Origin of the sequence: Mycolicibacterium duvalii, assembly GCF_010726645.1 — a bacterium.
In the GTDB taxonomy this organism is placed as follows: Bacteria; Actinomycetota; Actinomycetes; order Mycobacteriales; family Mycobacteriaceae; genus Mycobacterium; species Mycobacterium duvalii.
The window spans coordinates 3,584,585-3,642,255 of sequence record NZ_AP022563.1 but is presented as its reverse complement, the minus strand read 5'-3'; the positions used below and the strand labels follow the sequence as shown (position 1 = coordinate 3,642,255).

The 57,671-nt window shown below is 69.0% G+C and carries 48 protein-coding genes and 3 tRNA genes (2 of these 51 running past the window's edge); 30 read left to right on the top strand and 21 right to left on the bottom strand.

Going from position 1 to position 57,671, the window contains the following annotated elements; translation table 11 throughout:
• Positions 1-2,246: the 5' portion of a glycogen/starch/alpha-glucan phosphorylase gene (locus G6N31_RS17235; protein ID WP_098002393.1), read on the bottom strand. 265 nt of this gene lie to the left of the window's left edge; 2,246 of the gene's 2,511 nt are visible here — the first part of the coding sequence; its start codon is at positions 2,244-2,246; its stop codon lies beyond the left edge, outside the window.
• 170 nt (positions 2,247-2,416) lie between these two features.
• Here G6N31_RS17235 and G6N31_RS17230 point away from each other — a divergent pair, with 170 nt between their 5' ends.
• On the top strand, positions 2,417-4,351 hold the full coding sequence (locus G6N31_RS17230; RefSeq protein WP_098002394.1) for a sensor domain-containing diguanylate cyclase: 1,935 nt from the start codon (positions 2,417-2,419) through the stop codon (positions 4,349-4,351).
• On the opposite strand, the gene G6N31_RS17225 is transcribed toward G6N31_RS17230, so the two are convergent.
• The 5 genes from G6N31_RS17225 to G6N31_RS17205 are packed head-to-tail and all read right to left on the bottom strand — an operon-like array spanning position 4,280 to position 9,882.
• Positions 4,280-5,302 (bottom strand): NAD(P)/FAD-dependent oxidoreductase, encoded by a 1,023-nt coding sequence (locus G6N31_RS17225; RefSeq protein WP_098002531.1) that lies wholly within the window; start codon positions 5,300-5,302, stop codon positions 4,280-4,282. The two genes, G6N31_RS17230 and G6N31_RS17225, sit on opposite strands and share 72 nt — an antisense overlap.
• A complete protein-coding gene (locus G6N31_RS17220) occupies positions 5,299-5,805 on the bottom strand; it encodes an isoprenylcysteine carboxyl methyltransferase family protein (RefSeq protein WP_098002395.1) in 507 nt (168 codons plus the stop codon). The genes G6N31_RS17225 and G6N31_RS17220 overlap by 4 nt, the downstream gene beginning before the upstream one ends.
• Positions 5,802-6,860, bottom strand: a complete 1,059-nt coding sequence (locus G6N31_RS17215; RefSeq protein WP_179964350.1) for a type III polyketide synthase — start codon at positions 6,858-6,860, stop codon at positions 5,802-5,804. Before G6N31_RS17215 ends, G6N31_RS17220 begins: the two co-directional genes overlap by 4 nt.
• A 2-nt stretch (positions 6,861-6,862) precedes the next feature.
• Positions 6,863-9,097, bottom strand: a complete 2,235-nt coding sequence (locus G6N31_RS17210) for an MMPL family transporter (RefSeq protein WP_098002397.1) — start codon at positions 9,095-9,097, stop codon at positions 6,863-6,865.
• A 59-nt stretch (positions 9,098-9,156) separates the two neighbouring features.
• Positions 9,157-9,882, bottom strand: a complete 726-nt coding sequence (locus G6N31_RS17205) for a M15 family metallopeptidase (protein ID WP_234815212.1) — start codon at positions 9,880-9,882, stop codon at positions 9,157-9,159.
• Between the two features lie 148 nt (positions 9,883-10,030).
• Between G6N31_RS17205 and G6N31_RS17200 the strand changes: the two genes are divergently transcribed.
• Together G6N31_RS17200 and G6N31_RS17195 are read left to right on the top strand one after the other, a co-directional pair.
• Entirely contained in the window at positions 10,031-10,252 is a 222-nt protein-coding gene (locus G6N31_RS17200; RefSeq protein WP_098002398.1) for a hypothetical protein, read from the top strand.
• A 91-nt stretch (positions 10,253-10,343) separates the two neighbouring features.
• Positions 10,344-10,628, top strand: coding sequence for a putative quinol monooxygenase (locus G6N31_RS17195; RefSeq protein ID WP_098002399.1), 285 nt, complete (start codon positions 10,344-10,346; stop codon positions 10,626-10,628).
• A gap of 93 nt (positions 10,629-10,721) precedes the next feature.
• Here G6N31_RS17195 and G6N31_RS17190 read toward each other — a convergent pair whose 3' ends face one another.
• The 5 genes from G6N31_RS17190 to G6N31_RS17170 all read right to left on the bottom strand — a co-directional run bounded on the left by G6N31_RS17190 (position 10,722) and on the right by G6N31_RS17170 (position 22,156).
• Complete coding sequence (locus G6N31_RS17190; protein WP_098002400.1) at positions 10,722-13,106, bottom strand: lysylphosphatidylglycerol synthase transmembrane domain-containing protein; 2,385 nt, start codon at positions 13,104-13,106, stop codon at positions 10,722-10,724.
• Positions 13,107-13,176: 70 nt separating this feature from the next.
• Entirely contained in the window at positions 13,177-14,853 is a 1,677-nt protein-coding gene (gene recD / locus G6N31_RS17185; RefSeq protein WP_098002401.1) for an exodeoxyribonuclease V subunit alpha, read from the bottom strand.
• Positions 14,850-18,149 carry an exodeoxyribonuclease V subunit beta gene (gene recB, locus G6N31_RS17180; RefSeq protein WP_098002402.1) on the bottom strand — a complete coding sequence of 1,100 codons (3,300 nt, stop codon included), beginning with the start codon at positions 18,147-18,149 and terminating at the stop codon, positions 14,850-14,852. Before recB ends, recD begins: the two co-directional genes overlap by 4 nt.
• Positions 18,149-21,436, bottom strand: a complete 3,288-nt coding sequence (gene recC / locus G6N31_RS17175) for an exodeoxyribonuclease V subunit gamma (RefSeq protein WP_098002403.1) — start codon at positions 21,434-21,436, stop codon at positions 18,149-18,151. The genes recB and recC overlap by 1 nt, the downstream gene beginning before the upstream one ends.
• Positions 21,437-21,448: 12 nt before the next feature.
• Positions 21,449-22,156, bottom strand: coding sequence for a DUF3060 domain-containing protein (locus G6N31_RS17170; protein ID WP_179964194.1), 708 nt, complete (start codon positions 22,154-22,156; stop codon positions 21,449-21,451).
• A gap of 509 nt (positions 22,157-22,665) precedes the next feature.
• Here G6N31_RS17170 and G6N31_RS17165 point away from each other — a divergent pair.
• Complete coding sequence (locus G6N31_RS17165; protein WP_098002533.1) at positions 22,666-23,769, top strand: NAD(P)/FAD-dependent oxidoreductase; 1,104 nt, start codon at positions 22,666-22,668, stop codon at positions 23,767-23,769.
• Here G6N31_RS17165 and G6N31_RS17160 read toward each other — a convergent pair.
• From G6N31_RS17160 to G6N31_RS17150, 3 genes are read right to left on the bottom strand one after another with little or no spacing between them, the layout of a single operon-like run.
• Positions 23,747-24,745: a magnesium transporter CorA family protein gene (locus G6N31_RS17160; protein WP_098002406.1), complete on the bottom strand. Its 999-nt coding sequence runs from the start codon at positions 24,743-24,745 to the stop codon at positions 23,747-23,749. The genes G6N31_RS17165 and G6N31_RS17160 overlap by 23 nt on opposite strands.
• The gene (locus G6N31_RS17155; RefSeq protein WP_098002407.1) at positions 24,742-25,458 is read right to left on the bottom strand and encodes a crotonase/enoyl-CoA hydratase family protein; all 717 of its coding nucleotides are present in this window, start codon (positions 25,456-25,458) and stop codon (positions 24,742-24,744) included. Before G6N31_RS17155 ends, G6N31_RS17160 begins: the two co-directional genes overlap by 4 nt.
• A gap of 49 nt (positions 25,459-25,507) precedes the next feature.
• Positions 25,508-26,224 (bottom strand): MBL fold metallo-hydrolase, encoded by a 717-nt coding sequence (locus G6N31_RS17150; protein ID WP_098002408.1) that lies wholly within the window; start codon positions 26,222-26,224, stop codon positions 25,508-25,510.
• Positions 26,225-26,364: 140 nt separating this feature from the next.
• On the opposite strand from G6N31_RS17150, the gene G6N31_RS17145 reads away from it, so the two are divergent.
• The 12 genes from G6N31_RS17145 (at position 26,365) to G6N31_RS17090 (ending at position 32,901) form a co-directional block, all read left to right on the top strand.
• Positions 26,365-26,437: transfer RNA gene (locus tag G6N31_RS17145), tRNA-Thr, on the top strand.
• Between the two features lie 49 nt (positions 26,438-26,486).
• Positions 26,487-26,560 (top strand) — tRNA-Met (locus G6N31_RS17140).
• Positions 26,561-26,600: 40 nt separating this feature from the next.
• The gene (gene rpmG, locus G6N31_RS17135) at positions 26,601-26,768 is read left to right on the top strand and encodes a 50S ribosomal protein L33 (protein ID WP_059101288.1); all 168 of its coding nucleotides are present in this window, start codon (positions 26,601-26,603) and stop codon (positions 26,766-26,768) included.
• A 30-nt stretch (positions 26,769-26,798) separates the two neighbouring features.
• Complete coding sequence (gene hadA / locus G6N31_RS17130; RefSeq protein WP_098002409.1) at positions 26,799-27,278, top strand: (3R)-hydroxyacyl-ACP dehydratase subunit HadA; 480 nt, start codon at positions 26,799-26,801, stop codon at positions 27,276-27,278.
• Positions 27,265-27,693, top strand: coding sequence for a (3R)-hydroxyacyl-ACP dehydratase subunit HadB (gene hadB / locus G6N31_RS17125; RefSeq protein WP_098002410.1), 429 nt, complete (start codon positions 27,265-27,267; stop codon positions 27,691-27,693). Before hadA ends, hadB begins: the two co-directional genes overlap by 14 nt.
• A gap of 3 nt (positions 27,694-27,696) precedes the next feature.
• Positions 27,697-28,206 (top strand): (3R)-hydroxyacyl-ACP dehydratase subunit HadC, encoded by a 510-nt coding sequence (gene hadC / locus G6N31_RS17120; RefSeq protein ID WP_098002411.1) that lies wholly within the window; start codon positions 27,697-27,699, stop codon positions 28,204-28,206.
• Between the two features lie 141 nt (positions 28,207-28,347).
• Positions 28,348-28,420 (top strand) — tRNA-Trp (locus G6N31_RS17115).
• Between the two features lie 91 nt (positions 28,421-28,511).
• Positions 28,512-28,964: a preprotein translocase subunit SecE gene (secE, locus tag G6N31_RS17110; protein WP_163722229.1), complete on the top strand. Its 453-nt coding sequence runs from the start codon at positions 28,512-28,514 to the stop codon at positions 28,962-28,964.
• 49 nt (positions 28,965-29,013) lie between these two features.
• Complete coding sequence (nusG, locus tag G6N31_RS17105) at positions 29,014-29,835, top strand: transcription termination/antitermination protein NusG (RefSeq protein WP_098002413.1); 822 nt, start codon at positions 29,014-29,016, stop codon at positions 29,833-29,835.
• A 45-nt stretch (positions 29,836-29,880) separates the two neighbouring features.
• A complete protein-coding gene (rplK, locus tag G6N31_RS17100; RefSeq protein WP_098002414.1) occupies positions 29,881-30,309 on the top strand; it encodes a 50S ribosomal protein L11 in 429 nt (142 codons plus the stop codon).
• 65 nt (positions 30,310-30,374) lie between these two features.
• Positions 30,375-31,082, top strand: coding sequence for a 50S ribosomal protein L1 (gene rplA, locus G6N31_RS17095; RefSeq protein ID WP_098002415.1), 708 nt, complete (start codon positions 30,375-30,377; stop codon positions 31,080-31,082).
• 286 nt (positions 31,083-31,368) lie between these two features.
• On the top strand, positions 31,369-32,901 hold the full coding sequence (locus G6N31_RS17090) for a PE-PPE domain-containing protein (protein WP_098002416.1): 1,533 nt from the start codon (positions 31,369-31,371) through the stop codon (positions 32,899-32,901).
• Positions 32,902-32,913: 12 nt separating this feature from the next.
• Here the strand turns inward: G6N31_RS17090 and G6N31_RS17085 are convergent, their stop codons facing one another.
• From G6N31_RS17085 to G6N31_RS17065, 5 genes are all read right to left on the bottom strand, one after another.
• Positions 32,914-33,813 (bottom strand): cyclopropane mycolic acid synthase family methyltransferase, encoded by a 900-nt coding sequence (locus tag G6N31_RS17085; protein WP_098002417.1) that lies wholly within the window; start codon positions 33,811-33,813, stop codon positions 32,914-32,916.
• Between the two features lie 145 nt (positions 33,814-33,958).
• Positions 33,959-34,864: a cyclopropane mycolic acid synthase family methyltransferase gene (locus tag G6N31_RS17080; RefSeq protein WP_098002418.1), complete on the bottom strand. Its 906-nt coding sequence runs from the start codon at positions 34,862-34,864 to the stop codon at positions 33,959-33,961.
• A gap of 95 nt (positions 34,865-34,959) precedes the next feature.
• Entirely contained in the window at positions 34,960-35,865 is a 906-nt protein-coding gene (locus G6N31_RS17075; protein WP_098002534.1) for an alpha/beta fold hydrolase, read from the bottom strand.
• Positions 35,865-37,274: an ABC1 kinase family protein gene (locus tag G6N31_RS17070; RefSeq protein ID WP_098002419.1), complete on the bottom strand. Its 1,410-nt coding sequence runs from the start codon at positions 37,272-37,274 to the stop codon at positions 35,865-35,867. Before G6N31_RS17070 ends, G6N31_RS17075 begins: the two co-directional genes overlap by 1 nt.
• 71 nt (positions 37,275-37,345) lie before the next feature.
• Positions 37,346-38,350, bottom strand: a complete 1,005-nt coding sequence (locus G6N31_RS17065; protein WP_098002420.1) for an oxygenase MpaB family protein — start codon at positions 38,348-38,350, stop codon at positions 37,346-37,348.
• 91 nt (positions 38,351-38,441) lie between these two features.
• Between G6N31_RS17065 and G6N31_RS17060 the strand changes: the two genes are divergently transcribed.
• Together G6N31_RS17060 and G6N31_RS17055 are read left to right on the top strand one after the other, a co-directional pair.
• Positions 38,442-39,059 carry a TetR/AcrR family transcriptional regulator gene (locus G6N31_RS17060; RefSeq protein ID WP_098002421.1) on the top strand — a complete coding sequence of 206 codons (618 nt, stop codon included), beginning with the start codon at positions 38,442-38,444 and terminating at the stop codon, positions 39,057-39,059.
• A gap of 135 nt (positions 39,060-39,194) precedes the next feature.
• Positions 39,195-39,494, top strand: coding sequence for a hypothetical protein (locus tag G6N31_RS17055; protein ID WP_234815213.1), 300 nt, complete (start codon positions 39,195-39,197; stop codon positions 39,492-39,494).
• A 68-nt stretch (positions 39,495-39,562) separates the two neighbouring features.
• On the opposite strand, the gene G6N31_RS17050 is transcribed toward G6N31_RS17055, so the two are convergent.
• On the bottom strand, positions 39,563-40,165 hold the full coding sequence (locus tag G6N31_RS17050) for a DinB family protein (RefSeq protein WP_098002422.1): 603 nt from the start codon (positions 40,163-40,165) through the stop codon (positions 39,563-39,565).
• Position 40,166: 1 nt separating this feature from the next.
• Entirely contained in the window at positions 40,167-40,688 is a 522-nt protein-coding gene (locus G6N31_RS17045) for a DinB family protein (protein ID WP_098002423.1), read from the bottom strand.
• 61 nt (positions 40,689-40,749) lie between these two features.
• Between G6N31_RS17045 and G6N31_RS17040 the strand changes: the two genes are divergently transcribed.
• The 12 genes from G6N31_RS17040 to G6N31_RS16985 all read left to right on the top strand — a co-directional run.
• The gene (locus tag G6N31_RS17040) at positions 40,750-41,703 is read left to right on the top strand and encodes a helix-turn-helix transcriptional regulator (RefSeq protein ID WP_098002424.1); all 954 of its coding nucleotides are present in this window, start codon (positions 40,750-40,752) and stop codon (positions 41,701-41,703) included.
• Positions 41,700-42,605 (top strand): ROK family protein, encoded by a 906-nt coding sequence (locus G6N31_RS17035; protein WP_098002425.1) that lies wholly within the window; start codon positions 41,700-41,702, stop codon positions 42,603-42,605. The genes G6N31_RS17040 and G6N31_RS17035 overlap by 4 nt, the downstream gene beginning before the upstream one ends.
• Before the next feature lie 219 nt (positions 42,606-42,824).
• Positions 42,825-43,352, top strand: coding sequence for a 50S ribosomal protein L10 (rplJ, locus tag G6N31_RS17030; protein ID WP_098002426.1), 528 nt, complete (start codon positions 42,825-42,827; stop codon positions 43,350-43,352).
• Positions 43,353-43,405: 53 nt separating this feature from the next.
• Positions 43,406-43,798 (top strand): 50S ribosomal protein L7/L12, encoded by a 393-nt coding sequence (gene rplL, locus G6N31_RS17025; RefSeq protein ID WP_098002427.1) that lies wholly within the window; start codon positions 43,406-43,408, stop codon positions 43,796-43,798.
• A gap of 106 nt (positions 43,799-43,904) precedes the next feature.
• On the top strand, positions 43,905-44,432 hold the full coding sequence (locus G6N31_RS17020; RefSeq protein WP_234815214.1) for a DUF4333 domain-containing protein: 528 nt from the start codon (positions 43,905-43,907) through the stop codon (positions 44,430-44,432).
• Positions 44,425-44,946: a DUF4333 domain-containing protein gene (locus G6N31_RS17015; RefSeq protein ID WP_109790828.1), complete on the top strand. Its 522-nt coding sequence runs from the start codon at positions 44,425-44,427 to the stop codon at positions 44,944-44,946. Before G6N31_RS17020 ends, G6N31_RS17015 begins: the two co-directional genes overlap by 8 nt.
• A 47-nt stretch (positions 44,947-44,993) precedes the next feature.
• Positions 44,994-47,678 carry a helix-turn-helix transcriptional regulator gene (locus tag G6N31_RS17010; RefSeq protein ID WP_098002429.1) on the top strand — a complete coding sequence of 895 codons (2,685 nt, stop codon included), beginning with the start codon at positions 44,994-44,996 and terminating at the stop codon, positions 47,676-47,678.
• Positions 47,679-47,833: 155 nt separating this feature from the next.
• Positions 47,834-48,913: an ABC transporter ATP-binding protein gene (locus G6N31_RS17005; RefSeq protein WP_098002430.1), complete on the top strand. Its 1,080-nt coding sequence runs from the start codon at positions 47,834-47,836 to the stop codon at positions 48,911-48,913.
• A gap of 416 nt (positions 48,914-49,329) precedes the next feature.
• Positions 49,330-50,886 (top strand): alpha/beta fold hydrolase, encoded by a 1,557-nt coding sequence (locus G6N31_RS17000; RefSeq protein ID WP_098002431.1) that lies wholly within the window; start codon positions 49,330-49,332, stop codon positions 50,884-50,886.
• A gap of 175 nt (positions 50,887-51,061) precedes the next feature.
• A complete protein-coding gene (locus G6N31_RS16995; protein ID WP_234815215.1) occupies positions 51,062-52,768 on the top strand; it encodes a hypothetical protein in 1,707 nt (568 codons plus the stop codon).
• 297 nt (positions 52,769-53,065) lie between these two features.
• The gene (gene rpoB, locus G6N31_RS16990; RefSeq protein ID WP_098002432.1) at positions 53,066-56,584 is read left to right on the top strand and encodes a DNA-directed RNA polymerase subunit beta; all 3,519 of its coding nucleotides are present in this window, start codon (positions 53,066-53,068) and stop codon (positions 56,582-56,584) included.
• A gap of 38 nt (positions 56,585-56,622) precedes the next feature.
• On the top strand, positions 56,623-57,671 hold the 5' portion of the coding sequence (locus G6N31_RS16985; protein WP_098002433.1) for a DNA-directed RNA polymerase subunit beta'. Its footprint extends 2,905 nt past the window's final position; only the first 1,049 of its 3,954 coding nucleotides appear in the window; its start codon is at positions 56,623-56,625; its stop codon lies off the right edge, out of view.

Sequence of the window (57,671 nt, the reverse complement as noted above, 5' to 3'; positions counted from 1 at the left end):
CGCGCGATCAACTCCAGCACCGCGGCCAGCTCCGGGTCGGATTCGACGTGGCTCAACGGCCGGTAGCCGTTCGCCTGAACCTCGGCGACCTGCTCCTCGGTCAGGCCGAACAGGAAGAAGTTCTCGGCGCCGGCTTCCTGGCGGATCTCGACGTTGGCCCCGTCGAGGGTGCCGATCGTCAGCGCCCCGTTGATCATGAACTTCATGTTCCCGGTGCCGGAGGCCTCCTTGCCCGCGGTGGAGATCTGCTCGCTGAGGTTGGCCGCCGGATAGACCAGGTGCGCGGTCTTGACGTTGAAGTTCGGCAGGAACACCACTTTCAGGCAGCGGTTGACCTCCGGGTCGGCGTTGACGGTCTCACCGACGGCGTTGATCAGCTTGATGATCCGCTTGGCCATGTGATAGCCCGGCGCCGCCTTGCCGCCGAAGATGAACGCCCGCGGCGGGATCACCAGTCCCGGTTCGGTTTTCAGCCGATGGTAGAGCGCGATGATATGCAGCGCCATCAAGTGCTGACGCTTGTACTCGTGGATGCGCTTGACCTGCACGTCGAACATCCACGTCGGGTCCAGCTCGATGCCGGTGCTGGCGTGCACATACTCGGCCAGCCGGGACTTGTTGGCCCGCTTGATCTCCCGCCACCGCCGCCGGAACTCCGGATCTCCGATCGAAGCCTCGAGCCCTTTGAGGCGATCGAGGTTGGTCATCCAGCCCGGCCCGATGGTGTCGTCGAGCAGCTCGCGCAGCCCGGGGTTGGACAGCGCCAGGAACCGGCGCGGCGTCACCCCGTTGGTGACGTTGCCGAACCGCTGCGGCCACATCTCGTGAAAGTCCTTCAGCACGCTGGACTTGAGCAGCTCCGAGTGCAGCGCCGCGACCCCGTTGACGGTGTGGCTGCCGACCGTGGCCAGGTGCGCCATCCGCACCGTCTGGCCGTCCTCGGAGATCAGCGACATGCGCCGCACCCGGTCCTCGTCGCCGGGGAACGCGGCGCGCACCTCGTCGAGGAAGCGCGCGTTGATCTCGTAGATCAGCTCCAGGTGCCGCGGCAGCGCCTCACCGAAGATGCTCAGCGGCCACGTCTCCAGCGCCTCGGGCAGCAGTGTGTGGTTGGTGTAGCCGAACGTACGCACCGTGAGGTCCCACGCGGTGTTCCACTCCAGCTGATGCTCGTCGATCAGCAACCGCATCAGCTCGGCCACCGCGATCGACGGGTGGGTGTCGTTGAGCTGGATCGCCCACTTATCAGGCAGCGCCGCCAACGGGCGGTGCGCACGGTGCAGATGGATGTCGAGGATGTCCTGCAGCGAGCAGGTGACGAAGAAGTACTGCTGCAGCAGCCGCAGTCGCTTGCCGGCTTCGGGCTCGTCGTTGGGGTAGAGCACTTTCGACACCGTCTCGGAGATGACCTCCTCGTCGACGGCGCGGTAGAAGTCGCCGGTGTTGAACGCGTCGAGGGCGAACGACTCCACCGCCCGCGCGCTCCACAACGTCAGCGTGTTGCAGGTGTTGACGCCGTACCCCTGCACCGGGGTGTCGTAGGAGACACCCTTGAGCACCCGTTGCGGCACCCACCGCACACGCCGCCGGCCGGTGACGTCGGTGTAGCCCTCGGTGTGTCCGCCCCAGTTCACCTGGTAGCTCGCGTCGGGCTTGGCGATCTCCCACGGGTTGCCGTGCGCCAGCCAGTTGTCGGTCTTCTCCACCTGCCAGCCGTCGCTGATCTCCTGGCTGAAGATGCCGAACTCGTAGCGGATGCCGTAGCCGACCGCCGGCCGTTCCAGCGCGGCCAGCGAGTCCAGGTAGCACGCCGCCAGCCGGCCCAGGCCACCGTTGCCCAGTCCCGGCTCGCCCTCACAGGCCAGGATCACGTCGAGGTCCTGCCCGAGCTCGGCCATCGCAGCGCGGGCCTGCTCCTCGATGCCGAGGGCGATCAGGTTGTTGCCCAGCTGCGGACCCATCAGGAACTCCGCGGACAGATAGCAGACCACCTTCGCCGAGAGGTCCAGCCAGTTCTGTGTGGTGGCCATCCAGCGCTTCTGCATGCGGTCGCGCACCGCCAGCGACAGCGCCCGGTAGTAGTGCTCGGGGGTCAGCACCGCCGGCGGCCGCGCGATCGAGTAGACCAGGTGATCGGTGACCGCGGCCCGCAGCGCGTCGGCGCCCAAACCGGTGCGGGTCTGCCCGGTCGGACCCGCCGCAGCGCCGTTGACCTGGGATGACGGCGCGTCTCGGACGTCGGTCACGGAACCTCCAGCGGTCGGTGCAACAGCGGTCGCGTCATTGTCGCGTCCCGGTGTTTCCGGCACGCGTCGGCAGTGTGAACACGAATGTGAACACCGCGGCGCACCGACACGTGCGCCGCGAGGATCGCCAGGGATTGCCGGAACGTTAATTGACGGGGTTGACTAGTTAGATGTCGTCGAGCGCGAGACCGCTGGCCGCCGGCTTTGCCGGTGGCTGGGCGCGGCTGCGTGCCCGGCTGTTCGCGGCCGATCTGTTTCCCTCGTGGTGGCCCCTGCTGGCGTGGGCCGTCGCGGTCGGGGTCACGTCGTTCTCCATGCGCTGGCTGGCCACGCTGGACGGCCGCACGTTCACCGTGGCGTGGCCGGCCGCCGCGCTGCAGCTGGTCGCGCTGCTGACCACGCGGCCCCGGCACTGGCCGGCGTACCTGGCGGCGTTCGCGCTGTGCCAGTACGTCCCGGCGTGGCTGTTGCTGGGCCAGCGGCCGGACCTGGCGGCCTTGTCCACGTTCGCCGCCGTGGTGCTGGCCGCGTCGGTGCTGCACTCCGACCAGGACTGGGTGCGCGGACGCAGCGACTCCCTGCACAGCTGGCGCCGCTTCGTGCTGTACGGCGTGGTACTCGGTCCGCTGCTGGCCGCGGTGATCGGCGCCGCGAGCCTCGCGTTGGACCAGCAGGGCGACGTCGACGCCCAGTCGCTGCTGACGGCGGGCCTGATGTGGTACCTGACCGAGGCCGTCGGTATCGCGTTCCTGGCGCCGGTGCTGCTGCGCTGGCGGCGCTACTGGCGGCGCTACACCACCCGGCAGCTGCTGACCGGTTTCGGCTTCTCGCTGCTGATGGTGGCACTGGGCGCGCTGGCGGTCATCGAATCCAGCTTCGTGCTGCTGATCCTCAGCGCGGTGCCGGCGTTGCTGGTGCTCATCGAGTTCGGCATCGCCGCGGCGTTCTGGCAGATGGCGGTCGGGGCGACGATCATTCTGAGCGCGACCCTGGTGGGCGACGGGCCGTTCGCCGAGAACCACCCCTACACCACCGCGATGATCCAGGCGCAGGTGTTCCTGCTGGCCGGGTACGCGATGGTGGTGCTGGTGGCCGCGGCGCTGGAGGAACGCAACCGGCTGTCCGCGCTCGACCACGCCAGCCACGAGGTCTACGACCTGGTCGCCGACCTGACCGGCGACCTGGTGATCGTCGTCGACGACCGTGGTGACGTGCTGCACCACGCGTTCACCGGGCACAGCACCCTCAACCTGTCCGGCGACCGCATTGCGCGCGCGCAGTGGGAGAGCGAGGTGCATCCCGACGATGTGCGCGTTATCGCCGACCACTGGGCCTCGACGCGCACCGGCCCCTCGCAGCCGTTCCGGATCAGGTCCCGCGACGGGTCGTGGTGCTGGTTCGTCATGCACAGCCGCCGTTCCCGCCACGGATTGTCCGCGGCGGTGCTGCGCGACGTCACGCTGGAGCGCGAGGTGCAGGAGTCGCTGACCGACATGGCGCACACCGACGCGCTCACCGGTCTCGCGAACCGGCGCGGCCTCAGCCAGCGGGCCCGCGAGGTCTGGCTGCGCGCCCTGGAAACCGACCAGCCGCTGACCGCGCTGTTCATCGACGTCGACCACTTCAAGGCCTACAACGACCACTTCGGCCACCAGGCCGGCGACGCCTGTCTGCGCGAGGTCGCCGAGGTGCTGCAGAACCTGGCCGACGCCGACACCTGCGTGTCGGCCCGCTACGGCGGCGAGGAGTTCGCGGTGGTGCTCGCCGGCTGCGACGGCCCGTACACGTTCGCCGCAGGTCTGGCGTCGGCGATCCGGGCGCTGGCCATCGGGCATCCGGCCACGCCGTGCGGTGTGGTGACGGTCAGCATCGGGGTGGCCACCGTGCATCCCCGCGACGAGGTCCGCTACAGCCGCGTCGATCCCGACGTCGACGACGCCGTCGCGACGCTGCTCGACCGCGCCGACCGGGCGCTGTATTCGGCCAAGTCGGGCGGCCGGGACCGGATCGCGTTGGCCCCCGACGCGCGGGTGTCAGTCGGCCAGCAGGTGCACCGCCCCGGCGAACCCGCTCGGGAGGTGGCCGGCCGCCGGCACGATGAGTGACCGCAGCGGCGACGTCGCCGCCCGTAACAGCCCGACCGTCAGCCACCGGTAGCGCCGGCTCATCCGCCGCCAGCCCGCGTCGTAGTCACCGGGCCGGTCGGCCACCACACAGGTCACCGCCCACTCGGCCGCCGCGAACGCCAGCCCCACCCCCTCCCCGGTGAGCGCGTCGACGTAGCCGGCGGCGTCGCCGACCAACAGGACGCGCCCGGACGCGCGGGCGCGCACCCGTTGCCGCAGCGGACCGGCCGCCCGGTCCGGCGCGTGCGGGCGGCCGGCAAGCCGGGCGCGCAACGGCGCGAACGCGGACAAGTGCTCGTCGAACGGCGCCTGGCGCGACGACAGCATCGCCACCCCGACGCAGTCGTCGGACAGCGGCGTCACGTAGGCCTCCCCGACCGCGGGGTCCGGTGACCAGTACACCTCCACCCGGTCGCTCCACGGCGCGACGGACACGTGGCGTTTGATGCCCCAGCGCCGGGGACGCGCCGGCGGCAGCGTCAGACCCAGCTGCGCTCGGATCGGGGAGAGCAGACCGTCGGCCGCGACGAGGTACCGGGCGCGCAGCCCGTTCACCGTCACCGCAGCCTCGTCCTGGGCGACGGCACCGGCGCGCTGCTGCACGAACGTCACCCCGGCGTCGGCGGCGTGTGTCAGCAGCGCCGCGTGCAGGGCGGTGCGACGCACCCCCAGCCCCGGACCGTCGGCGAACGCCGCGCTGACCGACCGGCGGTCATCGAGGTAGGTGATGCCGTCGAACGGGCGGCCCTGCGGCAGCGGGCCCAGTGCCCGCAGCCGGCGCACCGCATGAGGCATCAAGCCCTCACCGCAGGCCTTGTCGATGGGGCCGCGCCGTTGTTCGACGACGGTCACCTGCAGGCCGGCCCGCGCGGCGTGGATCGCGGTGGCCAACCCCGCGGGTCCGCCGCCGACGACGAGCAGATCGATCAGTGGTGCAGCGATCGCAGGGCCTCGTCCTCGATGCGGATGCGGGTGCGCAGCAGCGCGGCGTTGAGCACGGTGAACACCAGCGCGGTGATCCAGGCCGAGTGCACCAGCGGCAGCGCGATGCCCTCGGCGACGACGGCGACATAGTTCGGGTGCGTCAGGAACCGGTACGGCCCGCCGGTGACGCGGCGGGCGCCGGGAACCACGACGACGCGGGTGTTCCACTGGTAGCCCAGTGTCGCGATGCACCACCACCGCAGTGCCTGCGCGGCGACCACGACCGCCAGCATCGGCCAGCCCAACGCCGGCAGGAACTCCCGATGCGCCGCCTCCACCACACACCCGACCAGCAATCCGGTGTGCAGCACCACCATCACCGGGTAGTGCCGGGCGCCGAACTCAACACCGCCGCGGGCCCGACTGACGCGCAGGTTACGTTGCGAGGCAACGAGTTCGGCGACGCGTTCCGCCGCGATCGCACCGATCAGCAGCAGGTAGGCGGTCACGGCCAGTCCAGCAGCACGAGCTCGGCGCAGAAGCCCGGCCCCATCGCCATCATCACCCCGGGCCCGCCGGCCGGTTTCTTGGTGCGGGTGTCACGCAGCACGTGCAGCACCGACGACGACGACAGGTTGCCCACCTCGGCCAGCGACCGCCAGGTCAGCTCCAGCGCATCGTCGGACAGTCCCAGCGTGGCCGTGATGGCCTCGATGACCTTCGGCCCGCCGGGGTGCGACACCCAGGTGTCGATGTCGGCGACGGTCAGGTCGTGGGCGCCGAGGAACTCGGCCACATCGTCGGCCAGGTAGCGCTCGATCAACTGCGGCAGATCCGGTGAGAGCACCAGCTCGAAGCCGTTGCCGCCCACCTGCCAGCCCATGATGTCCAGCGAATCCGGATACAGCCGGCTGCGGGAGTCGCGCACCGCCGGTCCGGCGGGGGCGGTGCGTTCGGCCCGCCGCTCACCCACCGCGATGACCGCAGCGGCGCCGTCGCCGAACAGCGCACTGCCGACCAGGGTCGCGATCGACGGCCGGGCGGCAGGAAAGGTCAACGAGCACAACTCGACCGACACCAGCGCGGCGACGTGATCGGGTGCGCCGCGCAGGTAGTCGTGCATCCGGGCGACGCCGGCCGCGCCGGCCACACAGCCCAGCCCGAACAGCGGAAGCCGGCGCACGTCGGGCCGCAAACCCAGCCGTGCGGCGATCCGGGCGTCCAGCGACGGAACCGCCACCCCGGTCACGGTGGTGGTCATGATCATGTCCAGATCGGTGGGCTGCATCCCGGATTCGTCGAGGGCCGCGGTCAGCGCGCGACAGCCGAGGTCGACGGCGTGCTCGAGGTAGAGGTCGTTGGCGGCACCGAAGTCGGTCAGCGCCGGGTAGTCGGACAGCGGCAGCACGAAGTGGCGGGCGCGTACCTTGGCGTGCTCGTGCAGATCGCGCACCAGGGTCTCGGCGGCGGCGAACGCGGGAACCTGCAGGAATGCGTCGGTGATCTCGTGCTGGCTGTACCGGTGTGGCGGCAGCGCGCCCTGCACGCCGGCGATGATGCTGATTGTCATGACGGGATCCGTTCTCGGGCAGGGGGTTCCTCGCTGATACTGACCCGGTGGTGCACCCGCCGCAGCCACGGCGGCGCCCACCAGTTCCAGCCCCCCATCAGGTGCATGGCCGAGGGCACCAGCACCATCCGCACCAAGGTGGCGTCCACCAGGACCGCCAGCGTCAGGCCGAGTCCGAACATCCGCATGAAGGACACGTTCGATGCGATCAGCGCCGCGAACGAGATCGACATGATCAACGCGGCGGCGGTGATCACGCGTCCGGTGTAGGCGATGCCGAGCGCGACGGCCTCGTCATTATCCCGGCGTCCGGAACCCATTCGCGCCAGCCAGATTTCGCGGATCCGCGCGACCAGGAACACCTCGTAGTCCATGGACAGGCCGAACGCGATGCAGAACAGCAGCACCGGCATGTTGGCCACCAGCGTGCCGGTCGGGGTGGTGCCCAGACCCGCCAGGTGCCCGTCCTGGAAGATCCACACCAGCGCACCGAACGCCGCGGTCAGCGAAAGAATGTTGCACAGCAACGCTTTCACGGGCACGACGATGCTGCCGGTCAGCGCGAACAGTAGGACGAACATGATGACCGCGATCAGGGTGAGCACCCACGGCAGCGTCGAGGTGATCGCGGCGACGCTGTCGCGGTTGACCTGGGCGGTCCCCGTCATCTGCACGGTGCGGCCGTCCGGGCCCGGGACCGCGTGCAGGCGGTCCAGTTGGGTCTCCGACGCGTCGGAGAACAGCGGCGTGGTGGTGAGCACGGTCAGAAATGCGCTGCCGTCGCGCGCACCGGCCGGTGCCGACGGCGGCCCGGCCGCGACCCCGCCGGCGAAGGTGCCGGTCGGCGCCGACACCGCGACCACGTCGGGCACGCGGGACAGCGCCGCCGCGTACGTCGACAGCGCGTCGGCGCCGAGCCCTGCGGTGTCGGGCAGCACCACGGTGACCGCGGTGTCGGTGTTGTTGGTGAAGTCCTCGCGCAGCCGGTCGCCGACCTGGTGCGCCGACGCCGACGGCGGCAGTACCCGGTCGTCGGGAAAGCCCCACCGCACCCCGAGGAACGGGGCGCCGAGCACCAGCAGCAGCACCACCACCGCGAGCCCGAACGGCACCGCGCGGCGCATCACGGTGTGGGCGCAGCGGTACCAGAACCGCTGGGTCACCGGCACCGGCGCCGGTTCGGGCCGGCGCAGCAGCCGTCGCGCCGGACGGTGCAGGTCCAGCGCGTCGATCCGGTCGCCGAGCAGCACCAGCGCCGCGGGCGTGACGATGATCGCCGCCGCCGCGGCGAACGCCACCGTCGCGACGCCGGCGTAGGCGAACGACTTGAGGAAGTGCATCGGGAAAAGCACCATCGCGGCCATCGACAGGGCGACCGTCGTCGCCGAGAAGACGACGGTGCGCCCGGCGGTGACCATGGTGCGCCGGATGGCGGCGGTGCGCTGCGCGCCGGCGGACACCTCGTCGCGATAGCGCGACAGGATCAGCAGCGTGTAGTCGATGGCCAGCGCCAGACCCATCGCAGTGGCCAGGTTGAGTGCGAAGATCGACACGTCGGTGGCGAAGGTGAACACCCGCAGCACCGCCAGCGCACCGACGATCGCGATACCGCCGATGGCCACCGGCAGCGCCGCGGCGACCAGCCCGCCGAACACCCACACCAGCACCAGAAAGCTCAGCGGGATCGCGATGGCCTCCATGACCAGGAGGTCGCGCTGGGACTGCGCGGTGATCTGCACGTTGACCATCGCGGTTCCGCCCGTGCGCACCGTCACGCCGTCGTCGTCGCGGGTGACGGCGTCGGAGATCTCGCGGGCGCGGGTCTGCTGTTCGGCTTCGGTGCCGGTGATGCCGGCGACGATCAGACCGGCGCGGCGGTCGGTGCTGACCAGGTCGGCAGCCGGGGAGGTCCAGGCCGAATCGATGGTGGCGACGTGCGGGTTGTCGCGCAGCATCGCGACGATGTCGTCGGCGGCGTCACGGACTGCGGCGCTGTCGATCCCGGCGTCGCTGGAGACCATGATCACCAGCTGGACATCGCCCTGGCCGAACTTGTCGGCGAGAAGCGCTGCCGCGTGCGAGGATTCGGCGCCGGGATCCTGAAATCCGCTGGGCGACAGATGCTTGGCGACCGGGGCGCCGAAGACCGCGAGCGCGACCGTCAGCAACGCCGCGACGACCAGGATTCGGCGCGGTGCTGCAACAGCCCAGAGCGCGAGTCGGTGAAGCAGGGGCGTCTCCGTTCGAGGTGGTACCCGAATTTACGCCACCGACAGCGCCTGGTGGGAGCTCACTTTCTTTCGAAATGCTGAAAATCGAGCGGGGTGCGCCAGTGTCCGCCCCAGGCCCAGCCGCGGTCGGTGAACGCGCGCACCGCCGGATCGCCGTCGTGCAGCATCCCGGGGTCGGTGCGGTCGCGGTCGACCCACGGGCCGCTGTTGGCCGGCTGGTAGTCGCCGCGCCGGTCGATGTACGGGTTGAGCTTCGGGTTGATGTCGATGGCGCGGCCGTAGGCGTGCAGCGACCAGCTGCCGGTGCCCGGAATGTCGCGGCAGCTGAACGCCGAGGTGTTGTTGTCGCGCATCGAGAGCTCGTCGTCGGCGTTCGGGTAGTTGTCGGGGGTGGTCATCTTCTCGATCGGGAAACCGAGGCGATAGAGCGCGTCGAACGCGTCGATGACCTCGGCGGTGAGGTCCTGGTGCACCACCAGCACACCGCGGTGGGTCTGCCCGTCGAAGCCGAGGTGGTTCAGTTCCACGCGACGCAACTGGTCGGGCGGCAGCGGACAGCCGGGCCGCCACGTGGTGCCCAGCTCGGCGGCAGTGACAGGGGAGACCGCCGCGGGTTGCGGCCGCGGTGTCGGTGTGACGGTGCGGACGGTCTCCGGGGGAAGGGCCGGTCCAGCGGGCTGGGGCGGCGGCGCGGTCGGTTCGGCGCGCGTGGTCTCCGGCGGCGCGGCGCACTGCACCAGAGTCGCTGTCAGTACCGCCAGCGCGGCCAGTCGTAAGGGGGTCACTGACGACCAACGTACCGCTATTAGTTGCGCTAATCAGTTCTGTTAGTTGACCTTTCGAATTGACGCGCAGGTCACAAGGTTGTCGCTGAAGATGTGACACAGGCCATTGCCGGGCTATAGTGTGTGCGCGATCACAGAAAGGCGGGCCATGGTGGGAATCGGCGAGGGCGCAGCGGTGCCCCCGGAGGTCGAAGCGCAGCACGGCGTGCATTCGTCCAGCTCGGTGAACTGGGCGATCGTTTCCTTGATGTTCCTGATCTTCGTGGCGGCGGTCGCCGGCGTGGTGGTGGCGCTGTCGAGCGGCATGCCGACCGTGGCCATCGTCATCGCGCTGGTCAGTGGCGCGGTGTTTGCCGGAGTGCTCTGCTGAGCTGACGGCGCGTGCCCCGGCCGCGGCGCGGCGATGAGTTCTGCCGACCGCCACGGTCAGCACCATCGATGTCGACAGCAGGAGTGAATCGATGGTGATCGTCGCCGGGCACCTCAGGGTCGACCCGCAGCAGCGGGAAATCTATCTGGCCGGTTGTGTGCCGGTCGTCGCGCAGGCGCGCCGTAGCGCCGGTTGCCTGGACTTCGCGATCAGCGCCGACCCGGTCGACGCGGATCGCGTCAACATCGTCGAGCGTTGGGCGTCGCAGGCCGCGGTGGACGCGTTCCGTGAAAGTGGTCCCGAGTTCGAGCACGCCGCGCTGATCCGAGAAGCAGCGGTCGCCGAGTACGACGTCGCCGACGCGCGCCCGCTGTAGCTCCGCCGTCGCCACGCTCGCCAGTGAGCATCCACGGTCGTTGATCGGGCCGGATCGCGACCAGGAATTCTATTCCGCGGGGAAGCGGGCCGCTCAGATCATGTTGTTGCGGGTCAGCCAGCGCATGATCGGCCAGCCCACGAACACCGGCAGCCACACCGTCAGGATCCGGTAGAGCAGCACCGACGGCACCGCCACGGCGGCGGGCACGCCGAACGCGGCAAGGCCGCCGATCAGCGCGGCCTCCACTGCGCCCACGCCGCCGGGGGTCGGCGCCGCCGAGGCCAGCGTGCCGCCGACCATCGTCACGATCGTGACCGTCACGAAGCTGGCGTCGCCGCCGAACGCCTCGATGCTCGCCCACAACGCCAACGCGGCACCGAGAGTGGTTGTCGCACAACCGAAGATGATCATGGCCAGCCGCCCGGGTTCGCGGGCCAGCTCCTTGAGGTCGTCGAGCACCTCCTCCAGTCGCGGGCGCACCGCGGTGGCCAGCCAGTGCCGCAGCTTGGGCACGAACAGGAAGATGCCCAGCCCGCCGAGCACCACGCCGGCGAGCAGATACAGCACGGTGGCGTCGGGCACGAACCGCGACAGGTCCGTCGAGGCTCCGGCGGCGAAGCTGAAGATGACCAGCAGGGTCAGGTGCGTGACGACCTGAACCGATTGCTGCAGCGCCACCGCGGTGGTGGCGCGCAGCGCGCCCAGGCCGCCCTTCTGCAGGAACCGCGCGCTGAGCGCCAGCCCGCCGACACCGGCCGGGGTGGTGGTCGCGGCGAACGTGTTGGCCACCTGCATGATGGCCAGGTTGCGGAAGCTGACCAGGCCGTCCGCGCACGCCCACAGCGCAGCTCCGGCGCCCAGATACTTCAGCCCCGAGACCGCCAGCCCGGCCAGCGCCCACCACCAGTTCGCCGACCGCAGCTCGGAGAAGAACACCGGCACCGAGCTGATGAACGGATACGCCACATAGACCAGCGCCACCAGCAGCACCAGCTGGATCACCTGGTTGCGGGTGAACCGGGTGATCGTCGCGGTCGGGATCTGATCGGCCCCGGTCTGGCCTTTCACCTCGTCGCGCAGCGTCGACAGCGCCGTGCCCGCGTCGCGCACCGAAGCCCGCACCCGCTTGGGCACCGCGGCTTTGGTCAGGCGGCGCGACGCCCCGAGCACCTCGTCCTTGCCGAACACCGTGATCGCGGCAGTCACGGCGGCCTCGGCGCCGTACAGGTCGGCGGTGGTGACCAGCAGCTGCGCGATGTCGGTGTGCAGGTGGGCCTCCGAAGCCCCGTACTCCGCGCTGGTGAATCCGCCGAACAGCGGGGTGCCGTCGTCGATGGTGATCTGGGTGGCGCGCAGATCACCGTGCGCGATCTGCTGGCTGTGCAGCAGGCCCAGCGCGTCCCACACCCGCGCCACCGGGGTGCTCTCGTGACAGTGGTCGACCGAGACACCGCGTGCGGGCCGGTGCGCGTACAACGTCCAGCCGCGATCCAGGGTCGCCACCGCGATCGGGGACGTGTTGGCCAGGCCGAGCTCGCCGACGGCGATGGCCATCAACGCCCGGTGTTCCACCCGGCGCCGCATCGAGGTGTGCAGCGGCGCGGTCTCGCTGTCCCGCAGCCGCACCTTGCTCCAGAACTGGGCCAGGAAACCACCGCCGCGCTGGTGCGGACCGTAGAGTTCGCAGACCGCGATGTCGGGGGCCTCCCCGGTCGGGTCGCGGCGCGCCGACAGCACCAGGGGTCCACGCCCGGCGGGCCGGATCACCGTCAGCGCGGTCACGCGGAAGCCGCGTCGCGCCATCGCCCGGACCGCGTCGTCGAGGGGCACCTCCAGCGCCGGGGTGCCGACCACCAGCACCACCAGCGCGCCGACGAACCAGCCCACCGCCAGGCCGAGCAACGACCGCGCCGGGACCACCGCGCTGACCACCAGGTGGATCGGCACGAACGCCAGCAGCAACGCCCACCACCAGCGGCGCCACCGGGCCGGCAGCCACGGCCCCGACACCGTCAGCACCGCGGCCAGCATCGCGATCCAGCGCGGGTCGTCGAGGAACTGCGACAGCATGGTGTCGAGCCGCCCGTTGAGATCGAAGTGCCACCGCGGCGCCGAGATCCCGTTCCCGGTGATCGACAGCGACAGGATCGCGGTCACCCCGGCGGCGGCGTAGGCGCCCAGCAGCTTCCACTGCTGCTGCACGATCAGCCCGATCAGGATCGCGAACGGCAGCGCCACGATGGCCACGGCGTAGACCAGGTACACGGCGTTGGACTGGGTGGGGCTGAGGACGCCGACGATCCCGGAGATGGACCGCTCGAGCGTCTCCCACTCGTAGCGGGTGATCAGCGTGCTGGTCACCACCACGACCAAAAAGACGCTGGCCAGCACCAGGCGCAGGATGTCGTTGGTGCGCCGGGTCAGGGGCTGCAGCAGGTTGCCGGTGACAGCGATGTCGCGCCCGTCAACTCGCATGCCCAACGATCCTCTGATTGGCCGGTGAACCGTCGTCGGCTCATCCGACAACTTAGCGAAAGGTCCCCGCTTACCGGCGCAGGCGACGGGCCAGGCCGGACGCCCGTAATGCCCGCCGGTCGATCGCGGCGCGGATCGCCGACTCGGGCCCGACGACCCGGACCCGGGCCTTGGCGCGGGTGACGGCGGTGTAGAACAACTCCCGCGTCAGCAGCCGGGACTCCGGAGGCGGCATCAGCACCGTGACATCGTCGGCCTGGCTGCCCTGGCTCTTGTGAATGGTCATCGCGTGCATGGTCTCGATCTCGGCGAGCCGGCTCGGCCGCAGCCGTGTGCCCCCGATGACCACCTCCAGCGCCTCGTCGCGCACCACGGTCACCCCGGTGTCGCCATTGAACAGCCGCAGTCCGTAGTCGTTGGCCGTGACCAGCACCGGCCGGCCCGGGTACCACTGCGACCACAGCGGTTCCCCGGTCGCGTCGGCCAGCCACCGCTGCACCTGGTGGTTCCAATGCGCGACGCCGTAGGGGCCGCGCCGGTGCGCGCACAGCAGGCGATGGCCGTCGAGCGCGCGCACCGCGGCGTCGGCGTCGCCCAGGATCGCGGCGCGTCGCAGCAGCGTCGCCTGCTCCAGCAGCGGACCGCGCAGCTGCTCGGTGGGCTCCTCGCCGTCCAGCCATTCGAGGTGATCGCCGCCGGTACGCAGCAGTTCGAGCACCTGCTCGGCCTCGCCGCGGCGGATGGCCCCGGCCAGCGCGCCGATGTTCGCACCGAACCGGTGCGACGTCTGCAGCGCCGCGACCCGCACATCCGCACGGCCACCCAGACCCTCGACCAGGTCGGCCAGCACCGCACCGGCCTCCACCGAGGCGAGCTGATCGGCGTCGCCGACCAGCAGCAGCCGGCTGTCCGGCCGGACGGCTTCGAGCAGGCGCGCCATCAACGTCAGCGACACCATCGAGGTCTCGTCGACGACCACGACGTCGTGGGGCAGCCGGTTCTCCCGGTGGTGGCGGAACCGCGACGAACTGCCCGGCCGCGGCTGCAGCAGCCGGTGCAGCGTGGAGGCCGTCAACTCGCCGAGCCGGTCGCGGTCCTCGGCGTCGAGCCCGCCGATCTGATAGCGCACCGCCTCGGCCAGCCGCGCGGCCGCCTTCCCAGTGGGCGCGGCCAGCGCGATGCGCAGCGGTGGGCGCCCGGCCAGCGCCGCCTGTTCGGCCAGCAGCGCCAGCAGGCGGGCCACGGTGGTGGTCTTACCGGTGCCGGGCCCGCCGGTGAGCACCGTCAGCGACTGCCCCAGCGCGACCTCGGCGGCGCGGCGCTGCTCCTCCCACCCGGCCGGGAACAGCCGGTCCAGGCCGGGCGCCCCGGCGGTCAGCGGGGTGGCCACCAACGCGAGCACGTCGTCGCAGACCTGCTCCTCCTCCCGCCAGTACCGGTCGAAGTACAGCAGGTCGTCGACGAACCGCAGCACCTGCTCGGCGGCCAGCGCGCTGCCCCGGACCGCGCCCAGCCACGCCGACGGCTCGGGCCAGGGCAGCTCGGGCCGCGCCACCTGCTCGGCGACCGACCGCAGGTCCACACACACCGATCCGGAGCGCAGCGCCCGCACGACGAACGCGGCGGCCAGCGTCACCGTCTGGTCGTCGTCGCCGGCCAGGGCGCACAGCCGGGTCGCGACGTGGACGTCGGCGGGTTCGAACACCTCGGCCGCGATGAACGGAGTCAGCAGCTCGGCCGCGGTCATGCCACGCCTCCGGCGAGCGCGTCGGACACCGCGGTCACCAGCGACGCCGGCGGGCGCCAGCTGAACACGCCGCACGGATGACCGTCGACGACCGGGGTGCCGGGCCCGCACATCCCGCGCAGGAACAGATACAGCACGCCCCCGAGATGGTCGGCGGGCCGGTAGCCGGCCAGCCGCCAGCGCAGGAAGCGGTGCAGCACCACCGAATACAGCAAGGCCTGCAGCGGATAGTCGGAGTGCGTCATCGCCTCGACCATCCGGGGCGCGGTGTAGTCGGCGGCCGTGAGCGCGGCGCCGGGTTCCCCGAGCCAGTTGGTCTTGTAGTCGACCACCACGAACCGCCGGTCGGGCAGGCGCAGCACCGCGTCGACCGAACCGGTCAGATAGCCACGCAGCGACTGCTCGGCCAGCGCGCCGTGCGACAACCGGGCGGCATAGCCGGCCAGGATGTCGTCGCCGGGCACGTGTTCGGCGAACAACCGGCCGACGTCGGCGACGGTGACCCGCGGCGCCGCGCCCCGCCGGTCGCCGCCGGCGAGCGGGAACTCGAAGTCCAGCTCCCGCAATCGGTCCCGCAACCCGACCTGCCGCAACGTCAGACCCGGCGCGAGCGGACCCAGCGGCGTGTCGTGCAGCGGCACCAGCGCCTGGGCCAGCTCCTCGGCGGGCACGTCGACCGGCCACCACTGCGAGTGTTCGCGCACCTTGCGCTCGAGCTCTGCGGCCAGGTCGGTGGCCATCGGGTCGGCGGTCTCCAGCACCGCGTGCACCAGCGTGCCGAACTTGGCGCCCATCGGCAGCTCGGCCATCGGCGAAGGCACCCGCGCGTCGGCATCGGCGCTCTCGGTCAGCGCGATCTCGGCGGTCTCGTCGTCGAGTTCGACGACCTCGGGTTCACTGGCCACGCCCGCCCCGGTCTCCGACGATTCCGAGGCGCGTAGCAATCCCGAATACGAGGTGCGCCGCCAGGCGGTGTCGATGTGGCGGTGAAAATGCCGCGCCCCCAACCCCTCCGGCAACGGCGACGGCGGCACCGCGGCGGGCTGGGCGACGACGGACTCCTCCAGCACCGGGCCGCCGAGATCCGCCCACGCGCGCAGCGCCGCCATGGCGTCGGCGTCGTCGACCTTGGGTGGGACGCAGCGGTCGGGTACCACGGCCTCGCCCGGGCGGCGGCCGCGCAGCAGCCGCGACAGCCCCCCGTTGGGTTCGTCGAACGACGGCGCCCACCACGCGATGACCTGCGACTGGGCCCGGGTGAGCGCCACGTAGGTCAACCGCACGTCATCGGAGGCCGCCTCCCGGCGCCCGAGCGCGGCCACGGCGTCGTAGTCCGGACTGCGCTGACCACCGATGTGCAGACACCGGGTGTCGCCGTCATGGAAGAGCACCACGTCGCGGGTCTGGATGTTGCGGTTGAACGCGAACGGCAGGTACACCACCGGATACTGCAGACCCTTGGCCGCCCACACCGTCATGATCTGCACGGCGGCGGCGTCGCTGTCCAGGCGGCGGTTGCGTTCGGCCGCGCCGTTGCGCTCGTCGCGCTGGGTGCGCAGCCAATCGCGCAGCGCGGCGAGCCCGAAATGCTCGCGGTGCGCGGTGTCGTGCAACACCTGCGTGATGTGCGCCAGGTCGGTCATGTGCCGGTCGCCGTCGTGCCACGACAGCACGCGGCGGCTCATTCCGGCCAGTTGCGCCGCCTCGAACACCGCGGCCACGCCCCGCTCCCGCGCGTGATCTGCCCACTCCCGCAGCCGGTGGGTGACCCGGTCGGTCAGGTCGTCGCCCTGTGCGGCAAGGGTTTCCGCGGTCTCCCCGAAGAACATCGTGGTGGCCGCCGCGCGCACCAACCCGGACCGGTGGGGCTGGTCGAACGCCTCCAGCAGGCACAGCCAGTCGTCGGCGGCCTGCGAGCCGAACACGTCCGAGTCGCCGGTGTAGACCGCGGGGATGCCGGCCTGCGCCAGCGCGTCGAAGCAGGCCCGCGCGTCCTTGTGGGTCTCGACGATCACCGCGATGTCCTTGGCCTGCAACGGGTCCGCGCCGAAGGTGGCTTCGGCGGCCAGCAGCGCGCCGATGTCGGCGGCCAGGTCGGCGCCGATGTGCCGACGCAGCCGGTCCATCGGGATGACCCGGCCCGCACGCGTGTTCAGCCCGTCGCGGGTGACCACACGCAGCCGGAACGGGTCGTTGCGCGGCGCGCCGCGCAAGCGGTGGCCGCGGTGGTGGGCCGCGATCGGCCGCACCACGATGCGGGGGTCGCCGAGTTCGGCGTCGCGCAGCACCACCTGCAGCGCGTCGACGAGCGCGCTGTCGCTGCGCCAGTTGGTCGCCAGCGTGCGACGGTCGCCGGCCCGCTCGGCGGCGTGCAGGTAGGTGACGATGTCGCCGCCGCGGAACGCGTAGATGGCCTGCTTGGGGTCGCCGATCAGGATCACCGTCGAACGGCCCGAGAACGCCCGGTCGATCACCTGCCACTGCACGGGATCGGTGTCCTGGAACTCGTCGACCATCACGATCGGCCACCGGCGGTGCATCCGCGCGCGGGCCGGAGAGTCGTTGTCGCGCAGGGCGTCGGCCAGGCGGGACAGCAGATCGTCGTAGTGCAGCACACCCAGGCGGCGTTTGCGCCGCTCCAGTTCCGCGCACACCTGCGCGGCGAAGGTGACGCGCACCTCGGCCTCCGAACCCGGCTCGGGCGCGTCCGGCCGCAACTGCGTCCCGGCGTTGTTGACGACCTCGCGGGCCAACGCCAGCGCCTGGTCGCGGCGCAGCACCGGGTTCTCGGGCTGGTGGCCGAAGTGCGCCAGATACAGGTCGTCGACGATCTCGGCGGTGAGGTCGTCGAGACTCTCGACCAGCCGCACCCCGGCGTCGCTGTCACCGGCCACCCCCAGCGAGGTGAGCACCAGTTGGCAGAACTGATGGGTGGTGGCGATGGTCGCGGCGTCGAAGGTGGCCAGCGCGTCGCGCAGCCGCTGCCGTCGCACGCGGAGTTCCTCGTCGGTGCCCTCGAGAAGGTGGGCCACCAACGCGTTGTCGGCGGTCGCCGGCACATCGGTCAACGCGGCCAGGGCGTCGACGAGCTGGCTGCGCACCCGCTCGCGCAGTTCCTGGCTGGCCGCGCGCCCGAACGTGATCAACAGCATCTGGTCCAGGGTTGCCTCGCCCTCGGCGAGGTATCGCGTCACCAGCCCGGCCAACGCGAACGTCTTGCCGGTGCCCGCGCTGGCTTCCAGCACCGTGGTCGACCGCGGCGCCGGCAGCGGTCCCAGCAGATCGAACTCCTGCATCAGTGCGGATCCCTCTCCGCGTGCAGCATCGGCAGCCACAACCGGCACGCGTAGGCGCCCAGGCGGGTGGACTCCCCGTCGTACTCCTCGCCCGGGCGCACGGGCGTCAGCAGGACCTCCAGGTCGGTGTACTTTCCCCAGACCTGCTGGTGGGCGGGTTCCTCGTTCTCTCCGGGGAAGCGGCTGCTGTTCCACCGGAAACCGGCGTCGCGCAGAGGGTCGGCGCGGCTGAACCGCGCCTCGGCCCACGCGTAGGACGTCTTGAGCGGCAACGGGATCGGCTCACGGCGGCCGGCGTCGTACATGGCGACCAGGTCGGCCAGGACGTCGACGGGGGACTGCTCGGGCCGGCCCAGCATCCGCAGCCGGGGAGTGGCGCCCCGTTTGGGCCGCCCAACACACACCGCGGTCCAGTCGCCGGAACGCGCGGCGGTCAACGCCACCAACTGAATCCACGAGGTCAGCAGATGGCGGCCGTCGAGCTTCGAGTACGTGACCGCCACCAGCCGGTCGCCGTAGACCTTGGGTACGGTGCCGGTGACGCGGCGACCACCCCCGATCGGGATGTCGACGTCGAAGGCGCGCGGGGCCCGCGCCCGGTGGCGCTCTGCGGCCCCGGCCAGCGCGGCCACCTGGTCGCGCAGTTCGATCGCCTTGCGCCAACCCAGCCGGCCCGGCGGCAGCGCCCCGCGACGCCACTCGGCCTGCTGCGCCGTGGCGGGGTCCATGCCGCGCAGCACATCGTCGAGCATCCGGTCGCCGACCTTCCATTCCTGCAGCGCGTCGATCTCGACCGGCATCGCGTCCTCGACGGTGTCGACGTCCCACGGCAGCGTGTAGTCCAGTGCCCGGAAGAACCCCTTCACCGGGTCCTTGAAGAACCCGATGAGGTCGTCGAGGGCGACGTCGTCGGGCGGCGGCGGCGGAAGTGGTGCCGACAGCAGCGACGGCTGCGGGACGCGGTGGCCGGCCGCGACCGCGGCGGCGTCGCGGGCGGTCGGGTCGAAGGTGAACGGCTCGCCGGGCGGCATGCCGAGTTCGCCCGGGGTGACATTGCGGATGTCGAACGGCTGCAACGGATGTTCGACCAGAACCCGTTTGCGGACGGAGCGGCCGACGGTCAGATCCAGCGCGTCGAGCACCTCGACCAGCGGCACGGCGGGCGGTTTTCGCTGGCCGGTGTGGGCGTCGGCGCCGGTGTAGGTGACGACGAGCTTCTCGGTGGCCGCGGAGATGGCGTCCAGCAGCAATTGCCGGTCCTCGGAGCGGATGTCGCGCTCGCCGGTGCGGGGGTCGCGGGCCAGGACGTCGTCCCCGTCGACGACGCCGTGGCGCGGGAACACCCCGTCGTCGAGTCCGACCAGGCACACCACGCGGTGCGGCACCGAGCGCATCGGCACCATCGTGCACACCGTCAGCGTTCCGGTCCGGAAGTTGGCACGGGTGGGCCGGCCGGCGAGGCGACGGGCCAGCAGCGCCTTGACGTCGGAACACCGCAACTCGACGTCGCGGTGAGGGCCGGCCGTGGTGAGGATCTCGGCGAACTCGCGTTCGACCTGCCGCACCTGCCACTCGTCGCCGTCGGGGACCGCGGTCACCGCGTCGAGGGCCGCGGCCAGCGCGGACAGCCACCGCGCCAGCGGCGCTGTGCCGGAGAGGGATTCGACCCCGCGGTGCAGCAGGTCGACGTAGTCGGCGAACCGGCCGGCCAGCTCCACGTGGTTGCTGCCGACGTCGTCGAGGGGCAGCGTGGTGTCCAGCCATGCCTGCGAGTCGTCGGACATCGCCACGCCCGCCAGTACCCGGTCCACGCCGAACCGCCACGTGTTCTGGACGAAGTCCACCCCGTAGGGCAGCCGCGACTCCCGGTCGAAACCCCAGCGGATGTTGGCCTGACGGACCCAGTCGCCGATGGTGTCGAGGTCGTCGTCGGAGAAACCGAACCGGTGGCGCACCGGCGCCGACTCGGCCAGGTTGAGCACCTCGCTGGCGGTGGCGCGGCCACCGGCGAGCGCCAGGATCTGCCCGGCCACCCCCAGCAGCGGATTCGTCTGGGTCAGCGCGCGGTCGGCCAGTTGCACCCGCAGCCGGTGCGCCGGATGCGCGCCGGCCACCACGTCACCGAGACCGAAATCGGCCACCAGCAGCGGCGCGTAGGTCTCGATGTCGGGGCACATCACGAGGATGTCGCGTGGCTCCAGCGTCGGGTCGTCCTCCAGCAGGCCGAGCAGCACCTCCCGCAGCACGTCGATCTGCCGGGCCGCGCCGTGGCAGCTGTGCACCTGCACCGAACGGTCGGAAGCGCGGTGGTCTCGGTCGCCGGGACGCACCGCGTCGGCCGCGATGTCGGACTGCAGCCAGCCCAGCAGGGTGTCGGGCCTGGGCGCGGCGCCGAGGCATTCGTCGGTGTCCGGAGCGGCGGGCAGCCCGCGCTGCAACTCGCGCAGATCACGCCCGAGGGTGGCCAGCAGCGGATGGCCGACCGCGCGGTGGGTGGTGTCGTCGCGCCGGGGCACGATGTCGTGCACCCCGCGCAGCGACGCCCACAGGTCGTCGCTCGGATGCGGCAGCCACAGGTGCAGGTCGTGATGGGCGCTCAGGGCGTGCAGCAGTTCGATGTCGGTCACCGGCAGTCGGGTGTGACCGAACAGCGACACCCGGTGCGGCAGCTCGGTGGGCGAGTTCTGCAGGCGGGCAACGGTGTTGGCGTGGCGAACGTGGGGCGGGTCGGCGTCGATGCGCGCGACCAGCGCGCGGTAGAGCGGGGGCTGCCACGCCAGATCGTCGTCGAGGCCGTCGGTGCGGTGCTCGAGCCAGTCGACGAGCAGCCCGGGCCGTTGCCGGGCGTAGGAGGCGAACAGCCCGGCCAGTCGGCGGGCGACCGCGTAGCGGCGGCCGCGGCGCAACTCCTGTTCCTCCCCGTGCTCGAAGTGCCCGAAATGCGCCGCGAGGGTGCTGCACCAGGGCTCGTCGAGCGAGCAGTCGATCACGTCGAGTAGCGGCCACACCATCGTGTCGGGCGACCACGGGTCGTCGTCGACGGTGCCGGTGAGTTCGGCGATCAGGGAGGCGGGATGGCGGAACGTCACCCCGGCGCAGACCCCGTCGTCACCGGAGCCGCGCCCGAGGACATGCGAGAGCCGCTGACTGAGCCAGCGCTCCATGCCGCGCGCGGACACCAGCACCAGGTCCTCGGCGAAGGGGTCAGCCGGGGGAGTGCTCAGCAGCGTGCCGAGGCCGTCGGCGAGCAGGTCGGTCCGGTCGGCCCGATGGAGGTGGAGCGCCATCGAGGCCCAAGACTACGGCGTGCCCCCGACAGGTCGTTGTTCGACGATGTTGCGGGATCCCGACCGGGAGACCTCCGGGGCGCCGGTGCGATAGGTGATCTGGTTGTCGAGGCCCGACGCGGTGATGGTCTCGGCCGTCTCGACGGTGACGATGTTGTCGACCCCGGAGACGACGATTCCCGCACAGGGGCCCTGCACGTCGACGACGTTCCGGACGCCGCTGACACTCACCGTGCCGCCGTCGCAGCGGACCGTGCGTTCGCTCTCGACGCCGCCCAGGCTGACACTGGCTCCGGGCCCGACCGTGACGAGTCGCTCGCCCGGATCGACCCCGAGCCCGGGCGCGACCGGCGCCGCGGGCACCTCGGGTGCGTCGATGGAGCCGCCGCCGCCGGCGATGCCCGGTCGCGGCGCGGACACCTCCGGCGCGCTGGTCACGAAGAACGCGACCGCGACGATCGCCGTGGCCACCACCACCACCCCGACGACCACCGGCACCAGCCACAGCGCCGTCGAGGCCGAGCGCTTGTGCACCACCCGTTGCGGCGGCGCGTAGTAGGGGGATTCGCCGAACGACTGCGGATACGGTGCGGGCGGAGGCACCGGCACCCCCGCCGACGTCGGGTAGGGCTGGGTGCCCAGCTCGCTGGCGCGGGCCCGCTCGGCCAGCGGACGCTCGAGATCGCGAATCCTCGCCTCCGGGTCCGCATCCGGCTCCATGCGCAGATGGTTGCACATCCGTGGGTGAGCGGCACGGCTTTGCCCACGTCGTGCCATTTTCACGTGGCGCGGTCCGCCATTATTCGTCACGTTCCGCAGGCATGGCGAATTCACCGGAATTCAGCGTCAGCTGATGTGCGGAAGAATGAATTCGCGCTGCCGCCGAACGAAATATCGCGCCATTTCCGCGGTCAGTCCCGACGGTGTGGTGTGCCGCGTGCGCTGGTGCGTCAGCCCTCGTCAGGACCGTTCCGGTCGCTTGCGTCGCGGGAGCAATTCGCCGGACTCCGCAGATTTCGCGCGCTTCGCGGCGCGCTTTTCCTTGAGGGTCATCGCAGGCTTCTTGAGAAGGCGACCGTGAGATTTACTCGCCACAGTTATTCCTTTCGCTTTCCGCCGATCGCCACCGACCATACTCGAGAAAAAAATAAAAGCCAGCGGACGCCGGGTCCGTCGTCACCGCACGTCAACGGCGGTTGCGCACCGCGCCGGCGTGGTACTCCCAGGACATGGCGTCAGCGGGATTCCTTGCGATCGGCAGTGGGCCGGCGGGCGTCAGCGCGGCCGAGACCTTCCGCAGCAAGCACCGCAACATCGCGGTGGGCATCCTGTCCGACGACCCGGCGTTGCCCTACGCCAAGCCGCCACTGAGCAAGCAGTTCCTGTGCGGCGAGCCCACCGAACTCGAGCTGCACAGCGCCGGTTGGTTCGAGCGCAACGACATCGAGCTGAGCCTCGGCGTGCGGGTGGCCCACATCGACACCGCCACCCAGCAGGTGATCACCACGGGCGGCGCGCGCTACCGCTACTGGCATCTGGTGTTGGCCGTCGGGTCCACCGCGGTGCCGCTCGCGGTGCCGGGCGGTGAATCCGCTTTGACGCTGCGCTCTTTCGCCGACGCCGTGGCGCTGAAGATGGCCGCCCGGCACGCCGCCACCGCGGTGGTCGTCGGCGGCGGCCTGATCGGCTGCGAGGCGGCGTCCTGCCTGGCCGCGCTCGGCGTGGACACCACCCTCGTTGCGCCCGAGACGGTCCCGCTGCAACGTCGGTTCGGCGTCGACGTCGGCGAACGTGTGGTCAAGATGCTCTCCGAGGCGGGGGTGCATTTCGTCGGCGCCGCGCAGGTCACCGCGGTCGAGGACGCGGGGGTCACGCTGGACAGTGGGGAAGCCCTCGGCGGCGAGCTCGTCGTCGCGGCGACCGGCGCCCGCCCCGACGTCCGGCTGGCCGTCGCGGCCGGGTTGGTCACCCACGAGGGGCGCGTCGTCGTCGACGAGCACATGCGGACCTCGGCCCACAACGTCTACGCCGCGGGGGACATCACGATCGCCCACAACGTCGCCGCCGGGCGGCCGGTGATCGCCGAGCACTGGCGTGATGCCGCGCTGCAAGGCCGCGTCGCCGGGCTGACGGCCGCCGGATTCGACTCGAGTTGGGACCGGGTCCCCGGATTCTCCTGCGTCGTCGGCGGATTCACGCTCACCTACCGCGGCTGGGGCGGCCGCCACGATGCCTGCACCGTGACCGAGCGCGCCAACGGCTTCCGCGCGCACTACTCGCTGCAAGGCCGGGCGATCGGAACTTTGGACGCTACAGCCAATCCCGCTTCTTGAACGTCAAGTACAACACCACCACCAGCACCACGATCAGGGCGCTGCTGACCACGAAGCCGCCGACGGTGTTCACGCCCGGATAGGCCAGGTTCTGGCCGTAGTAGCCGGTGATGGCGGTGGGGACGGCGATGATCGCCGCCCACCCGGTGAGCTTCTTCATCACGATGTTGAGCCGGGCATCCTGCAAACTGAGGTTGGTCTCGAACACCGTGGTGATCATGTCGCGCAACGACTCCGTCCACTCGGAGACCCGCAGCACGTGGTCGTACAGGTCGGCATAGACCGGGTCGAGCTCGACGGCGGTGCTGGTCGCGTCCATCCTGCGGTGCTGGATCACGGTGACCACCTCACGCATCGGCAGCACCGCGCGGCGCAGCGCGACCAGATCCTTGCGCAGCTGGAACGTCTTGCGCTGCACACCTTTGCGCGGTGCACGCTCGGCGAACAGATCGTCCTCGAGGCTCTCGATGGCGTCGTCGAGTGCCTGTACGGCGTCGAAGTGACCGTCGACCACGACGTCGAGCAGGCCGTGCACGAGTGCGCCGGCCCCGTACTTCTGGCCGCCGAGCTCGTCGAACCGTCGCGACACCTGCTCGATGTCGTAGCCCGACCCCAACCGCACCGTGATCACGCCGCGCGGCAGCACGAACACCGAGATGCGGTGCATGGTCAACAGGGATTCGGAGAACTCGGCGGTCAGCGGGGCTTGGCTGACGGTCACCCCGTACACCGTGAAGAACGTGTGCGTCTTGTACACCATGGCCTTGGTGCGCTCCGCCTCGGCCAGCGTGTCCTCGACCGCCCACTCGTTGAGCCCGATCTCGTGGGCGAGATCTCTGAGCGTGGCGTGGTCGGGGGCGTCGATGTCACACCAGGCCAGCGTGTTCTCGGTGGCCAGATACTCCGACAGGGCGAAGAAGTCGAACCCGTCGCGAGGCTGGCCGTCCACCCAGATCCGGCCACGGATGTGGGTCACCGCTCGGTCGAACCGCCCAGCGCGAACTCTGCTGCCAGCCCGTCGATTCCGGCGCGGATCGCGGTCAGCGCGCCGTGTCGGGCCTTGAGCTTGGTGGCCAGGTGCGCACCGGCCTGCAGCCCGGTCGCGGCTTCCTGCGCGACGTGCTGGGCGCGGGCGAGAACCTGATCGGCCTCGACGATTTCGTCGAGCCAGCCGGCGTGGATAGCTTCGTCACCGACGAAGGTCACCGCCAGATTGGCTGCCCGGTCGAACGCCGCCGGGGTCAGCCGCATCCGCATCAGCTCCAGCGCCGCGTTGGGAATCACCATGCCGATCGCGACCTCGATGGCCTGACACCGCGTCTTCGGTCCGCCCACCCGGTGATCAGCCGCCATCAACAGAAACGAGCCCATCGCGATCGCCGGCCCGGTCGCGGCGATCACCACCGGCACCGGAAACGTCAGGGTTCGCACCGCGAGCTCGAAGCCCCCGGCGAGCATGCCGAGCGCCGCATCGGGGTCACCGGACTGAAAGATCGACAGGTCGAAGCCACCGCTGAAGACCCGCGAGTTCCCGGCCAGCACGACGGCTTTGGCCTTGTCCGCCTCGGCCCGGTCGAGGGCTTCGTGGACCGCGGCCTGCATCGCAGGTCCAAGGACGTTGACCTTGCCGTCGTCGAGGGTGACAGTGGCCACCGAGTCGGCGACTTCGTAGGCGACGTTGCTGCTCATGCTTCTCCTCGGATGGCGGGTCGCAACGAACCTAGCAGCGCCGGGCTCGTCAGCCGCCCATCAGCATGCGCCACTGGTCCAGATTGCCGGCGCGGTAGACGTAGTTGGTCTGACGCACCTGTTCCAGCGGTGCGCTGGGTTCCGCGGAGTACCAATGGCCCGGGAACACGGTGGGGTCCCCGGGCAGCTGCGCGAGCGCCTGCAGGCTGCGGAACATGTCGTCGGCATTGCCGCCCGGAAAGTCGGTGCGCCCGCAGCCGTCGAGGAACAGGGTGTCGCCGGCGACGAGTCGACCGTCGAGCAGGAAGCACTGGCTGCCCGGCGTGTGGCCCGGGGTGTGCAACAGCTCGATGTCGATCTGCCCGACGCTGACCCGGTCGCCGTGCCGGTGTTCGGTCAGCTCGCTGGGCGCGATCCCGGTGATCCGCGACACCCAGTCCGCCTCGTGGGTGTTGACGTGTACCGGCACGCTGACCCGCTCCAACAGCTCGGCCAGTCCTCTGAGTTCGAAGCCCATCATCGAGCCGCCGACGTGGTCGGGGTGGTGATGGGTGACCAGCACCCCCGACAGGTGCATGCCGTCGGCCTCCAGGGCGTCGACCAGATCCTGCGCCGCATAGGCGGGATCGACCACCACGGCGTCGCCGGTCTCCCGGTCGCCGATCAGGTAGGCGAAGTTGCGCATCTGCTGGGCGATCATGTCGCCCACCGCGAAATCACGGCCCGAGAGCAATTGGCGGAAGTAGAGGCGGTCGGAGTCAGCCATGTCCGTCAGGGTAAACCAGTGGAGATCAGCCGTTTCGGCTGCTTCCCGGCGCGGATGACCAGCGGTTTGGCGTCCGAATCGGTGAGAATGTACCCTCTTTAAGGCTCGGCGCTGGTGCGCAGTGTCGAGCGCAGTGACAGGCCCCCTTAGCTCAGTCGGCAGAGCGTTTCCATGGTAAGGAAAAGGTCAACGGTTCGATTCCGTTAGGGGGCTCGGTGGAAACGGGCGGAGCGCCCGACAGCTCCCAGCCTGGCTCCGTCGGGGCGGTGTAGCTCAGCTGGTTAGAGCGCACGACTCATAATCGTGAGGTCGGGGGATCGAGCCCCCCCACCGCTACAAGTAGAGAAGAACCGAGCTCTGAAACGAGGCACCGAAGGTGGCGTCCAGTACTGACGTACGGCCCAAGATCACGTTGGCCTGCGAGGTGTGCAAGCACCGTAACTACATCACGAAGAAGAACCGTCGCAACGATCCCGACCGGCTCGAGATCAAGAAGTTCTGCCCCAACTGCGGCAAGCACCAGCCGCACAAAGAGTCGCGCTAGGCGACCCGACGGCACCCGCTTTCAACACTCGTGTCATTTCTGGACGGACTGGTCGGGGCGCACTACCGCTATCCCGACCGCTACGTCGTGGGTCGCGAGAAGATCCGCGAGTACGCCACTGCGGTCAAGAACGACGACGCCGCGTTCTTCGACGAGGACGCGGCCGCGGAGCTCGGCCATGACGCGTTGCTGGCGCCGCTGACCTTCATCTCGGTGTTCGGTTACACGGCGCAGCTGGCGATGTTCAAGGCTCACAACATCGCGATCTCCGACGCGCAGATCGTCCAGGTCGACCAGGTGCTGAAATTCGTCCGTCCCGTCCGGGCCGGCGACGAGCTCTACTGCGACGTGTGGGTCGACTCGGTCCGCCAGGCCCACGGCACCGACATCATCGTGACCAAGAACATCGTCAGCAACACCAACGGCGATGTCGTGCAGGAGTGCTACACCACCCTGGCGGGGCGTAGCGAAGAAGACGGGGAGAGTGGCTTTTCACATGGCACTGCGTGAGTTCAGTTCGGTACAGGTCGGCGATCAGCTGCCCGAAAAGGTCATTCCGCTGACCCGGGCTGACCTGGTCAACTACGCCGGAGTGAGCGGCGACCTGAACCCGATCCACTGGGACGACGACATCGCCAAGCAGGTCGGCCTGGACACCGCGATCGCCCACGGCATGCTCACGATGGGTCTGGGCGGCGGCTACGTCACCTCCTGGGTCGGCGACCCGGCCGCGGTCACCGAGTACAACGTCCGATTCACCGCGGTGGTGCCGGTACCCAACGACGGCAAGGGCGCCGAGATCGTCTTCAACGGCCGGGTGAAGTCCGCCGACCCGGAGACGAAGACGGTCACCATCGCGCTGAGCGCGACGTCGGGTGGCAAGAAGATCTTCGGTCGTGCCGTGGCCGTCGCGAAGCTGGCGTGACCGATGGCTCTCAAGACTGACATCCGCGGAATGGTCTGGGAGTACCCCGACACCTTCGTGGTGGGGCGCGAACAGATCCGGCAGTTCGCCAAGTCCGTCAAGGTCACCGATCCGGCCACGCTGGACGAGACCGCTGCCGCCGAACTGGGGCATGAGTCGCTGATCGCGCCACTGACATTCATGTCGATCTTCGCGGTCATGATCCAGAACCACTTCTTCCAGCACGTCGACGTCGGCCTGGAGACCATGCAGATCGTCCAGGTGGATCAGAAGTTCCACTTTCACCGGCCGATCAAGGCGGGTGACGCGCTCTCGGGCACGATGCACATCGAGACCGTGGACGAGCGGTTCGGCGCGGACATCGTGACCACGCGCAACGTGTTGACCGACCCAGCCGGAGACGTCGTGATGGAGTCCTACACGACGCTGATGGGCCACGAAGGCGACAACTCCATCTCCGTGAAGTGGGATCCCGAGACCGGGCAGGTCCTCCGCACGGCGGAGACCGGGTAGCGCCGGGCGATTAGTAACTCCGACCGCCAGCGCGCTACACTCTGGCTTCGGGGTTTTCCCAGTTTAAGCGCGCTGTCCGTCGGCTTCGATCGACCGAACGGGGAGCGCGCAAATTGTGTGGGCCCCGCAGGTCATCCCTGAAGGGGCGTAGCTCAACTGGCAGAGCAGCGGTCTCCAAAACCGCAGGTTGCAGGTTCAAGTCCTGTCGCCCCTGCTCAACTGAATACTCGGCAAGTGTGGAAACTCGTCCGGTCTGGATACTGGGGGGTGACCGCGATCGACACGACCAGAAAAGGGAGCATGCGGTGAGCGACGAGCGCGACGCAGGCACCGAGAGTGGCGCCCCGACCGGTGACGGCGACGGTGACACCCGGAGCCAGACCGCGGTCGTGACCGGACCGCTGCGCCCGACGGGCAAGCGGTCGCGGCGCGGCGCGGCGGTCGTCGAGACCGACGACACCGACACGGGACCCGAGACCGACGCATCCGGCGCGAAGGACGACGGCGACGGGCCCAGGTCGAAGCGGAAGAAGAAGACGGCCAAGAAGCCCAAGGACGGGCCGTCGCGCAATCCGTTCACCTTCGTCTTCAACTACCTGGCCGAGGTGATCGGCGAGCTGCGCAAGGTCATCTGGCCGAACCGCAAGCAGATGGTCACCTACACGACCGTGGTGCTGCTGTTCCTGGCGTTCATGGTGGCCATGATCGGCCTGGCGGACCTGGGTCTGGCGAAGCTGGTGAGCATCATCTTCGGCTGACCGCCGTGCCGATGAGCGCCAGAAACGATATTTCAGAGAGGACTGACACGTGACTAGCTTCGACGGCGAATCGCCCTCGGGCGAGACCGTCGACACCATGAACGTCGACGAGGCCAACGCGGAAGCCGTGAGCACCGAGGAGGACGCCGCGCCCGCCGAGGTCAGTGCCGACGCGGCCGGTGCCGAAGATGACGCGGCTGGTGCCGAAGATGACGCGGCTGGTGCCGAAGAAATCCCCGAGGAAGAAGAGGACCCGGCCGTCGCGCTCAAGAAGGAGCTGCGCCTCAAGCCGGGCGACTGGTACGTCATCCACTCCTACGCCGGCTACGAGAACAAGGTGAAGGCCAACCTCGAGACCCGCGTGCAGAACCTCGACGTCGGCGACTACATCTTCCAGGTCGAGGTGCCCACCGAAGAGGTCACCGAGATCAAGAACGGCCAGCGCAAGCAGGTCAACCGCAAGGTGCTGCCGGGCTACATCCTGGTGCGCATGGAGCTCAACGACGAGTCGTGGGGTGCGGTGCGCAACACGCCGGGCGTCACGGGCTTCGTGGGCGCGACCTCGCGGCCGTCCCCGTTGTCGCTGGACGACGTGGTGAAGTTCCTGCTGCCGCAGACCCCGGCCAAGAAGGCCGGCAAGGTGGCCGCGGCGAGCACCGCCGCTGCCGAGGCCGGCGGTATCGAGCGTCCGGTCATCGAGGTCGACTTCGAGGTCGGCGAGTCGGTCACCGTCATGGACGGCCCGTTCGCGACGCTGCCGGCGTCGATCAGCGAGGTCAACGCCGAACAGCAGAAGCTCAAGGTGCTGGTGTCGATCTTCGGTCGTGAGACGCCGGTCGAATTGACCTTCAACCAGGTCGCCAAGATTTAACGCGGGCCGTCAAGCCCACCTGAGGAAAAGAAGGAAAGCACAGCCATGCCCCCGAAGAAGAAGGTCGTCGGGCTGATCAAGTTGCAGATCCAGGCCGGGCAGGCCAACCCCGCCCCGCCGGTCGGTCCCGCGCTCGGCCAGCACGGCGTCAACATCATGGAGTTCTGCAAGGCGTACAACGCCGCGACCGAGTCGCAGCGTGGCAACGTCATCCCCGTCGAGATCAGCGTCTACGAGGACCGCAGCTTCACGTTCGCTCTGAAGACCCCGCCCGCCGCCAAGCTGTTGCTCAAGGCCGCCGGTGTGCAGAAGGGTTCGGGCGAGCCGCACAAGACCAAGGTCGCGAAGGTGACCTGGGATCAGGTGCGCGAGATCGCCGAGACCAAGAAGGAAGATCTCAACGCCAACGACATCGACCAGGCCGCCAAGATCATCGCCGGCACGGCCCGGTCCATGGGGATCACCGTCGAATAAGGCGGATCTCGTGGGAGGGCTGGCATCGGCCCGCACCACAACTTCTGAACACAAGGAGAAATGAAATGAGCAAGACCAGCAAGGCGTACCGCGCCGCCGCTGAGAAGGTCGACAAGACCCGCCTGTACACGCCGCTCGAGGCCGCGAAGCTGGCCAAGGAGACGTCGTCGGCAAAGCAGGACGCCACCGTGGAGGTCGCGATCCGACTCGGGGTGGACCCCCGCAAGGCCGACCAGATGGTGCGCGGCACCGTGAACCTGCCGCACGGCACCGGAAAGACCGCGCGTGTCGCGGTGTTCGCCGTCGGCGACAAGGCCGAAGCCGCGACCGCCGCCGGCGCCGACATCGTCGGCAGCGACGACCTCATCGAGCAGATCCAGGGCGGCATGCTCGACTTCGACGCCGCGATCGCGACTCCGGATCAGATGGCCAAGGTCGGCCGCATCGCTCGCATCCTCGGTCCGCGCGGGCTGATGCCGAACCCCAAGACCGGCACCGTGACGCCCGACGTCGCCAAGGCCGTCGCCGACATCAAGGGCGGCAAGATCAACTTCCGCGTCGACAAGCAGGCCAACCTGCACTTCGTGATCGGCAAGGCCTCGTTCGACGAGAAGGCGCTGGCCGAGAACTACGGCGCCGCGCTCGACGAGATCCTGCGCGCCAAGCCGTCGTCGTCGAAGGGCCGCTACCTGAAGAAGGTCGTGGTGTCGACGACTACGGGCCCCGGCATCCCCGTGGATCCGGCGGTCACCCGCAACTTTGCGGAGGCTTAACAGCATCGACGAGAAGCCCCGCGCCTTGTGCAGGCGCGGGGCTTCTTCGTGATGAGGCCTTTCGGAGTGCTCCTCGGCCGCCGTTCCCGCTGACCGCGTCCGGCCGCCGTCCCCCACGAACGGCTGACCGGGCGCCCCGATCGGCGGTAGCTGGCGTGTCCCCCAACGGCCTGGCGTGGTGACCGAGAAGCACCCCCGCAGCAACATAACATCGGACCCGTCAATAGGGGATGGCAATCGGCGAGTTCGCCGTGGATCGCGGCCGGTTTTGTGTGATCGTTGACACATGCGTCACCAGGCCCGCACGCTGTTTTTGGTCATCCTGTCGGTTTTCACCGCGATCGTGCTCGGCGTCGCGTCGGCGTTCGTGTCCGCGGTGGCACTGGGCGCGACCGCGCTCATCGTGCCCGGCACCGGCACGCCCGAGCCGGACAGGGTCGAGAACTACATGGAGAACGCGTGGAACCGCTATATCGACGGCGTCGCGTGCACCGATCCCGTCGACTGCGCCGACCCGACGCTCACCGGCATTCCGTACCCCGCCTCGTTCTGGCCGCTGTCGTTCATTCCCAACTGGTGTGTACCGGGCCGGTGCGAGAAGTGGGACGAATCGGTCGGCGTCGGCGTCGAGAACCTGAAGGCGGCACTGGAGCCGTTCCTGTCCCCGACCTCCGACGAGGACGTGTTCATCTTCGGGTACTCGCAGGGTGGCGCCGTGGTGGCCAACGCGTTGGAGTATCTGGGCGGTCTGGGCCTCGCCGACGAGGTCAAGGAGCGGTTGCAGGTCGTCACGATCGGCGGGATCGAGAACCCGGACGGTGGCATGTGGCAGCGGCTGGCGTGGCTGCGCTACCTGTTGGGCTCGCCTGTTCCGGTCTTGGACATCACCTTCGAGCCGGCCATGCCGGTGGACACCGGGATCCAGACCACGAGCATCGGGTTCGAGTACGACCCGGTGGTGCTGGCACCCCGGTTCTGGGGGAACCCGTTCGCGGTCCTCAACGCCCTCGCCGCGTTCGACACCGTGCACGGCTACTACCTGTCGCCCGACGGCAATGACGAGCCGACCACGACGATGCCCTACGGCTACACGCCGGAAACGCTGGCACCGCAGCTGGACTGCAGCCTGAATGAGAAGAACTGCCGCACAGACAGTTTCGGCAACGTCTATATCACCATTCCGGCGCTGAGCCTGCCGCTGACCGACCTGGTGCGGTCGTTCGCCGATTCGGCCGGGCTGGGCTGGCTGGCCAAACCGTTCATCGACCTCGTCGAACCGGTGCTGCGCGAAGCGGTCGACCTCGGCTACGACTGGAGCGGAGATCCGGGCGTGCCGCGCAGTCTGAGCGTCCTGCCCTTCAAGCTGTTCCAGAACTGGATCAAGGTCGGCATCGATTTCGCGGTCGCCGCCGTCAAGGGCGTGGAGGCGTTCCTCGGCAACTTCATCAAGCCGCGGACGACCACTGAGATCGAGCCCAGCGAGCGGTCGGAGCGCCCAGAACTCACCATCGAGTACGAGGCCGCCCCGGTAGCCACGGACCGGCGCCGGGATACGACCCCCGAGGTGAAGCTGTCGGTTGTCCCGGAGGCCGACTCGCCCGAGGTGGTCGAGGAAGACCTGACCGAGGAGACCGTCACCGAGGAGGACGTCACCGAGGACGACGTCACCGAGGAGGACGTCGTCGAGGAGGACGCCGCCGACGAGACGGAGTCGGCGGGCGAGCAGGCCGGGGAGGACGCCCCGGCGGTCAGCGAGCGGGACCGCGACGGCGCCGCCGACGCGCCGGCCCGGACCAAGCGCACCCGGGCGGCGGCCTGAGGCCGGTCGTCGTCAGGCCGCGGCGGCGCCGGGCTTGAGGTAGGTGACGAGGCTGACGTCGATGCTCTCGTCGATGAAGTAGTACTGGCAGCCCTTCAGGTACCGCATGTAATTGTCGTAGGTCTGCTGGTCGGTCGCGGCGATCGCGGCGTCCTTGCTGCGCTCCAACCGGTCGGCCCAGATGCCGAGCGTCTTGATGTAGTGGTTGCGCAGCGACAGCGGCTGGGGCACCACGAAACCGGCCTTCTCACCGTGCTCGACCATCATCTGGGTGGTCGGCAGCCGCCCGCCGGGGAAGATCTCGGTGATCATGAACTTGATGAATCGGGCCAGCTCGAAGGTCAGCTTCTTGCCGCGCTCGGCCAGGTCGTAGGGGTGGTAACCGACGCTGCTCTGGACCGTCATCCGGCCGTCGTCGGGCATGACCTCGAAACACATCTTGAAGAAGTCGTCGTAGCGCTCGAAGCCGAAGTGCTCGAACGCCTCGATCGAGACGATGCGGTCCACAGGGGAGTGGAACTGCTCCCAGCCCTCGAGACGCACGTCATAGGTGCGCTCGGTGTCGATCTTGCTGAGGAGCTGATCGCAGTAGGCCTTCTGGTTCTTCGACAGCGTCAAACCGATGACGTTGACGTCGTACTTCTCCATCGCCCGCTGCAGGGTCAGGCCCCAGCCGCAGCCGACCTCGAGCAGCGTCATGCCCGGCTTGAGGTCGAGTTTCTCGAGGTGCTGGTCGACGTTGGCGACCTGAGCCTCCGACAACGTGCAGTCGGGGCCGGTGAACAGGCCGCAGCTGTACTTGCGGGTGGGGTCCTGGAAGACGCCGAAGAAATCGTCCGACAGATCATAGTGCGCCTGGATGTCCTCGAAATGAGGCGTCATATCCTTCGTGCCGGTGGATTGGTCAGACATATTTCCCCTGCTCTTGCTTTCCCACGATTGCGAGTGTCCAACGAACGATGTCGCTGACGACCGTACCCATACAGCTGCTCGTCCTTGCTGCGAACACGCGTCGTGCGTCGTTCAGACTAGCGCTCGGCCACTCATGGGAGCCAATTCATGCCGCCGGTTGCTTGGCCAGAGTGAATTGGTTGACGTCGATGTAGCCGACGCGGAAGCCGTGCGCGCAGCCGGTCAGGTAGTGCATATAGCGGTCGTAGACCTCCTGCGACTGCGTCGCGACCGCCTGCTCGCGCTGTGATTCCAGCCCCGCGGCCCAGGTGTCGAGGGTGCGCGCGTAGTGCGGCTGCAGTGACTGTCGCCGCGTCAGCTCGAACCCCGATCCGGCCGAGCGTTCCTCGACCAGTTCGATCGACGGGAGATACCCGCCGGGGAAGATCTCGGTCAGGATGAACTTGACGAAACGTGCCACCGAGAACGTCAGCGGCATCCCGGCGTCGGCCATCTGCGGAAGCGTCAGCGCGGTGATGGTGTGCAGCAGCATCATCCCGTCATCGGGGAGTACCTGGTGGGCCATCGCGAAGAAGTCATCGTACCGGTCCCTGCCGAAGTGCTCGAATGCGCCGATCGACACTATTCGGTCCACGGGCTCGTCGAAGTCCTCCCAGCCCTGCAGCAGCACCCGCTTGGTGCGCGGGCTGTCGGACTCGTCGAGGGCCTGCTGGACGTGCGCGTGCTGATTCTTGCTCAACGTCAGGCCCACGACGTTGACGTCGTACTTGTCCAGAGCGCGCAGCATCGTCGACCCCCAGCCGCAGCCGACATCGAGCAGCGTCATCCCGGGCTGCAGGCCCAGCTTGCCCAGCGCGAGGTCGATTTTGGCCAGTTGCGCTTCGGCCAGCGTCATGTCGTCACGTTCGAAATATGCGCAGCTGTAGGTCTGCGACGCGTCCAGGAAAAGCCGGAAGAAGTCATCGGAGAGGTCGTAGTGAGCCTGGACATCGTCGAAATGCGGCGTCAGCTTGGGCTTGCGTCGCGTGGATTGCTTACTGCTCGGGGCCATCAGGCCTTCCTCGGGGCCGGCCCGAAGAGGGTCTCCTGTACGGCGATCAGCCCGGGACCGACGCTACGGCAAATCCGGCAACCGCGCCGAACGGGTCAGTCCGCTTCGGCGAACGTCGTCGTCAGCTCGGCGATGATGTCGTCCCACAGCGGCTCGGGCAGCTCATGGCCCATGCCGTCGAAGAGCACCAACCGCGCGCCGTCGATCGCTTTGGCGATCGACTTTCCGCCCGTCGGGCGCATCAGCTTGTCGGCGGTGCCGTGGATGACCACGGTCGGGGCGGAGGTCTGCCGGTTGTAGGGCAGCAGGCTGCCGGTACCGGTGATCGCGTTGAACTGGCGCGCGATGCCCTGCGGGTAGAACGAGCGGTCGTAGTACGCGACGGCGTCGGCCCGAAGCTGCTCGTCGGTCGACGGATACCCGGGGCTGCCGATGATCCGGCTGACGCGGACCTGGTTGTCGATGATCACCTCACGCGGGGAGTTCGGCGAGGGCCCGCTGATGACGGCCAGCAGCTGTCTCGGTCCCGGAGGTGGCAACAGCGCCCGGTTGTTCGACGAGAAGATCACCCCGAGGCTGCGGGTGCGTTCGGCGTGCCGGGCCGCGAAGATCTGCGCGATCATGCCGCCCATCGAGCCGCCGACGATGTGAGCGCGGTCGATGTCGAGGTGGTCGAGCACCGCGGCGGTGTCGTCGGCCATGTCCTCCAGCGTGTACACCGACGGGCTCCGGCGCCCGATCAGCGACCGGGCCATGTTGCCGACCTGAGAGCCCAGGGTGCGATGCCCGTCGAACTTCGACGACAGCCCCACGTCGCGGTTGTCGAAGCGGATGACGCGCAGGCCCTGCTCGATGAGCTTGTGGCAGAACGCGTCGCGCCAGAAGACCAGCTGCGCGCCCAGCCCCATGATCAGCAGCACCGCCGGATCGTCGGGGTGGCCCATGTCCTCGTAGTGGATCGCCAGGTCACCGGACGGGGCCTTGCCCTCCCGAACGTCGATCATGCGTCGTCGCCAGGCGAGCGCTCGTCGCCAGTCGATGGCTCCTCGCGCGAGCGCTCGTCGCTGTGTTCCCGGCTGACCTCGACCATGAAGTTCGCGAAGTACCCCGTCAGCGCCGGGTCGCTCATCATCTGCCACTTGGGCGCCAGCAGCTTCATGTAGCGCTCCACATACAGGAACTGCTTGCCGATCAGCACCAGCTCGCGTGGCAGTTTCACGTCGTAGGCCTCGGCCAGCGCGGAGAGCTGTTTGCCGATCTCGGCGTAGCTCATGTCGCCCAGCGAGGTCATGGTCAGCGGCGTGGCGAACTTCTCCAGGTCCTTGGCCGCCTGGGCCTCCGGCTTCATCGTGCCGACCGCGCCCATCAGCACCACGATCTTGCCGGCCGCGGCGTGGTCCTTCTTGACCAGCAGCGCGTACACCAGCTCGCGTAGCAGCCAGCGGGTGCGGGGATCGATGCGGCCCATGATGCCGAAGTCGAAGAACACGATCTTGCCGTCGTCGTCGACGTAGAGGTTGCCGGCATGCAGGTCACCGTGGAACAGGCCGTGACGCAGCCCGCCCTCGAACACGCTGAACAGCAGTGCCTTCACCAGCTCGGTGCCGTCGAAGCCCTTCTTGCGGATGGCGGCGACGTCGTCGATGCGTACCCCGGTGATGCGCTCCATGGTCAGCACGCGCTCACTGGTCAGATCCCAGTACACCTGCGGCACCCGGATGTTGCGCCCCAGCGGGGACGCGTGCATGTGCGCCACCCAGGCGTCCATCGACTGCGCCTCGAGCCGGAAATCCAGCTCCTCGGCGAGGTTGTCGGCGAAGTCGGCGACGACGTTCTGCGCCGACAGGCGCTGACCCATCTTGGCGAACTCCACCAGCCGGGCGCCGCGCTTGAGGATCTGCAGGTCGGCGGCGACGCGTCGCCGGATGCCCGGCCGCTGGATCTTGACCACGACCTCCTCGCCGGAGTGCAGCGTCGCGTAATGCACCTGGGCGATGGACGCCGACGCGAACGGCTTGTCGTCGAACGACTTGAACAGGTTGGCCGGCTCGTCGCCCAGTTCCTCCTGGAAGAGCCGGTGCACGGCCTTCGGATCCGCCGGGGGCACCCGGTCGAGCAGGCTGCGGAACTCCCGGCTCAACGGTTCCCCGAACGCGCCCGGGCTGGACGCGATGATCTGGCCGAACTTGACGTAGGTGGGACCCAGGTCGGCGAAGGTCTGCGGAACCTGCTTGACGATCTTCTGCTGCAGCGAACCGCGTCGCATCAGCGTGCCCGCCACACGCGCGCCGGTGCGGGTGACCTGCCAGCCGGTGGCGCCGACGCGGGCGACCTCGACGGGCAACGGCACCCGGTCCAGCCGGGCACCCTCGCGCTGCTGGGTCTGCTTGGTGTTCCGGGTGGTGCTCATATCAGCAGTGTCCCAAAAAGCCGCGGTCAGCGAAAAAACGTGTGGACGGGGTCACAATCGGCCGCGGGGGATCAGGCGCGCGCGAACGACTCCTCGATGTCCTCGCGCGACCGCACCGGATCCGAGCCTGGCTGGTAGGTCGGCACCGTGTGCGGCGCCAGCTCGGGATCGAGTCCGCCGGCCACGCGGGCCTTGGCCTGCTCGAACTCCCGCACCGGACCGGACGCGACGTGGATGCCGTTGATGACCGACCACACCAGCGCGCGGCGTGCGGTGCGCTCGACGATGATGGGGTCGCGGTGCTGGATCAGGCCCTTCGCCCACGGCGGCATGGTGTCGCGCACCGCCCAGTTCAGCGCGCTCTGCGGCAGCGGCAGATCGGGCCCGGTAGCCATCGCGGTGCCATAGGTGACGGCGAGCCGGGGCAGGTAGGACTTCAGGCAGTCCAGCGTCTCGGCCTTGGTGGTCGGCAGGTCGGTGCCGCCCAGGGCGTGCCCGACCCGCACGAACTCTCCGTAGTAGCGGTCGAGTTCCTTGCCGCGCAACGGGTTCGGGTGATACAGCTCGTGCGCGGTGGCCAGCCCCCACACCACCGTCGCGTAGTTCCAGCGCAGCCACTCGGGGTCGTCGGCGTCGTAGCGTGCACCGTCGGGGCGGGTGCCCTTGATGGTGTGATGCATCGAGCGCACTGCCAGCGCGAGGCGTTCGGCGGTCTCGGTGCTGCCATAGGCGGTGCCGATGAAGAACGCCACGGAATGACCCAACCGCACCAACGCCCCCTTCGGGTCGATCTGGGGCATCGGGTCGTCGCGGCTCTCCGGTTTGACCAGCCGGGAGTGGTGCACGCCCATCCAGTAGATCGACGGGTCGAGCCGCTCCAGGAACGCCGCGCACTGCAGCCCGAACACCAGCGCCTGGGTGTGTGAGTGCACGTGCCAGACCGCGCTGCCCGGCCCGAACCAGCCCGGATCGCCGGCCGGCGCGGCGAACTCCATGCCTTTGAAGAAGTGCCGACGGATGTCCCGGTCGAATTGTCGATCGAAGAAGTTTCCGACGAGCTGGTGCGGCAGGAACATCGAAGGCCTCCAAAGTGGTCACAGGTGTACCCAGAATAGCGGTTGGTGACGATTGTGACCAGAATTGGGCGTGTCGGCCTACCCTGATGGGGTGTCCGGCCCCTCGTCTCCGTCGGCGAACCCGACCAGGTGGGCCGGGGTCCCGCTGACCGACCGTCGGGCCGAGCGCCGCGCGTTGCTGATCGACGCTGCGTTCCGGCTGTTCGGTGAGGGGGGAGAGCCGGCGCTGTCGGTGCGTTCGGTGTGCCGCGCGTGCGGCCTGAACACCCGCTACTTCTACGAGAGTTTCGCCGACACCGACGAACTGCTCGGCGCCGTCTACGACCGGGTCAGCGCCGACCTGGCCGCTGAGGTCGAACGCGCCATGCGCGGTGCGTCCGACTCGCTGCGCGCCCGCACCCGCGCAGGCATGGCCGCGGTGTTGCATTTCAGCTCGGCCGACCCGCGCCGCGGCCGGGTGTTGTTCACCGATGCCCGCGCCAATCCGGTGTTGACCGCGCGGCGCAGCGCAACCCAGGACGTGCTGCGCGAAGCCGTCCTGACCGAGGGGTGGCGGCTGCATCCGGACACCGCCCCCGTCGCGGCGATGGTCGGCGCGGCGATGTACACCGGTGCGATGGCCGAACTGGCCCAGCAATGGCTCGCCGGGCAACTCGGCGACGACCTGGAGGCCGTCGTGGACTTCGCGCTGCAGCTCGTCCTGCGTTGAGACGGAGCTGAAAACGCGCTCGCAGCGGCGGATTCCTGCCACCTGCCGATCAATTCCTGCCACCGGAATTAAACCTCTGACCTGCTGGTTTAACGGTTCATCGAGACAAGATCACACAAGAAGCAGGTACCGATCATGAAGAAGTTCACCATCGTCACCGCCGCCGCTGCTGGACTGTCGACCGCCGTTCTGGGACTGGCCGCTCCCGCCCTCGCCGCGCCGTCGGGTAACGGGAATGCCAAGGCGACCATCAGCCAGCTCGAGGCCGACGGGCACCGGGTCATCGTGAACCGGCAGGGCAGCACGCCGCTCTCGGAAGCCGACGTGGTCGCGGTCCGCCCGGGACCGGAGTTCAGCAAGTGGGTGTGGGACGCCCAGCGCGACGACCGCATCCTGGTCCCCGCGGGCCGCACCTACTTCGTCGACGTCGCCTGACCGGCGCACTGACCAGCCAGTTGGAAAGGGGCACCCCTCCCCTCGGGGGTGCCCCTTTCGTATGCCTGCTACGAGGCCGGTGTCGGTGCCCAGGGGGTCAACCACTCCGTCGCCGGCCAGCCTTCGAGGCCGGCCAGCAGCTCGTAGAGCGTCGCCCCGTCGATGCTCTCGCGGATGATGTCGCCTTGGCCGGCGTGGCGGGCCAGCTCCTCGATCATGTGGAAGAACACCCAGCGCACCGACCACGCCGGAACGTCCTTCGGAAACCAGGGCACGTGCTGGGGGATCGGTACCGCCGCGCCGAGGTCGACCGACTCGACCAGCGCAAGGGTCGCCGCGTTCTGCCGGTCGAACGCGGCCAGCAGATCGGCCAGCGTCTCGTCGGGACCCATGAAGAACTCATCGCCGTAGTCGGTAGCCTGTTCGGTCATCGGCCGACGGTCGGACTCACACAACTCCGGGGCCGCCGCGACCCGGTTCATCCAGCCCCGCTGGCAACTCGTCACATGCTTGATCAGGCCGCCGATCGACAGCGCGCTGACCGACGGAGTGGCGCGGGCCTGGTCGTCGGTCAGGCCGAACGCGATGGCGTGGAACGCGTACTGCTGGGCGGCGAGATAGTGCTTGAGTCCGTCGCGTTCGTCGGCGATGGGCGGGGGCATGGCGGGCATGTCAGTTCGTCCTTTCGGTGTGGGCATAGAGGTCGCGCAACAACGAGATCTCTGCGCCGTGGTGGATGACTTCGCGGTTGATGTGCAGGATCAGTTCGCTCATCGGGTGGTCGGCCCATTCGCCCTCGGCCGGTCCGACGGGTCGGCTCAGCGCAGCGTCGTCCAGGCCTCGGACGCCGTCGTTCCACCGCCGGTACGCATCGTCGAGCTGGGCCAGTGCCGTCGCCGCGTCGGTGGCGTAGTCCCAGGACGCGTAGTCGGCCGGCGGGCCGCCGAAATGGGCGTGCACCCGCACGGCCAGTACGCCGACGATCACGTGCGCCAACCGCCACGCGATCGTGGTGACCGGCTCCGGCTGCGGAGGCGGGTAGGCGAAATCGACGGTGCCGTCGCGGTGCACCGTCCAGCAGTTCGGTACCGGCTCCCAGAAGTACTCGGGGTCGGTCAGTCCGTGGAGACGGGGGCGGAGTTGGGCGCCCCAGTGGAAGTCCAGCTGCTCGGCCAGCTGCTCGGCGAGGGTCATGACCTCACTGTCGCACCGATAACGGACAGCTTCTGTCCGCGATAGGAGCAGACTGGTGGCTATGTCCGAGACCACCGCCCGGGTGCTGCACTTGCTCGGCTTGCTGCAGTCGCGCCGGGTGTGGAGCGGACAGGATCTCGCCGACCGCCTCGGGGTGACCACCCGCAGCGTGCGGCGGGACGTCGACCGGCTGCGCGAGCTGGGCTACCCGGTGCACGCCAGCGCCGGCGTCGGCGGTGGCTACCAGCTCGGCGCAGGGGCCGCCCTGCCCCCGCTGTTGCTCGACCCCGAAGAGGCAGTGGCGATGGCGGTGTGCCTGCGGGTGGCCGCGGGCGGCAGCGTCGCCGGGGTCGGGGAGTCGGCGCTGCGCGCGCTGACCAAACTCGACCAGGTGATGCCGGCGCGGCTGCGCTCGCAGGTCGCCGCGGTGCACGAGTCGACGGTCACGCTCGGTGCGGCCACCGACACCCCGGTGGCTCCCGACGTGCTGATGACGCTGGCGCGCGCCAGTCGCGATCACGAGCACGTCACCGCGACCTACCGCGACGTCCGCGGCACCGTCACCGCGCGCCGAGTGGAGCCTTATCACCTGGTCACCACCGGGCGGCGCTGGTACCTGCTGTGCTTCGACCGGGACCGCGACGACTGGCGCAGCCTGCGGCTGGACCGGATGTCCGATGTCACGGCCGTGGGCAGCACGTTTCGGCCGAGACCGGCGCCGGACCCGGCGTCCTACGTGCGCCGCGCGATCACCTCCTCGCCGTACCCGTATGTCGCCCGGGTCCGCTACTTCGCTCCCAGCAGCACGGTGGCCCGGGTCTTCTCCGCGGCGTCGGTCGACATCGAGCCGGACGGGCCGAACGCGTGCCTGCTCACCGCCGGCGGCGACGACCCGGCCCGGCTGGCGGCATGGCTGGCGCTGCCGGACTGCGACTTCGAGGTGCTCGAATCGCCCGAGGTGATCGCGGCGATGCGCACGATGTCGGGCCGTCTGGCGGCGGCGGTCGCCGGATGACCGTGTTGGCACTCGACATCGGTGGCACGAAGCTGGCCGCCGGCGTCGTCGACGAGGACGGGACACTGCTGTACCGGGCTGTGCGCCCCACGCCCGGCGGCTCCGCCGACGAGATCTGGCACGCGATCGAGACCCTGCTGACCGACGTCACGCGGGGTTCGGCCCGCCGGCCCGGCGCGGTCGGCGTGTCCTCGGCCGGGCCGATCGACGTGCGTCGCGGCACCGTCAACCCGATCAACATCAGCGCCTGGAACGACTTCCCGATCGCGGCGCGGGTGTCGGAGGCGACCGGACTGCCGGTGCGGCTCGGCGGCGACGGTCTGTGCATGACGCTCGGCGAGGTCGCGCACGGCGCCGCCCGGGGCGCGGGGTTCGTGCTCGGCATGGTGGTGTCGACCGGGATCGGGGGCGGCCTGGTGGTCGATGGCCGCCCCGTTCACGGCCGCAGCGGCAACGCCGGCCACGTCGGCCACGTCGTCGTCGAACCCGACGGGTTGCCCTGCACGTGCGGTGGTCGTGGGTGCGTGGAGACCGTGGCGTCCGGGCCCAGTCTGGTGCGCTGGGCCCGCAGCCAGGGCTGGCACGCACCGGCCGATGCGGACGCGCGGGTGCTCGCCGAGGCCGCGCGCGCCGGGGATCAGGCGGCGGTGCGCGCCTTCCGGCGCGGGGGCGACGCTCTGGCCAGGACGATCTCGTCGGTGGCCGCGGTGTGCGACCTGGACCTCGTCGTGGTCGGCGGCGGTGTCGCGGCGGCGGGACCGCTGCTGTTCGATCCGCTGCGCGCGGCGCTGAGCTCGTATGCCGGCCTGGACTTCCTCCGGGGTCTGCGCGTGGTGGCCGCCGAACTCGGCGGCGACGCCGGCCTGGTCGGGGCGGCGGTCCTGGCGCAGCGTTTTGGCTGATGGGGACCTGACGCGCTATGGTGGTCCGGTTCCACCAAAGACCGTCGGTCACCAGTGCAACTGGTCGAAGGTCCGGGTTCAACCCGGCGGCCCACGCAGGAGGACGAGGCTAGTACGTGATCTGTGCGCCCCGACCTGTCTGCGTCGGGGCGTTCGTGTTTTCTCGGGCAGTTGCGGCGTTCGCGGTGGGACGACCGAAACCAACCACGAGGAGCATGCATGGCCAAGGATGACAAGGCCGAAGCGGTTGCCGACATCGTCGAGCGGTTCAATTCCTCGACGGCCACCCTCGTCACCGAGTACCGCGGGCTGTCGGTCGCCGGCCTCGCCCAGCTCCGCCGTTCGCTCGGCGACTCGGCGAGCTATCGCGTCGCCAAGAACACGCTGGTCAAGCGTGCCGCGGCGGAGGCGGGCATCGAAGGACTCGACGAGCTGTTCGTCGGGCCCACGGCGATCGCCTTCGTCACGGGTGAGGCCGTCGACGCGGCCAAGGCGATCAAGACCTTCGCCAAGGACAACAAGGCGCTGGTCATCAAGGGCGGCTACATGGACGGCCGCCCGCTGACCGTCGACGAGGTCAACCGCATCGCCGACCTCGAGTCGCGCGAGGTGCTACTGGCCAAGATGGCCGGCGCGATGAAGGCGAATCTGGCCAAGGCTGCCGGGCTGTTCAACGCTCCGGCGTCGCAGGTCGCCCGTCTGGCTGCCGCACTGGAAGAGAAAAAAGCCGGCGAGGAAGCGGCGTAGCAGCCGTATCGCACCACCCACTAGCCAAGAAGTAAGTAGAAGGAAGGACCATCATGGCAAAGCTGTCCACCGATGAATTGCTCGACGCTTTCAAGGAGCTGACGCTGCTGGAGCTCTCGGAGTTCGTCAAGAAGTTCGAGGAGACCTTCGAGGTCACCGCCGCCGCTCCGGTCGCCGTGGCCGCTGCGGGCCCCGCCGCCGGTGGTGCGCCGGCCGAGGCCGCCGAGGAGCAGTCGGAGTTCGACGTCATCCTCGAGTCCGCCGGTGACAAGAAGATCGGCGTCATCAAGGTTGTCCGTGAGATCGTCTCCGGCCTGGGCCTCAAGGAGGCCAAGGACCTCGTCGACAGCGCGCCCAAGCCGCTGCTCGAGAAGGTCGCCAAAGAGGCCGCCGACGACGCCAAGGGCAAGCTGGAGGCTGCCGGCGCGACGGTTACCGTCAAGTAGTTCCAACCGCCTGCTGGGGTCGGCCCGTTTCGGGCCGGCCCCACTGGTGTTCGTTGGGTATTTCTACCCATGGCTCAAGGCGCTGAACTGCGCTTACGGTTGATCCGTGTTTGCCGCCGCTTCCCGTCTCACGCGTTTCGCCGCCCTCGCGCCCGCACTGTTGGTGACCGCGTGCAGTTTCTCCTTCTCGGCCGGCGGGCCGGATTACGACAAGCTCGAGTCCGGCATCGCCGACAAGCTCGACGACACCTACGCGCAGATCTCGCGGAGCACGTCCGGCGTCACCTGTCCGAGGTCGCAGCCCCGCCCGAGCGCCGGAGACACCTTCCTTTGTCACGCAGAACTCGACGGTGAGCAGGTCCGTGTCGAAGTAACCGTCGAGGACGATGACGGGAACGTGCGGTTCGACACCCTCGACATCGTCTTCGATATGGCGAAGACGGCCGCGCTGCTCGACGCGGACATCGAGGAGCAAGTGGGCTTTCCCGTGACCGTGCAGTGCGGTGACGGGTTGAAGGTCGTCCCGCGGGGCGGCGCTTTCACCTGCACCGCCGTGGACCGCAAGTTCGTCGAGAAGACGGTTCAGGTGGCGGTCGATTCGGACGGCAACGACAATTGGCAGATCGTTGACTAGACACCTCACCCGCACGATCGTCGTCGGCGTCGCTCCGGGCTTGGCCCTCCTTGCAGGATGCGGTTCGGGTTTGGACTACGACGCCCTGGAGTCCAACGTCGGCAACACGCTGAAAGAGTCGTACGCGGGCATGCCCGTCGAGGTCGCCGGGGTCGACTGCCAGCGGATCGATGACCCGATGCCGCACGACACATTCACCTGCCTCGCCGACATCGGCGCCCCAGACAAGGTTCGCGTCGAGGTCACGGTGACCGCCATCAACGACTACAAGGTGGACTACGAGACCGTCGACGTCGTCTTCGACCTCGCCGACACCGTCGACGTCCTGCAGCGCGAGATCTCCGACTTCGCCGAGACCCGGATCACCGTCGACTGCGGCGAGGGGATCATCGTGGTCGCGGTCGGGGACACTTTCGTCTGCCGGGCCACCGAGCCCGTCGAGGACGAGAGCGCTGACATCGTCGTGACCGCGAAGAACGCCCAGGGCGACGTCAGCTGGGAAGTCGTCGAGTAGCACATCGACTCGCGGGCGGCACCAACTGCGTTAACCTTGCCTGCACAATGGCGGGCATCGCGTGGCGGCCGGATCTGACCGACACCCTGCGCAAAGGGTGGCAACATGCCTGCCACGGCGCCGGCGGCACTCTCGTCCTGCTCGGCGACGCGGGAATCGGAAAATCCGAAGCGATTTCGTGGCTCGCCGGTTTCATCGGGACACCCGCACGGCTGGTGGTCTGCCAGGGCGGTGACCTGTCGGCACCGATGTCGGCCGCCGCGGGGATCGCGCAGGCTCTGGGTGACGATCACGCGGCGGCCCGGATTCTGGGCGAGATCGACCCGCTACAGGCCGCGGAGGCGTTGACGGGGGCGCTGGTCGACCGTGGGAGCGCCGGTCCCGGTGCCGTGCTGATCGACGACATCCACGATGCCGACCCGGCGAGCGTCACGGCGCTCAACCTCGCGTTGCGGCGCTGCGCGCCCGGCGATGTTCTGGTCGTCGTGACCGGTCGGCCCGTGCCGTCGGCGGAGGCGTTCGCCGAGGGGTTCCCCGTCCATCGGCTTCGGGGACTCGACGCCGACGGCGCCGCAACCCTGCTGCACCAATCCAGCCCGGTCCCGATCGCCGGTCACGTGGCCGAGCGGTTGTTGGAGGTTTCGGGGGGCAACCCGCTGGCGCTGACCCACCTGCCCGCGTCGCTGTCGCCCCAGCAACTCGCCGGCAATCAGTTGTTGCCGGAGGACTTCCCGCTGACCGGCGCCCTGCACACCGTGTTCACCGCACAGTTGGCCCGATTGAGCCCGGAGTCTCGCGAGGTGCTCGAGCTGGCCGCCGTCTCCGCCGATGGATCGTGGTCGCTGCTGACCGCGCTTCGGCCGGGGGCCGGGGGCCGAGCGTTGACAGAACTGGAGGAAGCCGGGCTGGCCGGTCTCGACGGGGGTCGGTTGGTGCTCAGCCACCCACTCCTGCGCAATGCGACCGTCAACCGAATGCCCCGGCATCGGTGGCGACAGCTCAATCTGGAGTTGGCCGATGCGACGTCGCTGCCCGAGGAGGTGCGACTGGCTCACCGCGCGCGCGGCACCACCGGGCCCGATGATGCTCTGGTCGACGAGATCGCCGAAGCGTCGTGGCAGTTGCGTGCCCGCGGGGGAGCCGAGGCGGCGGCGCGGCTCCTCGACCGTGCAGTCGACATCACCGGCGACGAGGCGCGGCGCGGCCGGCTTCGCGTCGACGCCGCCACCCTGCTCGCCGCCGCAGGCGAAGCCGGCGCCGCCCGGCGTCGTCTGCAGGACGTGCTGGACGACCCGGCGGACACCCAGCCGCGCACCACGGCGATGCTCAGGATGGCGACGCTGGAGGCCCTCCACGGCGAGCCGGCCCGGGCCTGGCAGCGACTGCAGGAAGCCGCAGCCGGCGCCGCCGCCGACGAGCAGGGCGTGGTCTACGCCACGATGGCCCTGCCGCTGGGCATGTTGGGGATGGTCGGCGAGGTGGGCAGAAGTGCAGAGGTGGCCGTCGCCCGGAGTCGCCCCGGTTCGCCGCAGCAAGCCGTGGCCCGGGTGATCCTGGCCCACGCCGTGAGCGCGCAGAACGAGGCGCGGGCCAATGAGATCGTCGAAACGCTCCACGAGGCCATCGACCCCGCCGCGCTGATCGAGGTGGACCCCTTGGTCGGATTGCACCTCGGGCGGGCGTTCGCCCTCGCCGAGAGATATGACGCGGCCGCCACGCATCTGACTGCGTTGATCGCGCACTCCCGCCGGATGGGTGCCCGAGCATCGCTGGCGATGGCGTTCGGCGCGCTCGGTGAGACGCAGGTGCGCGCATCCCGGTTCGACGAGGCGATGGACTGCCTCGACGAGTCGATCGCACTCAGCCTGGCCACCGGACAGCGGGCGTTCGCCCCGTTCTGGCTGTCTCTTCGTGGGCGGGTGCACGCGATCCGCGGCGACGACGAGGCAGCGGCACACGACTTCCGGCTGGGGTTCGACATCTCCGACCAGCAGTCGACATTTGGCGCCCGGTACTTCCTGCTCGCCAACGCCGGCCTGGCCGCACTCCTGGCGGGACGGCACGCGGACGCCGTCACCCATCTCGCGGAATGCTGGTCGTTCGAGCAGATCAGCGGCCTCCTGGCGCCGCAGCTAGCGCGCTGGCACGCCGACCTGGTGGAGGCCTACGTGGCTCTCGGTCGCAGCGAGGAGGCCGGCGCCGTCGTCGCCCACCTGCGAGAGGTCGCCCAGACCCCCGGCGCGAGCCGGTGGACGGCCGCGACCGCGTGGCGTGCCGGCGCGATCTGTACGGTCGCGCGAGATCCCGCCGCCGCGCTCGACATGTTCGATCGCGCGATCGCGGGGTACGACCCCGAAACGGACCTGTTCGACCGGGCACGCACCCTGTTGGACAAGGCGCAGCTGCTGGAAAGCGGTCCCGAGTTCGACCGGACCCTCGCCGATGCGCAGTACGCCGTGCGCCGCCTCGGCGCGGGGGTGTGGGCTGCGCGGCTGACTGAGCTGAGTAACCCGCACCTCGGTCCGGCCGTGGTCGACCGGCTGACCGACGTCGAACGCCGGGTGCTCGACGAGGTGGCGCGAGGCCTGACCAATCAGCAGATCGCCACGCGGCTGCATCTGAGCCCCAAGACGGTCGCCAACCACCTCTACCGCGTTTACCGGAAGCTCGGCGTCGCCTCGCGTACGGAAGCCGCGCGCCATGTGCTGCTCGGCGCCGAGCCTGTCGGCTGAGATCCGATCCGGCAAAGGTGCGCGCGGGGCCGCCGAGATGTCCAACCTGCGGATCTTGGTCCGGTGTTGCCCGCGTGGAGCGTAAGCTACAGTGACTCAAGCCACAGGCGGGATGTGTGTGGTGAGGAATCCGGGACTGGTTGAGAGGAATCCGCGTGGGCATTGGCATTCAGGTTGAGGGACTGACGAAGTCCTTCGGAGCCCAGCGAATCTGGGAGGACGTCACGTTCGACCTCCCCGCAGGTGAGGTCAGCGTTCTGCTCGGCCCGTCAGGTACCGGCAAATCAGTCTTCCTGAAGTCGCTGATCGGTCTGCTGCGCCCCGAGCGCGGCCGGATCATCGTCGACGGCACCAACATCATCGAGTGCTCGGCCAAGGAGCTCTACGAGATCCGCACGCTGTTCGGCGTGATGTTCCAGGACGGCGCACTGTTCGGCTCGATGAGCCTCTACGACAACACCGCGTTCCCGCTTCGTGAGCACACGAAGAAGAAGGAATCCGAGATCCGCAAGATCGTCATGGAGAAGCTGGACCTGGTTGGTCTGGGCGGGGACGAGAACAAGTTCCCCGGCGAGATCTCCGGCGGTATGCGCAAGCGCGCCGGCCTGGCCCGCTCGCTGGTGCTCGACCCGCAGATCATCCTCTGCGACGAGCCGGACTCCGGTCTTGACCCGGTGCGTACCGCCTACCTGTCCCAGCTGCTGATCGACATCAACGCCCAGATCGACTGCACGATCCTGATCGTGACGCACAACATCAACATCGCCCGGACCGTGCCCGACAACATGGGCATGCTGTTCCGCAAGAAGCTGGTCATGTTCGGCCCCCGCGAGGTGCTGCTGACCAGTGACGAGCCGGTGGTCAAGCAGTTCCTCAACGGTCGCCGGATCGGGCCGATCGGCATGTCCGAGGAGAAGGACGAGTCGACGATGGCCGAGGAGCAGGCCATGATCGACGCCGGCCACCACGACGGTGGCGTGGAGGAGATCGAGGGCGTGCCGCCGCAGGTCATGGCCACCCCCGGGATGCCCGAGCGCAAGGCCGTCGCGCGCCGCCAGGCTCGCGTGCGCGAGATCATGCACACGCTGCCGCCGGCCGCCCAGGAAGCCATCCGGCAGGACCTCGAGGGCCAGCAGCACTCCGTGCAGGACTACCCCGACGACAGCACCACGCGTCAGCAGCACGCCGAGGACGATGCGCCGACGGGTCGCATCCCGGTGGCAGGAGACCGCTGACCAGCTGAGCTTCACCCGAGAAGGCCGGGTCCGGACGTCGCGTCCGGGCCCGGCCCTTTTTGTGTGTTCGGTCCCGGCTCGGGCCGGCGGGATCCGCGCACGCGCGGGGCAGAAGTGGCCACCGTTGCTGATTTTGCACTGACAGCAGTCAAGATTTGGACGCCTCTCGCGACTCCGCGCTGTCCGACGCCCGGTGCCACCTGATATCAGACCTCTATCAGCGGAATCGAGGGAATGCCGGGCGGCTGCCATTTTTTCGTGTCGCGGGGTTGCGAAATTGACGCTGGCGCTTATAGAGTTTGCCAGGATCGCGTGCGCGTGCACATTTCTGTGGTACTCAACCCGGGAGAAGAATGGTCGACCGCTATCGAGTCCTGTTGGGGGCAGGCGTATTGGCGGGGGGTGTGTCAGCTGCGATGTTCGCCGGAGCGGGCGTCGCGAATGCCGAGGGAAGTGCGTCAGCAGCGGATTCCGGGGCGCCCGCGTCCAGCCGGACCGCTGACTCCAAGGCCGGTTCGCAGGACAGACGCACCGAATCGACGTCGCGGGCGGATGCGCGGCTCGACCGCGCCGCGCGCGTCGAGAGCCGCCGTGCGGCGCTACGTCGGGAACCCGAACCCGAGCCGGATGTCGAGCGAACCGACGTCGAGGCCGGTACCGCGGAGGCCGAGACGCCGGAGCGGACCTCGGATGACGTGGCCGCACCGGAGGAACCTGCGCCGTCTCTCCCCGTGGGGGACGACGAGAAGAAGGCGCAGCGCGTCGACGACGAGGTCCCCGCCGATGCGGCCGACGACGAGGTCCCCGATGAGAGCACGTTCGTGCAGAGCATCGAGACCGACTTCTCTTCGCGCGACGACGCGGTGGTGCTGCGGGCGTCGGCCGCGCAGAACCCGTGGGTGGGCGCGGCGAACGAGCTGGCCAAGGTCTTCGACACGCTCAACGACATCGGTACCGCGGTGTACAACCTCTACACCCGCACGATGGAGTTTCTCGCCGGTCCGTTGCGGGCCCCGTTCGGTAGCCGGGTCCGCGCCGAGCGCTCCACCCTGGTGCTCGGAGACGGTGTCGAGGTGAAGGCCGACTGGTACTTCCCAACCAGCACTCGCCGCCCGACCGGGATCATCTACTTCCAGCACGGCTTCCTGGCCACCGCATCGTTCTACAGCGCGACGGCGGCCTACCTGGCGGAGAAGACCAACAGCATCGTCGTCGCGCCGACGCTGACGTGGAACGTCTTCGACCTCGAGAACTACCCGCTGATGCTGCCGCACACCTATCGCGCGATCGCCGACCTGTTCACCGGGGATCGGGAGGCGCTGCAGGCCAGCGCCAAGCTCGCCGGGTACAACGGGCGGCTGCCCGACCGGGTCGTGCTGTCTGGCCACTCGGCCGGCGGTGGCGCGGCGGTCGGCGCGGCCGGCTATCTCGTCGAGCGGGGCGAGGCCGACGACCTCGCCGGTGTGGTGATGCTCGACGGTGCCGCGTTCTTCGGCACTATGGCGACCGCGCTGGCCAAGATCCCCACCTCGATCCCGGTGTACAACCTGGCCGCCGAACCGGCCAACTGGAACGTCTACGGCGAGGCCAGCTATCACCTCGCCAAGGCCCGCCCGGGGGAGTTCACCGGCCTCCTGCTCAGCGGCGGCAAGCACTCCGACGGGATGCAGAGCGCCAGCCCGACGGTGCAATTCCTGGCCTACCTGGCCACCGGCTTCTCCGCGCCGGGCAACGTCGCGGTCAGCGAGACCGTCGCTGCGGGGTGGATCGGCGACCTGCTCCGGGGCACCCACACCGCCAAGTTCTACGGCCAGCCGGGCTCGTCGCTGGAGATCCTCGCCGGCTGGTGGCGCCAGGAGGCCGAGGTGCTGTCGGTGGAGACGATTCCGCTCGGCTCGCTGCACCAGGTGTTCGCGTGCCTGCTCAACCCGGCTGCCGTCGACTGCCGGCCGGCTGGCCGGTTGGCGGCCTGAGCGTCGCATGCGTTTTCCGCGAAGGTGCACGCACGGTCGTCATCGGCCGGTCGCCGCGACGCTCAGTGCACTTTGGCCGGACAACGCCGGCCAAATCGGCGCGGCTGTGGTCGGTGCGCGGTAGCGTTTGCCGGATTCGGGCGCCAAGGGACGGGGGCTGTCGATGCGGCGACGAGTGACTTCGCTGGTCGGTGCCGGCATCGTCACCGCGGGACTGTCGGCAGCCATGCTCGCCGGCGCCGGGGTGGCCGACGCGGAAACCGGGGACGGGCCAGACACGAGGTCCAGTGCCACATCGGCCGACACCGGCAGCGCCCGCGCCGAGACGCGGGCAGACCGCACTGAGACGCGCCGCGAGAGACGTCAGCGCTCCGGGACGCGGCCGGTCGAGGCTGTGGTCGAACACGAGTCCGTCGACACGGAACCGGTCGAAGAGAAACCGACCCAAGAAGAGCCGACCGAGACAGAACCGACCCAAGAAGAGCCGACCGAGACAGAACCGACCGAGACAGAGCCGGCCGAGACAGCGCCGGCCGAGACAGGGCCGGTCGACGAGCCGGCGGAGGAGCCCGACCCTCGACCTGTCGAGCGGCGCATCGTTGCCACAGAAGCCGCGGCGCCGGACGCCGCAGCACCCACGGAATCTCCGGCGTCGGTGCGTCGGGCCCTGCGCAACGCCGAGGCCTCCGCGGCGGCAACCGGACCCGGCCGGCCGACCGTGCTCAGCCTGCTCGGCAGCGCCGTGTTCAACGTCTACGGGCTGGCGCTGCGGGTGCTCGGCGGACCGCCGATCCTGCCGCGCGACAGCGACGTGACCGTCTCCACCTCGATGCTCGAGATCGATTGCGGGGACGGCTACCGTGCCCTGGCGGACTGGTACGTGCCCGACGGCCCGCCGCCGACCCGGTTGATCTATTTCCAGCACGGATTCCTGGCGGCCGGCCCGTTCTACAGCCACACAGCCGCCCGGTTGGCCGAGGCCACCGACAGCGTCGTCGTCACCGTGTCGCTCACCTCGAACTTCCTGGCCTGCGACGGGTGCTGGTTGGGCGGGTCGCCGATGCACCAGGCGGTGGCGAAGCTGTTCGCGGCGGACAGCACCGCACTGGCCGACAGTGCGCAGGCCGCGGGGTACGGCACGCTGCTGGCCGGGGTGGACGACGTGGTGTTCGTCGGGCACTCCCTCGGCGGGGGCCTGGCCGCCGGTGCCGCCGGAGCGATGGCGGGCGCGGGCACGCTGGACCGGCTGGCCGGGGTGGTGATGCTCGACGGGGTCGGCTTCGGGCCGGTGGTGCCCAACGCGCTGGCCGCACTCCCGGTCGACGTGCCCGTCTTCAACCTGTCGGGCAAGTCCTACTTCTGGAACCAGAACGGGGCGGCCAACACCGCCCTGGCGACCGCACGACCCGGCGCGTTCACCGGAGTGCGGTTGATCGGCGGACTGCATTCCGACCCGATGACCGGCGGCAACCCGCTCGTCCAGCTGTCGCTGAACCTGGTCACCGGTATCTCCAGGGCCGAGAACGTCAAGGCGGCCGAACTGCTCAGCGCCGCGTGGATCAACGACATGTTCGCCGGACTCGGTCCCGACCTGCAGTCGCCGTACTACGGGGCCGCCGGAGAGGTCCTGCAGATCGCCACGTCGCGGGGCCCGGCGCAGGCCTACGTCTCGCCCGGGCCGCCGGAACGGCTGACCCTGATCGACGTGGTGTTCACCGCGTTCTCGCAGTGGATCTTCACGCTGAACCTCACCGGCTGCCTGCCCGCATCGGACACCGGCGCCGCGCACCTGTCGAAAAACTCCACACCAAACACCGCGTTATCTCTTGACGACGGGGCGAAACCGGGCCAATCTATTGGCCAGCATGTATGCACGGGTTGAGACGGCCAGCCAGCGCCCGACCGGCCACGCGCCCCATGTAGTCGAGGATGCACGCGGTTGTTGAGGAATGTTGCGTCCTGCGCTATTGTTGGACGTTGCGCTGGCTGCATCCTGCCCACTCCGGTTTTCCAAGACCCGCTTCGCACGCGGTTCTCTGAGGTCTGCTCAGAGATCTAGATCCGTGCCCTGCGTCCGGACAGGTTGGTGAAGCCAGCCGAACCGACGCAGATGCGCGGCGCAGGGTCCGGTGGCACACCTCCATCCGGAGCATCCGGATCCTGAGAAACGTCGCTTGAGGTGCTGGAAGGATGCATCTTGGCAGGGTCCCGCCAGATCGAGTCAAATACCGCTACCACTAATAGCTCTGTTCCCGGAGCGCCGAACCGAATTTCATTCGCAAAACTCCGTGAGCCGCTCGAGGTTCCGGGGCTTCTCGACGTTCAGACCGAGTCTTTCGAGTGGCTGGTCGGCTCGGAGGAGTGGTTCCAGCGCGCCGTCGATCGCGGCGACGTGGACCCCCGAGGGGGTCTGCAGGAGGTGCTCGAAGAGCTCAGCCCGATCGAGGACTTCTCCGGCTCGATGTCGCTGTCCTTCTCCGATCCGCGCTTCGACGAGGTGAAGGCACCCGTCGACGAGTGCAAAGACAAGGACATGACCTACGCGGCGCCGCTGTTCGTCACCGCGGAGTTCATCAACAACAACACCGGTGAGATCAAGAGCCAGACGGTCTTCATGGGCGACTTCCCGATGATGACCGAGAAGGGCACCTTCATCATCAACGGCACCGAGCGTGTCGTGGTGAGCCAGCTGGTCCGGTCGCCCGGTGTGTACTTCGACGAATCCATCGACAAGTCCACCGAGAAGACGCTGCACAGCGTCAAGGTGATTCCCGGCCGCGGCGCGTGGCTGGAGTTCGACGTCGACAAGCGCGACACCGTCGGCGTGCGTATCGACCGCAAGCGTCGTCAGCCCGTCACCGTGCTGCTCAAGGCGCTCGGCTGGACCAACGAGCAGATCACCGAGCGGTTCGGCTTCTCCGAGATCATGATGAGCACGCTGGAGAAGGACAACACGGCCGGCACCGACGAGGCGCTGCTCGACATCTACCGCAAGCTACGTCCGGGCGAGCCGCCCACCAAGGAATCCGCGCAGACCCTGCTGGAGAACCTGTTCTTCAAGGAGAAGCGCTACGACCTGGCCCGCGTGGGCCGCTACAAGGTCAACAAGAAGCTGGGGCTGAACGTCGGTGAGCCGATCACCAGCTCGACGCTGACCGAAGAGGACGTCGTCGCGACCATCGAGTATCTGGTCCGTCTGCACCAGGGCGACAAGACGATGACTGTCCCCGGCGGCACCGAGGTGCCGGTCGAGGTGGACGACATCGACCACTTCGGTAACCGTCGTCTGCGCACCGTGGGCGAGCTGATCCAGAACCAGATCCGGGTCGGCCTGTCCCGGATGGAGCGCGTCGTGCGCGAGCGCATGACCACCCAGGACGTCGAGGCGATCACGCCGCAGACCCTGATCAACATCCGTCCCGTCGTGGCGGCGATCAAGGAGTTCTTCGGCACGTCGCAGCTGTCGCAGTTCATGGACCAGAACAACCCGCTGTCGGGCCTGACCCACAAGCGTCGCCTGTCGGCGCTGGGCCCCGGCGGTCTGTCCCGCGAGCGCGCCGGCCTCGAGGTCCGCGACGTGCACCCCAGCCACTACGGCCGCATGTGCCCGATCGAGACCCCGGAGGGTCCGAACATCGGTCTGATCGGCTCGCTGTCGGTGTACGCCCGGGTCAACCCGTTCGGCTTCATCGAGACGCCGTACCGCAAGGTCGTCGACGGTGTTGTTACGGATGACATCGAGTACCTGACCGCCGACGAGGAGGACCGCCACGTCGTGGCGCAGGCCAACTCGCCGATCGACGCGAACGGGCGGTTCGAAGAGGAGCGCGTGCTGGTCCGCCGAAAGGGCGGCGAGGTCGAGTACGTCTCCAGCGCCGAGGTCGACTACATGGACGTCTCGCCGCGCCAGATGGTGTCGGTCGCGACGGCGATGATCCCGTTCCTCGAGCACGACGACGCCAACCGTGCCCTGATGGGTGCCAACATGCAGCGCCAGGCGGTTCCGCTGGTGCGCAGCGAGGCCCCGCTGGTCGGTACCGGGATGGAGCTGCGCGCCGCGATCGACGCCGGTGACGTCGTCGTCGCCGACAAGGCCGGCGTCATCGAGGAGGTCAGTGCCGACTACGTCACGGTGATGGCCGACGACGGCACCCGGCACACCTACCGGATGCGCAAGTTCGCCCGCTCCAACCACGGCACCTGCGCCAACCAGCGTCCGATCGTCGACACCGGTCAGCGCGTCGAGGCCGGCCAGGTCATCGCCGACGGGCCGTGCACCGAGAACGGTGAGATGGCACTGGGCAAGAACCTGCTCGTGGCGATCATGCCGTGGGAGGGCCACAACTACGAGGACGCGATCATCCTCTCCAACCGTCTGGTGGAGGAGGACGTGCTCACTTCGATCCACATCGAGGAGCACGAGATCGACGCCCGCGACACCAAGCTGGGCGCCGAGGAGATCACCCGGGACATCCCGAACGTCTCCGACGAGGTGCTCGCTGATCTCGACGAGCGCGGCATCGTCCGCATCGGCGCCGAGGTCCGCGACGGCGACATCCTGGTCGGCAAGGTCACCCCGAAGGGTGAGACCGAGCTGACCCCGGAGGAGCGGCTGCTCCGCGCGATCTTCGGCGAGAAGGCGCGCGAGGTCCGCGACACGTCGCTGAAGGTGCCGCACGGTGAGTCCGGCAAGGTCATCGGCATCCGCGTGTTCTCCCGTGAGGACGACGACGAGCTGCCCGCCGGTGTCAACGAGCTGGTGCGCGTCTACGTCGCGCAGAAGCGCAAGATCTCCGACGGTGACAAGCTGGCCGGCCGCCACGGCAACAAGGGCGTCATCGGCAAGATCCTGCCCGTCGAGGACATGCCGTTCCTGCCCGACGGCACCCCGGTCGACATCATCCTGAACACCCACGGTGTGCCGCGTCGTATGAACATCGGCCAGATCCTGGAAACCCACCTCGGTTGGGTCGCCAAGGCCGGCTGGAACCTCAACGTCGCGGGTACCGAGGGGGTCCCGGACTGGGCGGAGAAGCTGCCCGAGGAGCTGCACTCGGCTCCCGCGGACAGCTTGGTGGCCACCCCGGTATTCGACGGTGCGCAAGAGGGCGAGCTGTCCGGTCTGCTCGGGTCGACGCTGCCCAACCGCGACGGCGAGACGATGGTCGACGCCGACGGCAAGGCCGTGCTCTACGACGGCCGCAGCGGCGAGCCGTTCCCGTACCCGGTGACGGTCGGCTACATGTACATCCTGAAGCTGCACCACCTGGTGGACGACAAGATCCACGCCCGCTCGACCGGTCCGTACTCGATGATCACCCAGCAGCCGCTGGGCGGTAAGGCGCAGTTCGGTGGTCAGCGGTTCGGCGAGATGGAGTGCTGGGCCATGCAGGCCTACGGCGCCGCCTACACGCTGCAGGAACTGCTCACCATCAAGTCCGACGACACGGTGGGCCGCGTGAAGGTGTACGAGGCCATCGTCAAGGGCGAGAACATCCCCGAGCCGGGCATCCCGGAGTCGTTCAAGGTGCTGCTCAAGGAGTTGCAGTCGCTGTGCCTGAACGTCGAGGTGCTGTCTTCGGACGGTGCGGCGATCGAGATGCGTGACGGCGACGACGAGGACCTGGAGCGCGCTGCCGCGAACCTGGGAATCAACCTGTCGCGCAACGAATCTGCCTCTGTCGAAGATCTCGCTTAGTTATTGGTCACTAAACCCGCAAGGGGAAAGGGAGTTACGTGCTCGACGTCAACTTCTTCGATGAACTCCGCATCGGTCTCGCGACCGCGGACGACATCCGCAACTGGTCCTACGGCGAGGTCAAGAAGCCGGAGACCATCAACTACCGCACGCTCAAGCCCGAGAAGGACGGCCTGTTCTGCGAGAAGATCTTCGGACCGACTCGCGACTGGGAGTGCTACTGCGGTAAGTACAAGCGCGTCCGCTTCAAGGGCATCATCTGTGAGCGCTGCGGCGTCGAGGTGACCCGCGCCAAGGTGCGCCGTGAGCGGATGGGCCATATCGAACTGGCCGCGCCGGTCACCCACATCTGGTACTTCAAGGGTGTCCCGTCGCGGCTCGGGTATCTGCTCGACCTCGCGCCCAAGGATCTCGAGAAGATCATCTACTTCGCGGCGTACGTGATCACCAGCGTCGACGACGAGATGCGGCACAACGAGCTGTCCACCCTCGAAGCGGAGATGGCCGTCGAACGCAAGGCGCTCGAGGATCAGCGCGACGCCGACCTCGAGGCGCGGGCGCAGAAGCTCGAGGCCGACCTCAAGGAGCTCGAGGAGGAGGGCGCCAAGTCTGATGTGCGCCGCAAGGTGCGCGACGGCGGCGAGCGCGAGATGCGTCAGCTGCGTGACCGGGCCCAGCGCGAGCTCGACCGGCTCGAGGAGATCTGGACGACGTTCACCAAGCTGGCTCCCAAGCAGCTGATCGTCGACGAGCTGCTCTACCGCGAGCTGCAGGATCGCTACGGCGAGTACTTCGAAGGCGCCATGGGCGCGGAGTCGATCAAGAAGCTGATCGAGACCTTCGACATCGAGGCCGAGGCCGACAACCTGCGCGACGTCATCCGCAACGGCAAGGGCCAGAAGAAGCTGCGTGCGCTGAAGCGTCTGAAGGTCGTTGCGGCGTTCCAGACCAATCGGAACTCGCCGATGGGCATGGTGCTCGACGCGGTTCCGGTGATCCCGCCGGAGCTGCGCCCGATGGTGCAGCTCGACGGTGGCCGTTTCGCCACCTCGGACCTCAACGACCTGTACCGCCGCGTCATCAACCG

Excerpts from the sequence above, each read along its gene's own strand:
- G6N31_RS17230 (WP_098002394.1), top strand. The coding sequence starts at position 2,417 with ATGTCGTCGAGCGCGAGACCGCTGGCCGCCGGCTTTGCCGGTGGCTGG.
- G6N31_RS17200 (WP_098002398.1), top strand. The coding sequence starts at position 10,031 with ATGGTGGGAATCGGCGAGGGCGCAGCGGTGCCCCCGGAGGTCGAAGCG.
- G6N31_RS17195 (WP_098002399.1), top strand. The coding sequence starts at position 10,344 with ATGGTGATCGTCGCCGGGCACCTCAGGGTCGACCCGCAGCAGCGGGAA.
- G6N31_RS17190 (WP_098002400.1), bottom strand. The coding sequence starts at position 13,106 with ATGCGAGTTGACGGGCGCGACATCGCTGTCACCGGCAACCTGCTGCAG.
- recD (WP_098002401.1), bottom strand. The coding sequence starts at position 14,853 with ATGACCGCGGCCGAGCTGCTGACTCCGTTCATCGCGGCCGAGGTGTTC.
- recB (WP_098002402.1), bottom strand. The coding sequence starts at position 18,149 with ATGCAGGAGTTCGATCTGCTGGGACCGCTGCCGGCGCCGCGGTCGACC.
- recC (WP_098002403.1), bottom strand. The coding sequence starts at position 21,436 with ATGGCGCTCCACCTCCATCGGGCCGACCGGACCGACCTGCTCGCCGAC.
- G6N31_RS17170 (WP_179964194.1), bottom strand. The coding sequence starts at position 22,156 with ATGGAGCCGGATGCGGACCCGGAGGCGAGGATTCGCGATCTCGAGCGT.
- G6N31_RS17165 (WP_098002533.1), top strand. The coding sequence starts at position 22,666 with ATGGCGTCAGCGGGATTCCTTGCGATCGGCAGTGGGCCGGCGGGCGTC.
- G6N31_RS17155 (WP_098002407.1), bottom strand. The coding sequence starts at position 25,458 with ATGAGCAGCAACGTCGCCTACGAAGTCGCCGACTCGGTGGCCACTGTC.
- G6N31_RS17150 (WP_098002408.1), bottom strand. The coding sequence starts at position 26,224 with ATGGCTGACTCCGACCGCCTCTACTTCCGCCAATTGCTCTCGGGCCGT.
- hadB (WP_098002410.1), top strand. The coding sequence starts at position 27,265 with ATGGCACTGCGTGAGTTCAGTTCGGTACAGGTCGGCGATCAGCTGCCC.
- hadC (WP_098002411.1), top strand. The coding sequence starts at position 27,697 with ATGGCTCTCAAGACTGACATCCGCGGAATGGTCTGGGAGTACCCCGAC.
- rplK (WP_098002414.1), top strand. The coding sequence starts at position 29,881 with ATGCCCCCGAAGAAGAAGGTCGTCGGGCTGATCAAGTTGCAGATCCAG.
- rplA (WP_098002415.1), top strand. The coding sequence starts at position 30,375 with ATGAGCAAGACCAGCAAGGCGTACCGCGCCGCCGCTGAGAAGGTCGAC.
- G6N31_RS17090 (WP_098002416.1), top strand. The coding sequence starts at position 31,369 with ATGCGTCACCAGGCCCGCACGCTGTTTTTGGTCATCCTGTCGGTTTTC.
- G6N31_RS17085 (WP_098002417.1), bottom strand. The coding sequence starts at position 33,813 with ATGTCTGACCAATCCACCGGCACGAAGGATATGACGCCTCATTTCGAG.
- G6N31_RS17080 (WP_098002418.1), bottom strand. The coding sequence starts at position 34,864 with ATGGCCCCGAGCAGTAAGCAATCCACGCGACGCAAGCCCAAGCTGACG.
- G6N31_RS17070 (WP_098002419.1), bottom strand. The coding sequence starts at position 37,274 with ATGAGCACCACCCGGAACACCAAGCAGACCCAGCAGCGCGAGGGTGCC.
- G6N31_RS17065 (WP_098002420.1), bottom strand. The coding sequence starts at position 38,350 with ATGTTCCTGCCGCACCAGCTCGTCGGAAACTTCTTCGATCGACAATTC.
- G6N31_RS17055 (WP_234815213.1), top strand. The coding sequence starts at position 39,195 with ATGAAGAAGTTCACCATCGTCACCGCCGCCGCTGCTGGACTGTCGACC.
- G6N31_RS17050 (WP_098002422.1), bottom strand. The coding sequence starts at position 40,165 with ATGCCCGCCATGCCCCCGCCCATCGCCGACGAACGCGACGGACTCAAG.
- G6N31_RS17045 (WP_098002423.1), bottom strand. The coding sequence starts at position 40,688 with ATGACCCTCGCCGAGCAGCTGGCCGAGCAGCTGGACTTCCACTGGGGC.
- G6N31_RS17040 (WP_098002424.1), top strand. The coding sequence starts at position 40,750 with ATGTCCGAGACCACCGCCCGGGTGCTGCACTTGCTCGGCTTGCTGCAG.
- G6N31_RS17035 (WP_098002425.1), top strand. The coding sequence starts at position 41,700 with ATGACCGTGTTGGCACTCGACATCGGTGGCACGAAGCTGGCCGCCGGC.
- rplJ (WP_098002426.1), top strand. The coding sequence starts at position 42,825 with ATGGCCAAGGATGACAAGGCCGAAGCGGTTGCCGACATCGTCGAGCGG.
- rplL (WP_098002427.1), top strand. The coding sequence starts at position 43,406 with ATGGCAAAGCTGTCCACCGATGAATTGCTCGACGCTTTCAAGGAGCTG.
- G6N31_RS17010 (WP_098002429.1), top strand. The coding sequence starts at position 44,994 with ATGGCGGGCATCGCGTGGCGGCCGGATCTGACCGACACCCTGCGCAAA.
- G6N31_RS17000 (WP_098002431.1), top strand. The coding sequence starts at position 49,330 with ATGTTCGCCGGAGCGGGCGTCGCGAATGCCGAGGGAAGTGCGTCAGCA.